The sequence below is a fragment of the Photobacterium sp. AWH4_225 genome (assembly GCF_056158405.1).
Genome location: NZ_JBSWTF010000005.1, coordinates 57,672 through 110,849 on the forward strand (window position 1 = coordinate 57,672; position 53,178 = coordinate 110,849).

Sequence of the window (53,178 nt, forward strand, 5' to 3'; positions counted from 1 at the left end):
ACCCAGGAACATCATCCCAAGCAGGACATTGAGCAGCGGGTTGATGTAATAGCCGAGGCTGGCATCCAGCATGTAGTTGTTGTTCACCGCCCAGATGAAAATTAGCCAGTTGCCCCCGACCAGTAGCGAGGTCGCTAGCAATAGCATTAACACTTTCGGCCGGCCCAGTACGGCACGGACCTGTCCCCAGCCCTTGCTGACGACTAGTAACAAGGCAAGAAAGACAAACGACCAGATCACCCGGTGGCTGAGAATTTCCATCGCGCTGACATGCTGGAGGGATTTGAAATAGATCGGTGCTATCCCCCACATGGTGTAGGCCGATAGGGCGAGGATGACGCCGCGTTGGGTCTGGGTATTTTGCGCTTCCATGGTTACCTGAAAAGTTGGTGCCGAGCTGGCGGGGAGAAATAAATATTCAATTGCGTATGCAAGGGCAGTATAAATCGTGATCGATCTCAATACTATTGCCTTTTTCCTCTACAACTATAGCTGCTGGCAGAGCAAATGATTTGAACCGGGTGTGACTCCCATCAGTGATCTGAATGGTATAGAATAGCCAGCCTTGTCCATCTTCAGGTGCCCCGCTTCGGGTCGCCAGTGCCTATGAGAACGTTATGCCAGCAAGCCAGCCGAGCCAGACCGAGACCCCAATGACCTGTCAGCAGGTCCTGCAGGAGGTGTTCGGCTACCAGGAATTCCGCGAAGGCCAGCAGTCTGTTATTGAGGCGGCGGTCTCCGGTCAGGATTGCCTGGTGATCATGCCGACCGGCGGCGGCAAGTCGCTGTGCTATCAAATTCCTGCCTTGCTGCGTGATGGCCTGACCTTGGTGGTCTCCCCGTTGATTTCCCTGATGAAAGATCAGGTCGACCAACTCAAGGCCAACGGTGTGGCTGCTGCCTGTATAAATTCCACCATGTCGTGGGAAGAGATGCAGGATACCTTTCAGGCGATGGCACAGGAACAGTTGAAACTGGTCTATGTCTCTCCCGAGCGTTTGCTCAGCCGTGACTTCTCCGAACGCCTAGCCAGTTTGCCGCTCAGTATGATTGCGGTCGATGAAGCGCACTGTATCTCGCAGTGGGGCCATGACTTCCGCCCGGAGTATGCGGCTATTGGTAGTTTGCGCCAGGATTTCCCGGAGGTGCCGGTGATTGCCTTGACGGCCACGGCAGATGAGACCACGCGCCAAGATATTGTGGCCCGCTTAGCACTTAAGGATCAGCATACTTATCTCGGCAGCTTCGATAGGCCGAATATCCGCTATACCCTGCAGGAAAAATACAAGCCGATGGCCCAGTTGACCCGCTACCTGTCCGGTGTCCGGGGTCAGTGTGGCATTGTCTACTGCAATAGCCGTAAGCGGGTAGAGCAAATCAGCGAAAAGCTCAATGATAGCGGAGTCCGAGCGGCAGCATATCATGCCGGGATGGAGCACGATGAGCGGGCCTGGGTACAGGAAGCGTTCCAGCGTGATGATGTCCAAATCGTGGTGGCGACCGTGGCTTTTGGTATGGGGATCAACAAGCCCAACGTGCGCTTTGTGGTCCACTATGACATTCCACGCAATATCGAATCCTATTATCAGGAAACTGGACGGGCTGGCCGTGATGGCCTGCCGGCAGAGGCTATCCTGTTCTATGACCCATCGGATCTTGCTTGGCTGCGTCGTTGTTTGGATGAAAAGGAAGAGGGCCCGCAGAAGCTGGTGGAAAGCCACAAGCTTAACGCCATGGGGGCGTTTGCCGAGGCCCAGACTTGCCGTCGTCAGGTGTTGCTCAATTACTTTGGCGAGGCGCGGGAAGAACCGTGTGGCAACTGCGATGTCTGCCTTGACCCACCCAAGCACTTTGACGCCCTTGAGGTGTCGCAGAAGGCATTGTCCTGCGTCTACCGGGTGAACCAGAGCTTTGGTATTACCCATGTTGTGGAAGTGTTGCGCGGTATGCAGAACCAGCGCATTCGAGAGCATGGCCACGATAAGCTCAGTACTTATGGTATCGGCCGCGAGCACAGCCATGAGTTTTGGGTCAGCATTTTGCGTCAGTTGATCCACCGCGGCTTCCTGACCCAGAATATCGTGCGCAGTTCTATTTTGCAGCTAACCGCCAAGGCGCGTGAAGTACTGCGGGGCGAAGTGCCGCTCGAGCTGGCGGTACCGAGGTTGGATATCGCGGCTCGCAGTGCCAAGAGCGATAAAATGGCCAACCGCCAATACGACAAGAAGCTGTTTGCCAAGCTGCGCAAACTACGCAAGGCGATTGCCGATGAGGAAGATTTGCCGCCGTATGTGGTATTCAATGATGCCAGCCTGATGGAAATGGCAGAGCGTTTGCCGACTTCGGCAGGAGAGCTACTGGCCGTCAATGGGGTCGGGCACCGTAAACTGGAAAAGTACGGCAATGCCTTCCTGGGGCTGATTGAAGATCATCTCACTGCGGGTGAAGAAGTCGGTTTTGGGATCGGCTAGATAAAACGGCCAGATAAAAAAATACCGGACAATCCGCGTCCGGTACAAAATGCGTTTTAGATACAAACTGGGGCGTTGCCCCGGCATGCTCTGTTCGCTACAAAACAGCTTGCGTATTTGGTGAGAATGTTAAATTCACCGATTGCTAACCGGGTCTCCCCGATTGGCAACAACTTCATAAAACCATGAACTTTGCCCCTTGGCTAGAGGCTGGTTATTGCTTGATACGCAGAGAAACAATTGGTTACAGGAAACCTTCCGCAACCTCCCATTGCTAAAAGGAATATAGCGCCATGACTACTCGCCCACACTACTGGTGCCGCCATCTGGACAGTGCCGTAAGGCTGCTGGAGATCGGTAGCCCTGATTTCGACTATGATAATTTTGCCGCGGTTGCAGAGGTTTTGTTGCAACAGCTTGGCATTAAGGTGGTAGAAAAAGAGACCAATGCCGATTTGCATGTCTGGCTGGTGGATTTCGAGGGATGCCGGCTACTGCTCAAAGGCGAACACTACAGCAGTCAGATGTGGCTGGAAGGGCTCGACAGTGATGCCGAGGAAACACTGTTATTCCTCGCTGGGCTACTAGCAAAAAGGTGAAACATTACGCAAAGCGTGTATAATCCCCGCCTTCGGTTGCTACTGGCAGTGTGATAGCTGGCAGTAGTTTTTTTGGGTTCCCTCTCCCCCAATGACAAAAAGGTCTGACAATGACGACTTCTCAATTTTCGCCCGCGCAGCAGCGCAAGGCGCTTTCTTTTCTGGTGGTGTTCCACCTACTTATCATCGCATCGAGCAACTATCTGGTGCAGCTTCCCTTTACCGTGATGGGGTTCCATACTACCTGGGGTGCCTTTACCTTTCCGTTTATCTTCCTGGCCACTGACTTGACGGTCCGTATTTTCGGGGCAGCCATGGCAAGGCAGATCATCTTGCGGGTGATGATGCCGGCGTTGGTGATTTCCTATGTACTATCGGTCCTGTTCTATCAGGGTGAGTATCAGGGGCTCGGTCATCTTGGTGAATTTAACCTGTTTGTGGCGCGAATAGCGATTGCCAGTTTCATGGCTTACCTGCTGGGTCAGATCATGGATGTATCGGTGTTCAACCGCCTGCGCCAGACCAAACAGTGGTGGGTAGCGCCGAGCTGCTCGACCTTGTTCGGTAATGCGCTTGATACCCTAGCCTTCTTCTCGATAGCGTTCTACAACAGCCCGGATGCCTTTATGGCGGAGAACTGGGTCGAGATCGCCTTGGTGGATTACGGCTTCAAATTGCTGATCAGCCTTGGCCTGTTTGTGCCTATGTACGGTGTACTGCTTAATTACCTGATTGGTAAGCTGACCACCTTGTCCCCGGCCAAGCCTGATGGTGACAGCCAGCCGCGCAATACCTTGGGCGTTTAGCTTTCCCTTCATCGGGTTTCGCACCATAATAAGCACAGTTTAAGGCCAGCATTGCTGGCCTTTTTAATAGGAGGAAGTATGCATATCCGAGAGGCCAGTATTGAAGAAGCGGTAACTGTATTGGCCGCCATTTCTGAGTTTGTCCGCCCGGCCACCGAGGATGACATCAAGCAAAGGCTTCGCGGTCACCGGGCACTGATTTTGGTGGCCGAGCTGAACGGTGAATTGGTCGGGGTAAAAATCGGTTATCAGCTATCGGAAGAGTGTTTTTATAGCTGGTTGGGTGGCGTTGCGCCGGCCGGCCGTCGGGGTGGGGTGGCCCAAGCATTGCTGGAAGCGCAGGAAGAATGGGTGGTGGCAGAAGGCTATCAGGAACTGAGGGTCAAGTCCCGTAACCGCTTCCCTGCCATGCTGCGTTTATTGCTGAGAAATGGTTACCAAGTCGAGCATCTAGAGAAGAAAGATGGGATTGAAGATTACCGGTTGCATTTCATCAAACAACTAAATGACAACAATTCTCAATAAAATGCTTGCATCTCAAATGAGAATGGTTATTATTAACTTGCACTCAGCGAGAACAGCAACAAAGAGTTCTCGATTGAAGGCACGACATTGCTCACATTGCTTCCAGTGTACTTTAGCTAGGGTGGGTTTTTAGTGTAGGGCTGAAAACACAATCCCTTCTGCTGAGCGGCAACTACTTCCAGGTCTTGATAATGGAAAGTAGTGCCGCTTTTTCTTTATCTGCGGTTTATTCTGTACCAGCGTTTTACTTCGAAGGTGCTAGGCTATCTTGACGAGTTCCTTGACCAGTTTGTTGATCCCTTCTGCGGCCTCTGAAATGCTGCCGGCCAGCATATAAGCCGGCGTCGTCAGTAGGCGACGTTTTTGATCTAGCACGTAGTCACTGACCGGGCACTTGATATGTTCGCCACCCATTTGGGTGAAGACCTTGGCCGTATCCGGATCGGTGCCGATCGTGCCTTTGGCACCCGGGCCATAAATTAACGGGATCATCGCCGGGGCAATACATAAGTAACCGGCGGGTTTTTCTTCTTCGGCAAACTTCTGACACACCCGCTTGACCTCGGGATGAACAGTGCATTCACTGCCCTTGAAGGCGAAGTCAGACAGGTTCTTGGCGGCACCGAAGCCGCCGGGTAGCAGCAGGGCGTCATACTGGGTGGGATCCAAGGTGGCCAGATCATCGATTTGACCGCGGGCGATCCGGGCTGCTTCGATCAAGACATTCCGCCTTTCTGCCATTTCTTCACCGGTCAGGTGGTTGATCACATGGTGCTGATCCATATTCGGGGCAAAGCAATGCCAGCTGGCACCTTCTTGCTCGATAGCAAGCAGGGAGAGGACGGATTCATGGATTTCGGCACCGTCAAAGACTCCCGAGCCGCTCAAAATAACTGCAATTTTCTTCATAATGGCTCCCTTTATCGTCAGATTTGTCTATTTTTACTCTCAGTTCATCTTATTTCAGTATGTCCTGTTAACTTTTTCCACAATTAACGATCATTTCAGGATCGTGGATCTATTGAACGATATTGATTTAAGTTGTTGTATTTTATTATTTTTATGGCTGTGTTTTTTATGGTTTGAAAAATTGATCAACTGTTTAAAATGAACTACCAACAAACTTATCCACAGAAACGGCCCCCAAACTGGAAAACAGCAGTTAACAGTTGATGGTAGTCATGGCATCCTAGTGACCTAACTCTTTCATCCCCCGGATATAAGAATATCTTTATGGCAACTATCCCAGAAAATCCACTTATTCTGATTGATGGATCATCTTATCTTTATCGTGCCTACCATGCTGCGCCTAACTTCACTAATTCAGACGGTGAACCAACCGGTGCGGTGTATGGTGTAGTGAACATGCTGCGCAGCATGTTGCGCCAGTTTTCCACCGAGCACATTGCCGTCATCTTTGATGCGAAAGGAAAAACATTTCGAGACGATATGTACCCGGAATACAAGGCCAACCGTCCGCCAATGCCGGATGATCTTCGCTCTCAGATCGAGCCGCTTCATGCCGTGATCAAGGCCATGGGCCTGCCGCTGATTTCGATTCCCGGGGTAGAAGCCGATGACGTGATTGGTACCTTGGCCAGCCAGGCGTCGAAAGCCGGTATGCCGGTATTGATCAGTACCGGTGATAAAGATATGGCCCAGCTGGTTGATCAGAATATTACCCTGATCAACACCATGACCGATGTGGTGATGGATCCGGCTGGGGTTGTTGATAAGTTTGGTATCGGCCCGGAGCTGATCATCGACTACCTTGCCCTGATGGGAGACAAGGTTGATAACATCCCGGGCGTACCGGGAGTCGGTGAAAAGACGGCAAAGGCATTGCTAACTGGTATTGGTGGGTTGGATGCACTGTACGCCAACCTTGATGATATTGCGCCGTTGGGTTTCCGTGGTTCGAAAACCATGTCTAAAAAGCTGCTTGATAACAAGGAAGCGGCATACCTGTCCTACGAGCTGGCGACGATCAAGCTGGATGTCGAGCTGGATGTCACCCCGGATCAGTTGGTGAAAACCACCCCGGACACGGATGAACTGACCAAGCTGTTTGGCCAATTGCAGTTCCGCCGTTGGTTGTCTGAAATGCTAGATGGCAGTGACGGCCGTATTGTTGCCGATGAAAAATCGGCGGCACCGGCTGCTGAAGCCAAGCCGGTTGCCCCAGTGATTGATCGTAGTGGTTACGAAACTGTGCTGGATGAAGCGGCATTCAACCAGTGGCTGGAAAAACTCAATACGGCTGAAGTCGTAGCGTTTGACACCGAGACCGATGGTTTGGATTACATGACGGCAAACTTAGTTGGTGTGTCATTTGCGGTGGAAGAAGGTAAAGCGGCCTACGTGCCGGTAGCTCATGATTACCTTGATGCTCCGGCCCAGCTTGATCGCGATTGGGTTCTGGCCCAGCTTAAGCCGCTGCTGGAAGACCCAAGCAAGGACAAGGTCGGCCAGAACCTCAAGTTCGATGCCAGCATCCTTGCCCGCTACGGTATCGAGATGCAGGGGATCCGCTTTGACACTATGTTGGAATCCTACGTCTTCAACAGTGTGGTAGGCCGCCATGATATGGATAGCCTGTCGCTGCGCTACCTTGAGCACAAGACCATCAGCTTCGAAGACATTGCAGGCAAAGGCAAGAAGCAGCTGACTTTCAACCAGATCGATCTGGAGCAGGCCGGCCCTTATGCAGCAGAAGATGCCGATATTACCCTGCGTCTGCACAATGTATTGCTCGAGAAAGTGAATGCCGATGCCAAGCTAAAATCGGTGTTTGACGATATCGAGATGCCATTGGTACCGGTTCTGTCGCGCATGGAGCGTACCGGGGTATTGATTGACAGCATGCAGCTTGGCGCGCAGTCGACTGAGATCGCCGTTCGCCTTGATGAGCTGGAAAAGCAAGCCTTTGAGATCGCGGGTGACGAGTTCAACCTGAGCTCGCCAAAACAGCTCCAGGCTATCCTGTTCGAGAAAATGGGCCTGCCGGTACTCAAGAAAACCCCATCGGGTACCCCTTCGACCAATGAAGAGGTACTGCAGGAGCTGGCACTGGACTACCCGTTGCCGAAGCTGATCCTGGAATACCGTAGTTTGGCGAAGCTGAAATCGACCTACACCGACAAGCTGCCGAAGATGATGAATCCGGCAACAGGCCGCGTCCATACGTCTTACCACCAGGCAGTAACTGCAACCGGCCGTTTGTCGTCAAGCGATCCGAACTTGCAGAACATTCCTGTCCGTAACGAAGAAGGACGCCGCATTCGCCAAGCCTTCATTGCACCGACCGGCTACAAGGTACTGGCGGTCGACTACTCGCAAATCGAGCTGCGTATCATGGCGCACCTGTCGGGCGATCAGGCCCTGCTGGATGCCTTCAACCACGGCAAAGATATCCATGCCGCGACCGCTGCCGAGATTTTGGGGATCCCGCTTGAATCGGTGACCAGCGAGCAGCGTCGCCGTGCCAAGGCGATCAACTTCGGTCTGATCTATGGTATGAGTGCCTTTGGCTTGGCCAAGCAGTTGGATATGGGGCGTAACGAAGCGCAGGATTACATGAATGTGTACTTCGAGCGCTACCCGGGCGTACTGGAGTATATGGAAAGCACACGTAACAAGGCCAGTGAACAAGGGTATGTCGAAACTCTGTTTGGCCGCCGTTTGCACTTGCCTGACATCAAGTCGCGCAACGGCATGCGCCGCAAGGCCGCTGAGCGTGCAGCGATCAATGCCCCGATGCAGGGAACCGCTGCCGATATCATCAAGCGTGCCATGGTGTTGGTCGATGAGTGGGTTGGCCAACAGCCTGAAGGACGTGTTCGCCTTCTGATGCAAGTTCATGACGAACTTGTATTTGAGGTACAGGAGTCGGAGGTCGACAACGTTTCTGCCGAGGTTCGCCGTTTGATGGAATCGGCGGCTGAGCTGGCTGTTCCGCTGATTGCTGATGCAGGGATTGGCGATAATTGGGATCAAGCGCACTAATCAGGCCCAAAAGCGATAAAGTGAAGAAAATAGCCAGCAATGCTGGCTATTTTTTTACTGAAATTATTCGTTCAGTGACTTACGAAGCTTAGAAATTAGTTACGAGATCTTGAAAAAAAACTACAAAAAGTCTTTTCAAGACTGAACAATTGATATACAGTTAGAGGCGTAGGGTACAGAGGTAAGATGTTCTATCTTTCAGACCTTTTGTTTCACGTTATTGGATTTGGCTGATTCAGCCGCCCTGGTCATTTGACCAGGGCGTTTTTTATTGTGCCGAAGAAAAATCCATCTCCCCCTAAACTCCCCGTGTATATTTTGATCATTCTGGCGCTGATTGGTTGCCAACTCATCTATTTAGTTACCGAATATCGATGCTGGAAGCTTTTGTTGCCAGGCTTTACTCTCATTGCCGATTTTTTCTTCTCTAATTTTTAGAGTAATTACTTTAATTTTGCTGAGCAGGTGGCTATAATCTTGTTTGCTTCTTGTTCATATTTGTTTTCGGTAGTGGGTTCAAAACCGGCTAGCCAACAAATACATGAAATCGCCATCCTGGATTTGGGGTGGCTTTTTTTTATCCAGCCTGTCATCAAACTGTAATTTTATTCCATTTTGGGATGTCAAAATCCGCTTGTCACCATCTTTATTTTTGATAAAAAACAACTTTCCCCTAGATTGTGCGCCAACAGTCTAAAACTGGATATTTGCGGCGGGAAACCAAGGCCGGATATGAGTCGCGATGTTGCCCAAAACACACTTATGGGATAAAAAACTTGCGTTGGTGGGGGAAATCACTGATGCTTTCGAAACAAATATAAAAACCTCCTATTTCTCTCCCATTGCCCCGCCTTGCTGGTGGGGTATTTTTATGCCTGTTATTAATTGGCTGTCCGTTGCTGTTGTCAAAGGTAAAAAAAAGCCCCCATGCGGGAGCTTTGCTATTGGTTTAAGTGCTGGGCGAAGCTTTACTCTTCGTCTTGCGCTTCGTCTTCTTCAAGCAGTGCCAGTTGGCGCTCAAGCTCAGGGGCAAACCATTCGTCCAGTTTGCGACGGACCTGATCGACACCGATCCCCTTGAGTGATGAGAAAGCTTCGACCTGGACGTCGCCACCGAAGGTCTTGACGTTGTCGCGTACTTTCATCAGTTGTTGTTTGCGGGCACCGCTCTTGAGTTTGTCGGCCTTGGTCAGCAGAACCAGCACGGGTAGGCGGCTCTCGATCGCCCACATGATCATCTGCTGATCCAGATCCTTGAGTGGATGGCGGATATCCATCAGTACCACTAGGCCCTGCAGGCACTCGCGTTTTTGCAGGTATTCACCCAGCGATTCCTGCCATTTCAGTTTCATTTCCAGCGGAACCTGGGCATAGCCATAGCCTGGTAGGTCAATCAGGTTACAACCCGGTACCACTTCGAACATGTTGATCAATTGGGTACGGCCAGGCGTTTTAGAGGTACGAGCCAGGCTCTTTTGGTCGGTGATGCGGTTTAGGGCACTCGACTTACCTGCATTGGAGCGGCCAGCAAATGCGATCTCAACGCCTGTGTCGTTTGGCAAGTGTCGGATTGTAGGCGCACTTGTGATAAATCCTGTGTTTCTATAGTTGAGAGGTTGATTCACTGTTAACTCCGTCAAGTCTTGATGTAGTCGACTGATTACTTTTATGTGAAATTGTGTAAAATGTACGAAAACCGAGCTCGGTTAGTGGTCGCATTGTATACCATGTTACTGAGCATTACTTGTGGTACTGGAAGCTCTATAATTATAAACGGAATGTCATGAAGAAATTAGCACTGATATTGACTCTGCTGGCCAGTTGCTCAGCCTGGGCCCAGGGAGATGCAGAAGCCGGAAAGGCGAAAGCCGCAACATGTGCCGCCTGCCATGGTGCAGATGGTAACGGGATTATGGCGCAATACCCTAAGATCGCCGGCCAGCATGCAGGTTACCTTGAAAAACAGCTCAAAGATTTCAAGCTTGCGATGAGCACCGGTGGTGAGCAAGGACGTAATGATCCTGTTATGGGTGGCATGGCTATGCCGCTGACCGAGCAGGATATGGCTGACCTAGCAGCCTATTATGCCTCACTGCCTATCTCTGATAACACCACACCTGAATCGTCGATTGAAATCGGCCAAACCCTATACCGTTTTGGTGATGCCGAACGGGGTGTGACTGCCTGTACCGCTTGCCACGGCCCACGTGGTAATGGCACCAGTTTGTCAGGTTTCCCTAAAATCTCTGGCCAGAATGCCGAATACGTTAAGCTTCAGCTGGAGAAATTCCGCGATGGCCAACGTGTCAATGACATGAATGCCATGATGCGTGCGGTAGCTGCCAAGCTTACCGATGACGAAATTACCGCCTTGTCACAGTACGTGGGCGGCTTGCACTAAATTTTACTTCAGCCTGGCTTCCAGTCGGTGGTGAGAAAAGGGCAGCTTCGGCTGCCTTTTTTATTGGCTTGCTCCCCTTAAAACTGCAAGAAAATGACAGCGTTTGTGGCCAGAAACGCAAATAACTGCGCGGCGTGTGAGAGATCAGCTATTCGTACCGGTTAATGTTGATGAAGTTATTAATAGTGATTGACTAAAAATCACAATAAAACATGGCCTTGCAAGTACTGAAAAAAAGTTACAGCTAAGTGCTCTGTGCCGGGGACATTGTTTCATTCTCTTATCGGCGTAAAGTATGCCTTGTCGACAGGGAGTTGGCACAGGAAGGAAAGCGCCATTGACGGCATGGGCAGGTGGCCCGAAGGATCACAGGATGTCCGGCAAGGAGCCGGGTAGACCGCAAGATGTGGTAAGGATTGTCAGGTAAGACCCTTACGGAAAAGAAAACACAACATAGGAAACAGCATTCTAGGGACGGGGTGCACACACGGATGGTGAACTGGTTGTCAGATGACAACACGCTAATGGAAAAGCCGGTTAGGGATAGCCGTAAAGGTAAGGAAAACCATTCAAGGACGGATAAAATTCATCAGGACGATGAAGAACAACAAGTTGGCATGGAAGCAACAATAACAATGGATATTGTCAGACCGGGATGTTTCTAACTGGTTAAGGACAGACTAGACAGGATATAGCCAGCAATGGCGACCCCACAGAGCGACAGGTTTTCTAACCTGTCGCTTTTTTCTTTTATGGCACTTGCCTCGCCAACCTTTGTAGTGCACATTTCTCCATCAAATCTGCTATGATACCCGGCTTCATTTGGGCGCCGTGGCATTGCCCTGTGCGTTAGACTTAACAGGAGAGCGAAGATGGCCCCTTGTCCGCTGTGCCATAGCCAAAGCACTGCGCTGTTTTTTGAAGACCGGCGCCGACAGTATTTCCGTTGCGGTGAATGTGCCTTGATTTTCGCTGATCCTGCGTCGAGGCTGTCGCCACAGGAAGAGAAAGCGCACTATGATTTGCATGAGAATAACCCGGAAGATTTGGGTTATCGGCGCTTTCTAGCTCGGCTGGCGGATCCGCTACTTGAGCGAATCGGCCGCGAGCCGCTTGATGGCTTGGATTTTGGTTGCGGCCCAGGCCCGACCTTGTCGCTGATGCTGGCTGAAGCCGGCCACAAAATGGCGGTTTATGACCCTTATTTTGCCGATAAGCCGGCGGTGCTGGATACGCAATATGATTTCGTTACCTGTACCGAAGCGATAGAACACTTTTATACGCCTGCGAAGGAGTGGGGGCAGCTGGTTGGTATGGTAAAACCCGGTGGTTGGCTGGGCTTGATGACCAAACTGGCACGAGATGCAGATGCCTTTGCGCAATGGCATTACAAGAACGACCCGACTCACGTGAGCTTTTTCAGCCGCGAAACCTTCCAGTATCTGGCCCAACGAGATGGCCTCGATGTGGAGTTTGTCGGGAATGATGTAATTTTGCTGAGGAAAACCCAGTAATGACCCGTAAGAAAAGAAGCCGTACTACCGGGATGTCCGATCAGGTAGTCACTGTAAAGACCCGCACCCAGCATGACCTAGATGGTCTGCAGCGCAAAAAAGATCGTAAGCGCAAAGGCCTTAAATCTGGTAGCCGCCACTCAATGGTAACGCCAGAAGATGCCCGCAAGGCAGCACAGCGCAAAGATCCGCGCCACGGTAGCAAGAAGGCTATCCCGCTGATTGTCGAGCCGAAGAAGCCGATGACCAAGCAGCAGCGCCGCATGACTGCTGAGCAAGAGCTGCAGATGCTGGAAAATGATGCTCAGCTAATGATATTGCTTGACCGTATCGAAGCGGGCGAGAAGCTAGGAGCTGGCCTGCAGAAGCAAGTTGACCAGAAGCTGGATCGTATCGAGCAGCTGATGAACCAGCTTGGCCTGCTTGACGAAGACGAGCCGGAGATGGATGAGGTAGCGGTAAGCGGCCCTCGTTCCGATGATGACTTGCTCGATCAGTTCGAAAATATGGAATTTGACGGTTTAGACAAGGAGTAAGCCTTGCAGGATATGACATTGTGGCTAGGACTGGCCGGCCTGATTGTGGCAGTACTGGCAAGCTATGCCGGTTACTTGTTGTTTAAGCTGTATAAGCAGACCCAACGCCATAAGGCTTTTCTTGCCCGGGCCCAGCGCCAGCAGGAAGAAGGGATCAAGCAACGCAATGCCAATATCATGGAAAGCGTGCTGATCATCGCCGAGGCCGGCAAGCAGGACGAGTGTGATATGTCTGAGATCGCGATTCGTTTGTACAAGCTGATGGAAGTCCTCCAGGGTGATCACCGGGTGGACTTTGCCAGCCAATATCCGGCCATGCATGAGCTTTACCTGGTGGTGAAAGATATGCCACGTGGCGATCAGCGCAAGACCCTGGCCAAGAAAGAGCGTATGCAGCTGGATCTGATCCGGATGAAAGCCGAAGCCCGTCTCCAGGAGACCATCAAGTCTGAGCTGGATGTGATCTTGGCCGCCAAGCCAACAGCCTGATACCGATAGCTGTCTTCTCCTGTCTATACTCACAGACAGGGGAAGGCTGATCGGGTTAGCAGTTTAGTTATCTCCTATCTACATCTTTACCAAGTTGTGTCAAACTTGGTGGTCAGTTTTCTCTCCCCTCTAATTTAGTGGAAGTAAGTCATGTCAAATGAGCAAATTGTTTGGGATCAGGCCTTAATCGAAAAATATAACTATTCGGGGCCGCGCTATACCTCATACCCGACGGCGCTGGAGTTCCACGAAGCGTTCACGCCTGCGGAATTTGACATGGCGTGCGCCCAGTATCCTGAGCGTAACCTGTCACTGTATGTCCATATCCCGTTCTGCCACAAGCTGTGTTACTACTGTGGCTGTAACAAGATCATCACCCGTCACCAGCACAAGGCTGATCAGTACCTTGATGCGCTGGAGCAGGAAATTCGTCAGCGTGCGGCACTGTTGGGTGAGCGCACAGTTAGCCAGTTGCACTGGGGCGGTGGTACGCCAACCTTCCTGACTAAGCCGCAGGTAAGTCGTTTGATGGGGCTGCTGCGCGAGCAGTTTACCTTTGCGCCTGATGCCGAGATCAGCATCGAGGTTGACCCGCGTGAAATCGAACTCGATATGCTTGACCACCTGCGTAATGAAGGCTTCAACCGCCTGAGCATCGGGGTGCAGGACTTCAACAAGGAAGTCCAGAAGCTGGTTAACCGTGAGCAGGATGAAGACTTTATCTTTGCCATGGTAGAGCGTGCCCGTGAGCTGGGTTTCCGCTCGACCAACCTGGATCTTATCTATGGCCTGCCGAAGCAGACACCTGAGCTGTTTGCCCAAACCCTGGAGCAGGTGCTGACCATGCGACCTGGCCGTTTGTCGATTTTCAACTACGCCCATATGCCGAAGTTGTTCGCGGCTCAGCGCAAGATCAAAGAGGCGGATTTGCCTCAGGCCAATGCGAAGCTGACGATTTTGCAGCAGACCATTGCGACCCTAACCGGTGCCGGCTACCAGTTTATTGGTATGGATCACTTTGCCCTGCCGGAAGATGAATTGGCTGTAGCCCAGCGTGAGGGGATCCTGCACCGCAACTTCCAGGGTTATACCACCCAGGGCGATACCGATCTGCTGGGTCTTGGTGTATCGGCCATTTCGATGATTGGCGATTGCTATGCTCAGAACCAGAAAGAGCTCAAGCAGTACTACGCCAGTGTCGACGAGAAGCGTGAAGCGCTATGGAAAGGGGTATCGCTTGATAGTGATGACTTGTTGCGCCGCGAGGTCATCAAGTCGCTGATCTGTAATTTCCACCTCGACAAACAAGCCATTGAGCAACAGTTTGATATCGAGTTCGACAGTTACTTTGCTGAAGATATCGAGTTGCTGCAGACCTTTATCGATGATGGCCTGGTTGAGGTGAGCGATAACGCGATAGATGTTGCACTTAAAGGCCGCTTGCTGATCCGTAATATTTGTATGTGCTTTGACAAATATCTGCGCCACCGTGCCCGCCAGCAGCAGTTCTCCCGGGTTATCTAACGCTTATCCGCGTTGCCGAGATAAACAAAAAGCCCTCGCACCATTGGTTCGAGGGCTTTTTTGTACCGGCCGATCTCAGGTATTAGCCGTTAAACATGTTCACCGCGGCAATCAGTGCCAGGATCCCGGCAGCAAAATGGCCCGGGCCATTGGCTGCGATCTCACTGACAGCAGGTATTGCCACGCTGAATGAAAATAGACTTTCCAGCATGGTGGGATTCCACTGTGTTCTTGGTGTTATGTTGCGTCGTGTGGTGTGGCTTCAGCGTTGGCCGAAGTCGGGGGGTATTGTACGCAAAATGAGCGAAGATGGAATGGGGGTAGGTCAAAAAATGGCCAGTAATTGGGATTTAATTTCTGCCGCTACCGCCTGCATATTCGGATGGGTTTTAATGAAACCATTGTACGAAAGGAAGTGCGAAAGCAAGCCCAGTTTGTGGTTGAGCCTCCTTCCGCACATTAAAGCGAACTAGTCGGTCACGACATTGAGCTCTTTGAGTTTGCGGGTCAGGGTATTGCGACCCCAGCCGAGCAGTCGTGCGGCTTCCTGCTTGTGGCCATGGGTATGTTCCAGTGCCGCCTCCAGCAAGATCTTCTCGAACTCCGGCAAGGCTTCACCGAGCAGGTTCTGGTGGCCTTGGCGCAGGTTGTCGAAGGCCCACTTTTCCAGCGCATGGTGCCAGTGCTGGTGGCCGCCTTCGCTGGACTCCGGTTCACTCGGTGCCAACAGTTCCGGTGGTAAGTCAGCAGGCAGGATTTCCTTGCCGCTTGCCATGACCGTAAGCCAGCGACAGGTATTTTCCAGCTGGCGGACATTACCCGGCCAATCCAGGGTCGTCAGGGCTTCTTCGGTATCCGGATGCAGGGTTTTGACTTCGACCCCGAGCTCATCGGAGGCGCGTTTGAGGAAATGGCGGGTCAACTGCGGGATGTCCTGACGGCGGTCTTTCAGTGCCGGCAGATGAACCCGGATAACATTGAGGCGGTGGAACAAATCTTCGCGGAAGTCTCCCTCGGCCACCAGACGTTCGAGGTTCTGGTGGGTTGCCGCGATGATCCGGACGTCGACATTGACCGGTGAATGGCCGCCGACCCGGTAGAACTGGCCATCGGCAAGTACCCGCAATAGCCGGGTCTGGATATCCAATGGCATATCACCGATTTCATCGAGGAACAGGGTGCCGCCGTTGGCCTGCTCGAAGCGGCCCTGGCGGACGCTGTTGGCCCCGGTAAAGGCGCCTTTTTCGTGGCCGAACAGCTCCGATTCAATCAAGTCCTTGGGGATCGCAGCCATGTTGAGGGCAATGAATTCCTTGTGGCTGCGCGGGCTGTGGCGGTGCAGGGCATGGGCCACGAGCTCTTTACCGGTACCGGACTCACCGTTAATTAGCACCGAGATGGATGAGCGTGACAGGCGGCCGATGGCGCGGAAAACTTCCTGCATCGCTGGCGCTTCACCGATGATTTCCGGCGCATTCTTCTCAATGGTTTCAGGCTGCTGCTGGCGCTTCTGCTCCTGGCTGTGGGTGACGGCTCGCTCGACAAGGCTCACTGCCTCGTCGATATCAAATGGTTTGGGCAGGTATTCGAAAGCCCCTTCCTGATAGGCATTGACCGCAGCATCGAGATCCGAGTGGGCGGTCATGATGATGACTGGCAGGGTCGGGTAATCGGCCTGTAGCACCTTGAGCAACGAGAAACCATCCATGCCCGGCATGCGGATATCGGAGACCAGTACGTCAGGAACGCTGCGCTCCAGTGCCTCGACCACACTGTCGGCATTGGCGAAGGTTTCACATTTCAGTCCGGCTGCGTTGAGGGTCCGCTCCAGTACCCAGCGGATCGAGCTGTCGTCATCGACGACCCAAATTAGTCCTTTGCTCATGCTAGTCCTCTACATAATCGGTAAATACAAGGTGAATTTGGTATGGCCTGGCCAGCTGACAACTTCTATCTTGCCTTGGTGCTGGTCGACCAGGTTCTGTGCAATGGAAAGCCCCAGCCCGGTGCCGCCCTCGCGTCCGGTCACCATCGGGTAGAACAGGGTGTCCTGGATATCGCTCGGGATCCCGGGGCCATCGTCGATAATGTCGATTTTGGCGGCCACGCGATAACGCTTGCCGTGAATTAACGCTTGGTGGGCGGTACGGGTCTTGAGGGTAATATTGCCACCGCCGTGCTGCTTGAGGGCTAGCGAGGCATTGCTGACAATATTGAGAATGGCCTGCTCGAGCTGCTCGGCATCCATGGTGAAGTCGGGCAGGCTGGGATCATAGTCGCGGTGTAGGTGGATATTCTCGCCGCAATCGATACTGATCAGCTGACGGACTTTTTCCAGCACCACGTGGATATTATCTTGCTGGCGGCTGCCGGGACGCTGCGGACCGAGTAGGCGATCGACCAAGTTACGCAGCCGGTCTGCCTGCTCGATGATCATCTGGGTATATTCGGTATAGCTCGGGTCGGGCAGGGTTTTTTCCAGTAGTTGGGCGGCACCGCGCAGGCCGCCCAGCGGGTTCTTGATCTCATGGGCCAGCCCGCGAACCAGCTCCTTGGCGGCTTGTTGCTGGGCATGCTGGCTCAGCTCTTGGCTGATCCGGCGTTGCTGGTCAATCGGCTTGAGCTCGAGCAGGATCAGCAGCTCGCGTTGCCATGACAGTGGGCTAGCATTGAGTTCGAGGGTGTGGTGGCGGCCGTCAATCACAAACGTCACGTCACTGTCAGCCAACCCTTGTCCGCTTTGCAGCGTTTCGGGGAGCAGGCTCAAGTCCAAAGAGGTATGCTGGAGCAGATCAGAGAAACGGGTATTGTTGAGCCGGCGCTTGCTGAACGACAGCAATTGCTCTGCTGCCGGATTGACATAGCGTATGGTCAGCGACTCATCGAGCAATACGATTGCCGTGACTTGGTTGTCCAGGATCAGGGAAGAAAAGTCAGCCGTCACAATTACCATCCTTGTTGGTGCAGTTCATCATGGTGCATTGAACTGCCAATGCACCATATTGGTGCAATCAAGTGTAGCCTGTCTGTCTGGTATCGTGAACGAAAAAGTGGCGAACGCCTGTTATTTGGGCACCGGGAGCGGTGCAGGGCGTTGGTTGATACGGGCACGGTGCAAGAAGACAGTCATTTCTTCAGATGATGCAATAACCTTGCCGTGTTTTAGCAATTCTACCTGTAGGGTATGACTGCCGCGATCTATATTGGTGAGTGGCCAGGTAAGCTGGGCTTGGGGGCGGCCGTATACTTCACCATCAAGTCGCAATTGTACACTGTGGCCTTGGTTGAGCTTGCGGTTGGCAGAGGCCCTGACGGTCAGGTTACCCTGATTATCGCGAAGGGTTTGTTGATCTGATGGGGTGTCGATTTGGATGCTTGGCTGTGGTAGTGCAGGCTCGTTGGATAGCGGTTCTTCCGGGGAGGGCAGATCATCTAAGACTAGAGAGTCTGCTGATGTCGTCGCATTTCCCATGGGGAGAGGAGCTGGTGGTTCGGGTAGTTGGATATCGAGTACCGCTGCACCTGGATGGGGCTTATCGGAAAAATGGGTCGTGCCGTCTTCGTTTTGCCAGGTATAGATCTGGGAGGCAGAGATCGTGGAAGGGAACAAGGCCAAAGCCACTAAAAAAGCCGCGAGCAAATGGGAGAGCCGGTACATGGTTTCTCTTGGGTTATGGGTGTTCCGGATATTGTCAGCAGTATTGTGTCATGTGGACAAGATCAAAAAGGCCAGCTTGTGAAGCTGGCCTAAATCTATTATGTAGACTTATTTATCAGTTACTTAAACTGAGTAGTACAGTTCGAACTCTAGTGGGTGCGTGGTGCTGTTGATTTTCTCAACGTCCTGAGATTTCAGGTCGATGTAAGAATCGATGAAGTCGTCAGAGAATACGCCACCCGCTGTTAGGAACTCACGGTCTTCGTTTAGGGCTGCCAGTGCGCCTTGTAGAGATTCAGCAACAGTTGGGATTTCTGCCGCTTCTTCTGCTGGTAGGTCGTACAGGTCTTTGTCCATCGCTTCGCCTGGGTGGATCTTGTTCTGGATACCGTCAAGGCCAGCCATTAGCATTGCTGCAAAGCATAGGTATGGGTTAGCTGATGGATCACCGAAACGAACTTCGATACGGCGTGCTTTCGGGCTTGGTACCACTGGGATACGGATAGAAGCAGAGCGGTTACGCGCTGAGTAAGCTAGCATAACTGGCGCTTCGAAGCCCGGTACTAGACGCTTGTATGAGTTAGTTGATGCGTTCGCGAATGCGTTGATTGCGCGAGCGTGCTTGATGATACCGCCGATGTAGTAAAGCGCCATCTCAGATAGGCCGCCGTACTTGTCGCCAGCGAACAGGTTAACACCGTCTTTAGCTAGAGACTGGTGAACGTGCATACCAGAACCGTTATCACCTACTAGTGGCTTAGGCATGAAGGTTGCAGTTTTACCAAATGCGTGAGCAACGTTGTGAACAACGTACTTGTAGATTTGGATTTCATCAGCTTTGTCCGTTAGGGTGTTGAAACGGGTAGCGATTTCGTTCTGGCCTGCAGTTGCCACTTCGTGGTGGTGTGCTTCAACAACTAGACCCATTTCTTCCATGATTAGACACATAGCAGAACGGATGTCTTGTGATGAATCAACTGGAGCTACTGGGAAGTAACCGCCTTTAACGCCTGGACGGTGACCTTTGTTACCGCCTTCGAAGTCAGAACCTGTGTTCCAAGCAGCTTCTACGTCGTCGATCTTGAAGAAAGAACCAGACATATCGGTTGCGAACTTCACGTCGTCGAATAGGAAGAACTCTGGCTCAGGACCGATAAGAACGGTATCTGCAACGCCTGTTGCACGCATGAAGTCTTCCGCACGCTTAGCAATAGAGCGTGGGTCACGGTCGTAGCCCTGCATTGTCGAAGGCTCTAGGATGTCACAGCGGATGTTTAGGGTTGCATCTTCTGTGAACGGGTCTAGTACCGCGCTCGCTGCATCTGGCATCATAACCATGTCTGATTCGTTGATACCTTTCCAACCAGCAACAGAAGAGCCATCGAACATTTTGCCTTCTTCGAAGAAGTCAGCATCGATCTGGTGGGCTGGGATAGAGATGTGCTGCTCTTTACCTTTAGTATCGGTAAAGCGTAGGTCAACAAACTTAACTTCGTTTTCCTGGATCAGCGCAAGTACGTTTTCTACTGACATCTTGAGTAACCTCCGGTGTTAGGTTGGGCATTGGCCACAACAAATTAGTAATGAGCGTGTTCTGCTCTATTGCCCTAATACAATGCTATAACCGTGCCAACTTTTCAAAGCCCCAAAATAGCGCACTTAGCGGGTATTTCGGGCTGATTTAGTCCATCTGTTGCACCTTTTTGGGGATTTATTGCACCATAATGGTGCAATTGGTGTGAGTATCCCTTTTATGGTGCGCGTAACTACATTAGCCTACCGCGGCATATTGTCAATTGGTCAGAATAGAAAAAGGCAAGCAATAAACCGGTCTGCCAGAGCGGTTTGTGGGCCGACAGAGCATGAAAAAGCCTTAATAGAACGGCCAGAAAGAAAAAGGCGGTGATATAAATCACATATTACGTGGGTTTTGGCGTAAAATCTGTTAGATTATGAGCCGTTTTTTTAACCAAGTAGCGCCATCCGGTCGCTGCATGTTCTGAGTGAATGTGAATCCATGTCTAATCCACAGATCGATAAATTAAGAAATATCGCAATTATTGCGCACGTTGACCACGGTAAAACCACCCTGGTTGACAAACTGCTTCAGCAGTCTGGCACGTTAGAGTCTCGCGGTGAAGTTGAAGAACGCGTAATGGATTCCAACGACATCGAAAAAGAGCGTGGTATTACCATTCTTGCTAAGAACACAGCGATTAACTGGAATGATTACCGCATTAACATCGTAGATACCCCAGGACACGCCGATTTCGGTGGTGAAGTTGAGCGTATCATGTCGATGGTTGACTCTGTACTGCTTATCGTTGACGCCGTTGACGGCCCAATGCCTCAGACTCGTTTCGTAACCCAGAAAGCGTTTGCCCACGGCCTGAAGCCTATCGTGGTAATCAACAAGATCGACCGCCCTGGCGCTCGTCCTGATTGGGTAATGGATCAGGTATTCGACCTATTCGACAACCTAGGTGCAACGGATGAGCAGCTAGACTTCCAGGTAGTTTACGCATCAGCGCTTAACGGCTGGGCAACACTGGAAGAAGGCGAGACTGGCGACGACATGGAACCATTGTTCCAGGCTATCGTGGACAACGTAGCGGCACCTGATGTTGACGTTGACGGCTCTCTGCAGATGCAGATCTCTCAGCTTGACTACAGCTCTTACGTAGGTGTTATCGGTGTAGGCCGTGTTACCCGTGGTAGCGTGAAGCCGAACCAGCAAGTGACTGTTGTCGGTGCAGACGGCAAAACCCGTAACGGTAAAGTGGGTACTATCCTTGGTTACCTTGGCCTTGAGCGTCACGAAGTTGAGCAGGCGACTGCTGGCGACATTATCGCAATCACTGGTCTTGGCGAGCTGAAGATCTCTGACACTATCTGTGACGTGAATGCGGTTGAAGCACTACCTGCTTTGTCTGTTGACGAGCCAACCGTAACCATGACGTTCCAGGTAAACACTTCTCCATTTGCGGGTAAAGAAGGTAAGTACGTGACTTCACGTAACATCCTTGAGCGCCTGCAGAAGGAATTGGTACACAACGTTGCCCTACGCGTTGAAGAAACGGAAGATCCGGACAAGTTCCGCGTATCTGGCCGTGGTGAACTTCACCTGTCTATCCTGATCGAAAACATGCGCCGTGAAGGATTCGAGCTAGCGGTATCTCGTCCTGAAGTTATCATCAAAGAAGAAGATGGTCAGCTGATGGAACCGTTCGAAACCGTAACTATCGACGTGGTGGAAGAGCACCAGGGCGGTATCATGGAGAACATCGGTCTGCGTAAAGGTGAGCTGACTGACATGGCACCAGACGGTAAAGGCCGTGTGCGTATGGACTTCATGATGCCATCTCGTGGCCTGATCGGTTTCCAGACTGAGTTCATGACCCTGACTTCTGGTTCTGGCCTGATGTACCACACGTTTGACCACTACGGTCCGCACAAAGGCGGTACCATCGGTCAGCGTAACAATGGTGTACTGATTGCGAATGCAGCGGGTAAAGCCCTGACTAACGCCCTATTCAACCTGCAGGAGCGTGGCCGCATGTTCATCGGCCACGGTGTAGAAGTATACGAAGGTATGGTCATCGGTATTCACAGCCGTGACAACGACCTGACGGTTAACGCCCTGAAAGGTAAGCAGCTAACTAACGTTCGTGCATCGGGTACCGATGACGCGCAGGTTCTGACTCCGCCAATCAAGTACACGCTTGAGCAAGCACTGGAGTTCATCGATGATGACGAGCTAGTGGAAGTAACACCTGAAAGCATCCGTATTCGTAAAAAACTACTTACGGAAACTGATCGTAAACGTGCAAGCCGCGCAGCAAAATAATTGCTAGCTGCTAGCCGTTAAACCATCCCCCCATCGGTGCTACCATGGGGGGATTGTTGTATCTGAACCCTACAAAAAAAGAAGAACGACTATGCAACCTATCATTATTACCGGGGGGCCGGGAGCGGGGAAAACCTCGCTGCTCGATGCCTTGGCCCGGCGCGGCTATATGACTTTCCCCGAAGTATCCCGCACCTTGATCCGCGAGCAGGCTGCCTTGCCTGACGGCGTACTACCTTGGACAGACCTGCCCCGCTTTGCTGCGCTATGCCTTGATAGGATGAGTAACCAGCGTGAGCAGGCCAAGCGAGGGACCATGCCGGCCTTTGTCGACCGGGCAATTGGCGATATCTGTGCTTATTTGACCATCGGCGGCATCAACGTGGATGAACATTACCAAACCATGGCCAAGGGCTACTTCCCGACAGTTTTTGTTTGCGCGCCGCATGCCGATATTTATGTTCAGGATGAAGAGCGTCCGCACAGTTTTGCCGAGGCTGAGCAGATCCATCAACAACTGATCGAGACATACCGCGGGCTGGGCTACGAGGTGGTCGATATACCGTGGAATGGTATTGAAGAGCGGGCCAGTTGGTTACTGGCCCGGCTTAAGCAGGAATAAAGGCAGCAATCTGCAGGCTAACTGCGTTGCAGTTGGGAAATAAAGCGCTCGGATTCGTTAATTGCCGCTTCCATATCGGTGATTGCCCGTTGGATATCGCGCTGCAGGGACTGGAATTCTCCCTGTAGAGAACCGATCGCGGCGGCATTGAGGTTATGCTTTAAGTACAGAGTGTTATCGCGTAGGGTATCGAGTACCGGATCCATTTTTTGCTCGGCACGGTGCATGGCACTGAGCATACGCTGGTAAGAGGTTTTGGTACTGTTGAGCTTAGACTCACTGTCACGGCGTAGTTTGCTGCTGCTGTAGAGATCTAGTTCATCTTGCCATTCGTCGAACAGGGCGTCGGCGACATCTTCAATCGCAGCAATGCGCTCGCGGACTTTTTCGGCTGCATCATTGCTGGCCTCGTATTGGTCGTTGACCTGGTTATAGGCGCTTTCTAGATCGCCGCCGTCGAATTGGGTGAGTGCCTTGAGGGCATCGAGCGCGCTGGTAAATTGTTGCTGGGCGTCTTGCTGGGCCTCATTGGCATCCTCGACCCGGTCGACCATGATATCGCGTTTGTGGATGCCGACCTGTTCCATGGCCGAGTAATAGGCACTTTGGCAACCTGTCAGGGTGGTGAGGCTGATAAGGATCGCAAGCAGGTAGGGCATAGTTGACTCCATGTGTCCTAATATGTGAAAAGTGACTGTGAATACAAGTAAATAATGACATGACTATGGCTGACAAACCAACAACTAGCAAGCAGACATGGCGCCAGCGGGCGCGAAGTGTCATGGCATTTACCGGGTATTTGCACCATCGTATCGGCCATGACCGGCTGACCGTGACGGCGGGCTCGATGGCCTATGTGACTTTGCTGTCCCTGGTACCATTGATCACCGTGGTATTGTCGGCTTTGTCATCCTTTCCGGTATTTGCTGGCCTTGGGGAGTTGCTGCAGAATTTCGTGATAGAGAACTTTGTCCCTGCGGCTGGTGAAGTAGTTAAGCAATACCTCAACGAGTTTGTGGCCAATGCCGGCAAGATGACGGCAGTGGGGGTCGCAGCCCTTTTTGTAGTGGCGATGATGCTGATCTCGTCTATAGACAAGTCACTCAACTATATCTGGCGGGTGCATGAAAAGCGCCGACCGGTGATTTCGTTTTCTATCTATTGGATGGTATTGACCCTCGGGCCGATTTTGGTTGGTTCGAGTATTGCGGTTAGCTCTTATCTGGGATCGCTCAACTTGCTGGGTAGCGAGGCAGTGAACGGCCTGCTGCAGCGCTCCTTGCGCTGGCTGCCGGTGTTGATGTCGAGCACGGCCTTTCTCGTTCTCTACCTGTTGGTGCCCAATACCAAGGTGCGCTTCCGCCATGCCTTGGTCGGTGCCGTTATTGCCAGTATCCTGTTCGAACTGAGCAAGAAGGGGTTTGCTCTCTATATTACCAATTTCCCTTCTTACCAGGTGATCTATGGTGCCTTGGCGGTGGTGCCGATTTTATTTGTATGGGTTTACCTGTGCTGGTGTATTGTATTGTTTGGGGCCGAGATTACGGCAAGCCTTGGCGAGAAGAGCCACTGGCACCCAGAGGCCAAGGGGTGGCAAATGACTGTCCCCACCCAGGCTGAATTGTCTGATATTCAACAGGCTGTGGATCTTCAGGCAGACAATGAACAAACAGCCTCACAACAGATTGTAGGAAAAGGTAAAAACGAATGATTGCACTGATCCAACGGGTGAGCGAAGCGAGTGTAACGGTTGATGGCCAAGTGACTGGGGCTATCGGCAAAGGCTTGCTGGTTCTGCTTGGCGTCGAAAAAGGTGATGATGAAGCCAAGGCCAAGCGCCTGCGCGAAAAAGTGCTAGGCTATCGGGTGTTCGAGGACGAAGAGGGCAAGATGAACCTCAACGTCCAACAAGCCGGTGGCAGTGTATTGGTGGTATCGCAATTTACCCTAGCTGCCGAGACCAAGAAAGGCATGCGCCCGGGCTTTTCCAATGGTGCGGCACCGCAAGATGCCGAGCGCATGTATGAATATTTTGTTGATTGCTGCAAGGAAACAGGGGTCAAGACGGAAACGGGCATCTTTGCCGCTGATATGAAAGTGGCACTGCTCAACGATGGCCCGGTAACCTTCTGGTTGCAGGTATAATTATTAAATAGGCAGCTTTGCCTCAGGAACGCTGGAGAAGGATTTCATGTTTCGACTTGTCACCCCCCAAACCGAAGAAGAGCTGGCTAGCTATTATGATTTTCGCTGGCGGATGCTGCGTGAGCCTTGGCATATGCCGGTGGGCTCTGAGCGTGATGCCTATGACGATTTGAGTAGCCACCGGATGATTGTCAGTGATAACGGCCAGACTATCGCGATTGGCCGTTTGTACATGACCCCGGATAACGACGGCCAGATCCGCTACATGGCGGTCCACCCGGATCACCGCCATCAGGGGATGGGGGCGATAGTGCTGATGGCGTTGGAATCATTGGCCCGTGAGGAAGGGGCGAAGCGGTTGGTGTGTAATGCCCGCGAGGATGCGATCCCGTTTTACTTGCGTAGCGGCTTTACCAACCAAGGTGAGCTGAGTGAAGAAAAGGGGCCGGTTAGGCACCAGCAAATGCTCAAGCACCTCGACCCGCTTACCGAAGTGGTGCGGCATCCGGATTGGTGCCAGGAGCTACAGGAATTGTGGCAATCTCAGATCCCAATCAGTGAGCGCATGGGCGTGAAGATCAGCCAGTACACCGGCTACCGGTTTGAAGTCAGCGCCCTGATCAATGCCAATCTCAATACCAAAGCCAATATGTTTGCCGGCAGTATCTTCACCATGGCGACACTGGCGGGCTGGGGCTTTGTCTGGATGCTGCTCAAAGAGCGCAAGTACAAAGCCGATATCGTTCTGGTTGATAGCCACATCCGTTATCGTTCACCGGTTAAGGAGCGCCCGCGCGCGGTGGTCACCGTGGAAGATCTCGAGGGTGATGTTGAGCGGCTGGCGACCCATCGCAAAGGCAGGGCTATCGTCAAGGTCAACGTCTACAGCGGTGATGAACTGGCTTCGACGTTCTCCGGTACTTATATGCTGCTGCCGTCACACAGCGAGCCGGATACCGTTTGCTGACCTTCCTGCCAGCGCCTGATCAGGTGCTGGCAACTTATCTTCGCTTCCAGCTCCAGTTGTTGTCCGGCAGGAGTCGCTAAATCCCACTGGCCTTTTAATACCGCGTCTATTTCCTTGCCCGTAATGCTGAGCGGTGCAATGGTCATTCGTCCCCGGTCACTGGTGATCTTAAGTGGTGTGATTACCAATGGTGTCGGCTTATCCGTCTCTGTTGTCTTGGCGACAGGAGAGGCCTCAGCCTCAGATGCAGAAGCCTGTCGCCAGGCATTGAATAGTGAACGGCCTCCTTGCTCAACAGCGCTGTCGCGAAATGTCGCACGCAGCTCGCCGTTCAGGCTATGGGCCAGGCTGGTATAGTTCTGGCCGAGGCCCTGTATGGCTGCCGTCATATCGATGCGGCCGCTGGCCGGCCAAGGCACTGATAGCCATTTCGGCAAAACATGTGCCGGCAGGCTATCACCCTGAAGTGCAGCCTGCCACGGCAACCCTTCTTTGCTCAGATCTATTTGTCCCGTCGCTTCTAGCAGCCCATCCTTGAACGGCAGGAAGGCTTGGTTCAATTGCCATTGGCCTTGCTCGCTGGTCATTTCTATAAGCGGTTCGAATAAATCAACAGTATTGAGGCTCACCTGTCTGGCGGTCGCTGCAATATTGCCTTGCCATAGAGCGAAATAGGGCTGTGGCTGGAGCAACAAGTCTTTGCCACTGACGTTTAGCCCATTGATATACCATGGGGTATCACTTTCGGCTGCCGTCAGTTGGGCATAGCCGATATCCATTGACCGGATCTTGATCTGCTTGAAAGAAGAGAGTGAGTGCGAGAGATGGCTAGCCCAATCGGCGGGTAAGAACCATTTGATCCCTTTGCTGGTCAGGTTGCCCAGTTGCAGAGTATCCGGGGTGATTTTGCCTTCTGCACGCCAGTATCCTTCCAGTGCGCTGACGGAAGCACCATTTAGGGTAATGGCGTTGGGCATGAAGTTCAGATCCAACAGGGGATCGGTAAATGGCTGTTGTCGCCAGCTGCCACTGTCTGCATTGAATGATAGCCAGGCGTTATGCTGCGAGTACGCTGAGCTGGGCCAGTGCCAGTCGGTTAGGGAAAGATTGGCGTGGTTGAGGCTAACAACAGGCAGTTCGATACTGCTGTCGAGCATATCAACCCGCTTGAGTGTGGCCTGCCATTGCTCAGAGGCCCAGCTATCGAGCTGGTGCTGGAGGGTTTGGGTTAACTCACTGTCTTGTAGTTGCAGCCCGGACACTGTGAGCTGGTGGATATCCAGCGCTTTTTTGTCAGTTGCCAAGTCGAGCTGGCCATTGATGCTGGCATGCTGCCAATCAAAAGAAAAACCATTGAGCTTCCATAGATTGCCGTGGTGGTTACCGTCCAGTAGCAATTGCTTGGTTTCCCATTGCTGCCACTGGGCACTGTCGGCCGCTAATTGGAAATTCCCACTGAACTGCTGCCACCAAGGGGCCGGATTATTGGGTTGGTAATGCCAATTATCGAGCTGGAGTTCTCCCTTCTCAAGGTATATCGAGTTGGTCGCAACATTCAATTGGCTGATCGCAAGGCGTCGGCTGCGTAGTTCGGGCAGCTTGGCGTTGGCTAGTGCCTCGGGAGGAAGCATTTGCTGAGGAACGGCAGGGCCATCAACCAGCAAGCTGTCAAACTGCCATTGCAGCTGGGTCAGTGAATCAGTGCTGAGCCAAAGCGAGACTCGATTAGCGGTTATCGGTGGCTGTTCGTCAGTCAGGGTCAATGACGGTTGGAGCAGCGTAAGGTGCCATGGATCTCGGATATGATAACGTGCTTCACTGAGGGTCAAGGTGTAGGGAGTAAGCCAATTAACCGCCTGGCTAAGCATGGGCGCAGCATATTGGGTATGCAGCAGGGTCAGGATGACGGTGACTCCCAATGCCGCGAGTACAACAATCGTGGCGATAATTTTCCCAATAAAACGCATAGAGGCTCCCAGCATCCGACAACTCCCAGTCAATCGCCCTCAGTACATTTGTATCTGAGGCAATGATCATTAGGCGGCAATTTCATCCCGGCTGCAAGCGCTGGGCAGGATTTTTGGCGTTGAATTAACGAAAAAGCCCCTCATAAGAGGGGCTTAGAGTTTACGGTTAGCCGCTAGCGGTTAGTCTAGCTGTGGGCCTGCAGCAACCAGAGAGGCACCTTCGGCATTATCGGTGTACTTCTCGAAGTTGTTGATGAAGCGCTCGGCCAAATCTTTCGCTTTGCTTTCCCACTGTAGTGGATCGGTGTAGGTATCGCGTGGGTCAAGGATCTCTGGGTCAACATGCGGTAGCGATGTTGGGACTTCCAGGTTGAAGATTGGGATATTCTTCGTTTCTGTGTTCTCGATAGAGCCATCTAGGATAGCGTCGATGATTGCACGGGTATCCTGGATAGAGATACGCTTGCCAGAGCCGTTCCAGCCGGTGTTCACTAGGTAAGCTTCAGCACCTGCCGCTTCCATGCGCTTAACCAGTACTTCAGCGTACTTGGTTGGGTGCAGCGTAAGGAATGCATTACCGAAACAGGCCGAGAAAGTCGGCGTTGGCTCAGTGATACCACGCTCAGTACCGGCCAGTTTGGCAGTGAAGCCAGATAGGAAGTGGTATTTGGTTTGCTCAGGAGTTAGCTTCGATACCGGAGGCAATACGCCGAACGCATCAGCCGATAGGAAGATAACCTTGTTGGCATGGCCGCCCTTGGAGATTGGCTTAACAATGTTTTCGATGTGGTAAATCGGGTAGGAAACACGGGTGTTTTCTGTTTTCGAGCCATCATCGAAGTCGATAGCGCCATCGCTGCGTACCGTAACGTTTTCTAGCAGAGCGTCACGGCGGATCGCATTGTAGATGTCTGGCTCGGCTTCTTTAGAGAGGTTGATGGTTTTCGCGTAGCAACCGCCTTCGAAGTTGAATACGCCGTTATCATCCCAGCCATGCTCGTCATCACCGATCAGGGCGCGCTTAGGATCGGTAGACAGAGTCGTTTTACCTGTGCCTGATAGGCCGAAGAACACCGCGACATCACCGTTCTCACCCATGTTGGCAGAACAGTGCATCGATGCGATATCACGAAGCGGCAGGAAGTAGTTCATCATAGCGAACATACCCTTCTTCATTTCGCCGCCGTACCAAGTACCGCCGATAAGCTGCATCTTCTCAGTCAGGTTGAACACCGTGAAGTTTTCGGAGTTCATTTCATGCTCTTTCCACTTCTCGTTGGTGCACTTGGCACCATTCATGACCACAAAATCAGGCTCGAAGGTTTCCAGCTCTTCTTCCGTTGGACGGATGAACATGTTCTTCACGAAGTGAGCCTGCCAAGCCACTTCAGTAATGATACGGATACATAGGCGGGTATCTGGGTTGGTACCACAGAATCCGTCAATGACAAACAGGCGCTTGCCAGATAGCTGGCCTGTCACTAGCTCTTTCAGATCGTTCCACGCTTCGACACCAATGCTCTTATTATCGTTTTTGCCTTGGTCTGCCCACCACATAGTGTCGCGGGTAGTGTCATCTTTTACGATGAACTTATCTTTAGGGGAACGGCCAGTGAAGATACCGGTATCAACGGCGACGGCACCAAGCTCAGTAACGATACCTTTTTCGTATCCCTCTAGGCCCGGCTTGGTCTCTTCTTCGAACAGAACTTCGTAACTTGGGTTACGAACAATCTCTGTAACATTGTTGATACCGTATTGAGATAGATCTAATTTTTTTGCAACCTTTTTATCGACGTTCATGACAGTCATAGGTGCTCCTTGGGTAAGATGTTGTTTAACTGTTGACCATGCTAGCAACCCTAAAGGGGTAATTCAGGGAGGTTTATCAAAAATTAACCATTAAAAAGTTAAGGTTAAGTAAAAATCTTAAATATATTGTAGGTGGTAAGTTTATCGTGATGTGAAGTGTTTGCGCTAGTTCTAAAAATTAATATTTTCCCTGAAAAAAGCGAGGGTTAGCATGTTATTTGCTTACATCTTGAGCAAGGAAAGTGTGCTTCAGGTAGAAAAAAAGCCGGACAATGTCCGGCTTTTGTAAGTCAGTTTCAGGCTTAATTATGAGGAATAATTAATGCACCTGGTTGCTGTTGTCGGTTGCTGCTTTTTCGAACAGTGCGGCAACGTCAATGCTATCAAAGTCATAGCTGGTGCCACAGTAGTCACAATGCAGCGAAACCTTGCCTTCTTCAGCAACGATACGATCCACTTCAGCACGCTCGATAGAGCAGATTGCTGACGCGCTGCGCTCACGTGAACAGCCACACTGAAAGACAACTTCCTGTGGGTCGAACAGCTTAACGGTTTCCTGGTGGTATAGACGATAAAGGACATCTTGTGCTTCCAGACCGAATAGCTCTTCGTTCTTCACCGTTTCTGTTAGCTGCTCAAGATGATCAAAATCACCTTCGTGGCCCTGGCCGTCCGGTAGGATCTGCAGCAACATGCCGGCTGCTTTTGCCTGACCTTCGTGCTCGCCGGTGCGCAGCCAAATGCGGGTCTTCAGCTGCTCTGAGTTTTCGAAGTAACCTTCAAGGCATGCTGCAAGGCTGTCGCCTTCCAGACCTACTACACCCTGGTAGCGTTCGCCTTTGGTCGGGGTAATGGTGATCACCATATGGCCCTTGCCCATCAGGTCGTGGATATTGCCTTCGGCAGGGATATCGCCATCCCAGCGAGCAACACCGCGAAGTTTTTGGTCGTGGTCGCCGTTAATGACAGCGAGCTTAACCGGGCCGTCACCTTGTAGCTGAACCGTGATTGAACCTTCGAATTTCAATGTGGCAGTCAGCAGGCTTGTTGCAACCAGCAGTTCACCCAACAGGGTCTGCACCGGGGCTGGGTAGTCCTTGCTGGAAATGATCTGTTGGTAGGTTTCACCCAACTGAACCAGTTCACCACGTACGGATACACCGTCAAACAGGTAACGGTATAGACTATCTTTTGTCATTAGCTTGATTTCTCCAGCAGGTATCTAATTGACCTATTTTTGGTATCTTGCGTCAACATAACGAAACTTTTCTGCGCTACACTGAACTAATACCCTTAGTCGGAATGACTTTTAAACTTAATTATATCGCGACGCTGCTTTTTATCAGGGCGCTTTTCGGGACTAGGGCTGCCATAGGCATGAAGACGGCGCATTTGGGCGTGCTGTTCACGGCGTTTTGCGCTCTCCTCAGTCTCACGATATAGAGTTTGTGCTTCAGGTGCACCACGGCGGGTGTCTGAGAGTTTCTCTATAATAATGGTCTTTTCGTCATTACCTTGGCGTAAACGGATCTCAGCACCCACTTCAACCAGTTTACTGGGCTTGGAGCGTTGGCCGTTGTATTGCACCTTGCCGCCATCGATCATGGTGCGGGCAATAGAACGGGTTTTGTAAAAGCGTGCCGCCCATAACCACTTATCGAGACGGACCTGAATGTTGTCTGGATGCGATGTTTGTTGGCCCACAGTATGCTCCTTAACCCATAAGGGCGCTAAAAGTACCACATTGCCGACAGAGCGTCAGCAGGCGTTGAGAGATAATAAATGGTGATATGGGATCGGGATTTCAACAGTAAATCGGGAATAAATCACATAAAATAGCTAGTCTATTGATAGTAGTAGAAACTTTTCTTCATGCATTTTGGTAGACTACTCACGATAATTAAACGATTCGACAAATAAGTAATACGCTTTGATATTACCTTTTGATATAACGCGCTAGTTTTATTTCCGCAGGATGATGGATATTTCATGGTTACAGCAAATTGGTTAGGGAGCTTGCAGTCCAAGAGCAAGATCTCAATCTCTTCATTGACCCGCGTCCTTACGTGGGGGCTGGTAGTGATCCTAGCTTGGGTCGTAGGCCGAATGGTGTGGCTTGCGTTGCAGCCGACTCAGGCCCCTGCTAACTGGCAGGCCTCAACGGTATCTGTGTCATCCAACGCGGGTGGCGATCGCTCTGAAGTGGCCAAGGTACTTAACATGAACCTGTTTGGCCGCTACCAGCAGAATGCGCCGGTGGTAGAGCGCAAACAGCCGGTGAAGCAGGATGCCCCGCAAACTCGCCTTAATTTGACGCTGGTTGGCTTGGTCGCCAGCTCTAACCCGCAAACTGCTCTTGCGGTTATCACCCATCGTGGCAAGCAAAATACCTATGGCCTTAACGAGGCGATTGAAGGTACCCGTGCAACCCTGCAGGCGGTATACCCTGACCGGGTGATCATCCGTAACAGCGGACGAGATGAAACCCTGATGCTCGATGGCGTCGATTTCAACAAGGCATCGCAAAGCACCGCAAGACCCCGCCAGCCTGAACCTCGACAAGCCGAGCCGGCAGAGCCAACTTCTGATCTGAGCCGGATCAAGCAGGAAATTCTCGAAAAACCGCAAACCTTATTTAGCTATATTCGCCTGTCCCAAGTGAAGCGGGATGGCGAGTTGGTGGGATACCGGGTTAACCCTGGTAAAGAGCGGGCGTTGTTCGACGCCGTGGGCCTTAAGGCCAATGACTTGGCCGTTAGTCTCAACGGCAATGATCTGACTGACGCTGCTGTGATGGCAAAACTGTGGACTGAGCTATCGAGCGCCACAGATTTCACATTGACCGTCGAGCGAGAAGGTCAGCTACACGATATTTATATTGAGCTGCAATAGCAGTCCAACGCGAACATGCGAAAACGCAGGAGTTTTTTGTGAAAAAATGGATGGGTAAAAGTGCCCTCTGGTTATTAGGCAGCTTGATGTGCAGCTCTGCATTGGCCAGTGAGTTTAGTGCCAGCTTCAAAGGAACAGACATTCAGGAATTTATTAACATTGTTGGGCGAAATCTGCAGAAAACCATCATCGTGGATCCTGCAGTACGTGGCCAGGTCAATGTTCGTAGTTATGATCTGCTCAATGACGAGCAGTACTACCAGTTTTTCCTCAATGTGCTCGAAGTCTATGGTTTCGCCGTGGTTGAGATGGATAACGGCGTGCTCAAGGTGGTCCGTGATAAGGATGCCAAGATTTCGGCAATCCCTGTCGTCGGCGACAACAGCAACATCACCGGTGATCAGGTTGTAACCCGCGTAATCGCAGTGCGCAATGTATCAGTCCGTGAGCTGTCCCCACTGTTGCGCCAGCTTAACGATAACGCTGGTGCTGGTAACGTAGTGCACTACGACCCTGCCAACATCATTATGATCACCGGCCGTGCCGCTACCGTGAACCGTCTTGCTGAGATCATTGAGCGGGTTGACCGTGCTGGCGACAAAGAAATCGATGTGGTTGAGCTGCGTAATGCCTCGGCAGCAGAGATGGTCCGTATTGTAGAAGCGTTGAACAAAACAGCGGACGCCAAATCAACTCCAGAATTTTTGCAACCTAAGTTGGTCGCTGATGACCGTACCAACTCGGTATTGCTATCAGGAGACCCACAGGTGCGTGATCGTCTGCGCCGCCTGATCCGCCAGCTGGATGTGGAGATGGCCTCATCGGGTAATAACCGCGTGGTGTACCTCAAGTATGCCAATGCCGAAGAGATGGTGGATGTCCTTAAAGGAGTCTCCGATAACCTGCAAGCAGAGAAGCAGGGTAATGCCAAGGCGACTGCGAACACTAACTCCCAGGTGATGATTTCGGCCCACGTTGATACCAACTCGCTGATCCTGACTGCGCCGCCAGATATCATGCGCGCACTGGAAAACATCATTGCCCAGTTGGATATCCGTCGTGCCCAGGTGCTGATTGAAGCGATGATTGTCGAGCTTGCTGAGGGTGATGGCGTGAACTTCGGTGTCCAGTGGGGAACCACTGACGGCGGGGTGATCCAGTTTGGTAACTCCGGCGTCCCGATCTCCCAGTACGCAATCGGCTTGGAAGAAGCGCAAAGCTCAACCCGAACCGAAACATACCTCGATGCCAATGGTATCGAGCAGACCCGTACTATCGAGGAAGATGGTGATTTCAGCACTCTGGCTTCTGTGTTGGGTGGCGTGAATGGTGCCGCGCTGGGTATCGTTATGGGCGACTGGACCATGCTGGTCAATGCGGTTGCCTCGGATCGAAACTCCAATATCCTGTCATCGCCAAGTATTACAGTGATGGATAACGGCGAAGCCTCGTTTATCGTCGGTGAAGAGGTCCCTGTCGTAACCGGCTCGACCTCGAGTTCGAACAACGATAACCCATTCCAGACCGTTGAGCGTAAGGAAGTAGGTATCAAGCTCAACGTAACCCCGCAAATCAACGAAGGTGACTCGGTCCAGCTCAAAATCGAGCAGGAAGTCTCCAACGTACTGGGTGCCGATGGTGCGGTCGATGTTCGCTTCTCCAAGCGTCAGTTGACCACCAATGTTCTGATCCAGGACGGCCAAATGCTGGCACTAGGTGGCTTGATCCAGGAGCAGACCAACGAAAGTGAGCAGAAAATCCCGATTCTGGGTGATATCCCGGTACTGGGCCACTTGTTCAAGTCAACCAACACCACCACGGGTAAGACCAACCTGATGGTCTTCATAAAGCCGACCATTATCCGTGATGGGGTGACGGCAGATGGCATCACCCAGCGTAAGTACAATTACATTCGTGCCGAGCAGTTGTTTAAAGCTGATAAAGGGTTACGCCTGATGCCGGAAACAGAAATCCCGGTATTGCCGAAATACGGTGAAGATATTTCGCTGCCACCAGAGGTGCGCGCCTTTGTTGCCCAGCTGGAGAACGATCAGTAATGCATGATGTAAGCCAGGAACAGGATAAGCAGCCGCTGTTCCGGCTGCCTTTCTCTTTTGCCAAGCGCCACCGGGTGGTGCTTGAGGCATTGGAACAAGATGTCGCCTTGTATTACAGCGGCCAGCTGTCAGGTGCAGTACTGGCGGAAATTCGCCGGGTAGCGGGGAGCAGTTTTGTCCCGCATGCACTGGAAGACAAGGCATTCGAGCTTAAGTTAACCGAAGCCTACCAGCGTGACTCGTCCGAAGCCCGTCAGTTGATGGAAGACTTGGGCTCGGATAGCGATGACTTCTTCTCGTTAGCCGAAGAGCTGCCGGAAACTGAAGACTTGCTTGAATCGGAAGATGATGCGCCGATCATCAAATTGATCAACGCCATGTTGGCCGAAGCAATCAAAGAGGCGGCATCGGATATTCATATCGAAACCTTCGAGAAAGTGCTGTCGATCCGTTTCCGGGTCGACGGTGTGTTGCGTGAGGTACTGCAGCCGAGCCGTAAACTGGCGCCGCTGCTGGTCTCGCGTATTAAGGTAATGGCAAGGTTGGATATTGCCGAGAAACGGGTTCCGCAGGATGGTCGTATCTCGCTGCGTATCGGTGGCCGTGCGGTGGATGTGCGTGTATCGACCATGCCGTCTTCCCATGGTGAGCGGGTGGTATTGCGTCTTCTGGATAAGAACGCGACCCGCCTGGATCTCTACAGCCTCGGGATGACCGAAGCCAACCATGCCAACTTCCGCCATATAATCGAACGCCCGCACGGGATTATTCTGGTGACCGGCCCGACAGGTTCGGGTAAGTCGACCACCTTGTATGCCGGTTTGCAGGAGCTCAACGGCAAGGAGCGTAATATCCTGACCGTTGAAGATCCGATTGAATTTGATATCGACGGTATTGGCCAGACCCAGGTCAATCCGAAGGTGGACATGACTTTCGCCCGTGGACTGCGTGCTATCTTGCGTCAGGACCCGGATGTGGTGATGGTCGGTGAGATCCGAGATCTCGAGACCGCATCGATTGCGGTACAGGCGTCGCTGACCGGTCACATGGTGATGTCGACCCTGCATACCAATACTGCGGTGGGTGCCATTACGCGTTTGCGTGATATGGGCATCGAGCCATTTTTGGTGTCATCTTCACTGCTTGGCGTACTTGCCCAGCGCTTGGTTCGCACCCTGTGTCCGACCTGTCGTGAACCGTATGAAGCCGACAATGAACAAAAGAAATTGTTCGGTGTACCGGCTGATGAAGGCTTGACGCTGTACCATGCCAAGGGCTGTGAAGCGTGTAACAACAAGGGCTATCGCGGTCGTACTGGTATTCATGAGCTATTGCTGATTGATGATCAGGTGCAGGAGCTGATCCACGGTGAAGCCGGTGAGATGGCGATAGAAAAAGCTGTTCGTGCCCATACCCCAAGCATCCGTGATGATGGCTTGGCCAAGGTCAAGGCCGGTATCACTACCCTTGAGGAAGTGATGCGGGTGACCAAGGAGGGTTAACCGATGGCGGCGTTTGAATACAAAGCCCTGGATGCCAAAGGGCGCCAGAAAAAAGGTGTCCTCGAAGGGGACACCGCGCGGCAGATCCGCCAGCAGCTTCGTGAACAGGGGATGATCCCAGTCGAAGTGGTGCAAACCCATGAGCGTGAGAAGAAAAAAGCCAAAGGCGGTTTTCAGCTGCGCCGTGGGATCAGTACCACAGAGCTCTCTCTTATCACCCGACAGCTGGCGACGCTGGTTCAGGCATCGATGCCGCTTGAGGAATGCCTGAAAGCGGTAGCTGAACAAAGCGAAAAGCCAAGGTTGAAGAACATGCTGTTGGCAGTACGTTCGCGGGTGGTGGAAGGCTATACCCTGTCGGATTCGATGGCGGAATATCCGCATATTTTCGATCAGTTGTTCCGGGCCATGGTTGCCGCTGGTGAGAAATCCGGTCATCTGGATACGGTACTAAACCGTTTGGCGGACTATACCGAGAATCGCCAGAAAATGCGCAGCAAGCTGATGCAGGCGATGATCTACCCAACCATGCTGACCATTATTGCGATAGCGGTAGTGGCCTTCTTGTTGGCAACGGTGGTACCGAAGATTGTCGATCAGTTCGTCCAGATGGGCCAGCAGTTACCGACTATCACAGAGGTCTTGCTCGCGGCCAGTGATTTTGTCCAGAACTGGGGCCTGGTGGTCCTGCTGGTGATTGCTGCCTTGTTCATGATCATCAAGATGGCGCTCAAGCGTCCTGATTTCCGGCTGAAGTGGGACCGTTGGGTCATGCGCCTACCGGTGATCGGTAAAGTCGCTCGGGGCCTGAGTACCTCTCGTTTTGCCCGTACCCTGTCTATCTGTACCTCAAGTGCTATTCCCTTACTGGAAGGGATGAAGGTAGCCTCGGATGTCATGACCAACACTTGGGTCAATCAGCAGATCCGGGAAGCGGCAGACAAAGTGCGTGAGGGCTCGAGCCTGCGGGTATCACTCGAGCAAACCAAACTCTTTCCCCCTATGATGCTGCACATGATTGCCAGTGGTGAGCGCAGTGGCGAACTGGAGCAGATGCTTACCCGTGCTGCCGATAACCAGGACCGTGACTTTGAGTCCTTGGTCAACATGGCGCTGGGGATTTTTGAACCCTTATTGATCGTCGCGATGGCTGGCATCGTGATGTTTATTGTTATTGCTACCCTTATGCCGATCATTGCTTTGAACAATATGGTCGGAATGTAATTTTTGGAGGTTTTTTCAATGCAACGCAAACAACGCGGCTTTACGCTGCTTGAAGTTATGGTCGTGATCGTAATCCTTGGGGTGTTGGCCAGCTTGGTCGTACCGAACCTACTAGGTAACAAGGAAAAAGCCGACCAGCAGAAAGTCGTGACCGATATCAGTGCGTTGGAGCAGGCACTGGATATGTATAGGCTGGACAACAGCGTGTATCCAACCACAGATCAGGGCCTTGAAGCACTGGTCAGCAAGCCTTCTTCAAGCCCTGAGCCACGTAACTACCGTGATGGTGGCTACATCCGCCGTCTGCCTAATGACCCATGGGGTAACCCATACCAGTACGTGATGCCGGGTGAGCATGGTGCGGTTGATATCTTCAGCCTGGGTGCTGATGGCCAGGAAGGTGGTGAAGGTGTGAATACCGATATCGGTAACTGGAACATGCTGGACTTCTAAGCTGTGATGATGAGTAAGCGTGTAGCGGGTTTTACCCTGATTGAAATACTGTTGGTGCTGGTGCTGTTGGCAACCAGCGCCGTGGCAGTCATTGTTGCCTTGCCCGAGAGCAAGGAAGATAAAGTCAGGGAAGAAGCTGCGCGCTTCCACCACCTCGTCCAGTTGCTGGGCGAGGATGCCTTGCTCAATGGGTACGACTATGGTGTTCGGGTTGAGCGTAATCGGTACCAGTTTCTTCAGCTAACCAGTCAGGATTGGCAACCGCTGGAGTCTTCCAAGTTTTTCACCGAGGTGGAAATGCCGGAAGATGTCCGTTTGGTGGTCGAGATCGGCAGTTACTCCTGGCAGGACAAGGATCGCTTGTTCAAGCCGGGGTCACTGTTTAATGAAGACTTGTTTGCTGAGCAAACTGACAAAGACAAGATAAAACCACCTCAGGTGGTCGTGATGGCCAGTGGTGAGTACACCCCTTTTACCTTGGAGTTTGAAGTGACGGGTGAAAACCAGTTTTGGCGGGTACAAGCCGATGAGCTGGGGCAATTGTTCCTGTTACCACCGGGCGAGACCATTGCCAGTGTGCAGGAGAAGGCCCAACCATGAGGCATCTATCTTCTTCACCTAGGCGTATTCGGGGTCTGACCTTACTGGAAGTGTTGGTGGCATTGGCCGTGTTTGCGACAGCCGCATTGAGTGTGATGAAGGCGGTCAGCCAGCACCTAAATACCTTGGGTTACCTTGAGGAAAAGACCTTTGCAGCCATGGTTGCCGACAACGAAATGGCGAAGTTAAGGCTGTCGGGAGAGATCCCGACATCGGCCAAACGTGGCAAATCTGAGCTGGCTGGACGCGAGTGGTACTGGTCGATAACCAGCACCCAGACGGCAGATGGCTTTTTGCGTGCATTGGACGTCACGGTAACCACAGATGAAGCACGCAAGCAGTCGGTAGTAACGCTGAGAACTTATGTTGAGAATTAAAACGACTTCCGGCCAGCGAGTCCCTCGCCTGAATAGGACCAAGCAAGCGGGCTTTACCTTGCTGGAAGTGTTGGTCGCGATTGCGGTGTTTGCCATGCTGAGCCTGTCGGCTTATCAGGTGATGAACGGCGTGCAGCGCAGTGACGAACAGTCTCGCGAGCACAGTGAGCGGCTCAAGGATATCCAGCGGGCGATGGTCATGATGGATAATGATTTCCGTCAGGTGGTGGCTCGTAAGGTCCGCAATCAGGGTGAGACGGTCAGCGACCGCATTTTCCAGAGCAGTGAGTATCTGCTGGACTCATCGAGCTATGGCATTTTGTTCACCCGTACCGGTTGGCAGAATCCGCAGCAGATGTTTCCGCGAGGCGAAAACGTCAAGGTGGGCTACCGGATTGTCGAGGAGCAGCTAGAGCGGGTTTGGTTCCGCTACCCTGACAGTGTGGTCGGTACCGAAGCCTTGATCAGGCCGATTTTGCCTGGGGTCAAGGAAATGTCGTTCCGCTTCTACAGTGAGAAAAAATGGCTGGAGACCTGGGATAAGCCAGCGGCCTTGCCGGAAGGTGTCATGATCAAACTGACGCTTGAAGACTACGGTGAAATTGAACGGGTCTACATGCTGCCAACTTCGGCATTGGAGGCGAGCAATGACACGTAAATGTGCTCCGCCTAAACAACAGCGAGGAGTAGCCTTGATTGTGGTGCTGTTGCTGCTGTCACTGATGACCTTGCTGGCAGTGCAGATGACCGAAAGGTTGCACCTCAATTTCTATCGGGTCGAAAACCAAATTCAGAACCAGCAGGCCTACTGGTATGCCCAGGGGATGGAAGAGTTGGCCAAGGTGGCGATCAAGCAGGGGATCGATGACAGTGATACGGTCAACTTGAGCCAGGCCTGGGCCACTCAAGGCCAACGCTATCCGCTCGATGGCGGTGAGGCTATCGGCGACATTATTGATCGCCAGGCGTGCTTTAACCTGAATGCTTTGTCGGGCGTGCAACCAACAACCGGAAGTAGCACCAAGCCTTACATCGTGACCGTATTGCAAACCCTGATAGAAGAAACCGGTGTCGACAGCTATGACGCTGAAGTGGTGGCCGATTCGGTATGGGAATATGTCGATACCGACGAAAGAGTCAATGCCGCTTTTGGTGCGGGTGACAGTACCTATGAGGGTTTCCGTCCGCCTTATTTGCCGCCAAGAGATTGGATGGCTGATGCCAGTGAACTGCGGGCAGTCAACGGGGTTACGGCTACGATTTTTGACAAGGTCCGTCATCAGGTGTGTGCGATTCCGACCACCACATTGGCCATTAACGTCAATACGCTCTATGAGCACCAAGCGCCAATATTGGTGGCATTGTTTTCATCGCGACTGTCGTTGTCAGATGCCCAGAATCTGATTGCCGACCGGCCTTATGACGGTTGGGATAGTGTGGATGACTTCCTTGGGGTGTCTCAGCTAGGCAGTATTGATGCCACGATAAAAGATCAGGCCAAGGAGTTTCTGGCGATCAGTAGTGATTATTTTCAGATGGATACCGAGGTATTGGTCGATCGATCCAGGGTGAGGCTGGTGGCCTTGCTCAAACGAGATAGTGAAGACACGGTGACGGTTGTACGTCGCCGTTATGGAGGAATTAGTGAGCGAATTTCTGACAATCAGGCTAAGTAGCCGTGCTGACCAGCCGCTGCAATGGCTTGTCTGGTCGCCACAACAAAAAGAAGTCATCGCATCGGGTCAGCTGGATGCCATCAGCCAGCTCAACGAAATCGCGGACTATGCTAGCCAACGCATTGTGTATGCTCTGGTACCGGCTTCTGATGTATTGATGACAGAGGTTGCTATCCCTGCCGGAAGCAGTCGGCAGTTATCTACCGTATTGCCATTTTTAATGGAAGAAGAGCTGGCTCAGGATGTCGATAACCTGCATGTTCACCTGCTACAGAAAAGCGGAGATATGGCGCAGGTGGCGGTGGTGGAACATCAAAAAGTCGCCTTGTGGTTGGCGGCATTAGATGATGCCGGTATCGAAATCAAGGCACTGCTCCCTGATTGCCTGTGTCTACCGCTATTCGACAATGGCTTCACCGCCGCAGAGCTCGATGGTATGTGGCTGATCCGTCAATCGGAATCCCTAGGGGTCGGGGCGGATAGATCTTGGTTAGCACCTTGGCTGCAATCACAGATGGTCGCGACAGCCCAGGATGAAGACGTTAGTGAAGCCACTGACGATCAAGAAGCTTCGGAAGATGATGAGTCGGCAAGTGATGAACTCGTGGTGCATTACTACACCCAGGCTCCTGAGGGTATGCCGGGTGTCTGGCAGGCGGAAACGCCAGAGCTGGTGATGCAGCTTCTTGCACAAGGAGCTGCAGACAGTAAGGTGAATTTGCTGTCGGGTCAGTACAAGCAACAGCCGGCATGGCGCAAATACCTTAAGCCTTGGCGCAAGGTGGCTATCGCTGCTGGGGTGTTGTTGTCGGTGCTGGTTGCAGAGCATGTCATTTCCGTACAGGCGATGGAAGCGCAGGCACAAGCGTACAAGGCAGAAAGCGAGCGTATTTTCCGCCAGGTACTGCCTCAGTTCCAGCGAGTCCCGTCGCAGAGCTACCTCAGAAGACAAATGGACAGTGAGTTGTCCCGTTTGGGTGGTGGCGGCAGCACGGAAGGCATTTTGTATTGGCTAGCTGAGTTGCAGCCATCACTGGCTAAGGTCTCACAGTTGTCGGTGCAGAACTTCCGTTATGATCAGAATCGCAATGAAATGCGCTTTCAGGCGGTAGCCTCTGAGTTCCAGCATTTTGAGCAGCTCAGAACCTTGTTAGATGAAGATTTTGACGTTGAGCTGGGTCAGCTGAACCGCGAAGGAAATCAGGTAACCGGTGCCATCGTGTTAAGGAGAAAATCATGAATGCGTGGTGGAAAGGCTTAAGCCAGCGCGAGCAGAGATTGGTGCTGGGTGGAGGCATTGCCCTGGTTATCGCCGTATTGTATTGGGGGATATGGCAGCCACTGGCAACCAACGCCGAGAATGCCGAGCGCCGTTTGCAGACTGAGCGACAGTTGCTGAGCTGGGTATCGACTAAAGCCGATGAAATCTTGTCATTGCGAGCGTCAACCGGCTCTACGGGCTCGGTCAGTGATAAAGGGCTGAATCAGGTTGTCAATGAAACTACTCGCCAGTTCAATATAGAACTGATCCGTATGCAACCGCGTAGCGAAGCCGTTCAGGTGTGGGTGCAGCCATTACCGTTTAACACCTTGATAAACTGGCTGGCCTTTTTGCGTGATGAGCACGGTATTGATGCCCAGTTTTTGGATGTGTCGAAAGCCGATCGAACTGGTGTTGTTGAAGTTAACCGCTTGCAGTTAGGGCGGGGGTAAGCGTGAAATATAAGTTATTACTGGGTGCCTCGTTTGGCGTGGTGTTGGTAGGAAGCTTGGTGGCTCATATTCCCGCAAGCTGGGTATGGCAACAGGCTCCGACAATTCAAGGGTTGGATATCTCTGGCATCCGCGGTACCCCGTGGCAGGGAACAGCCAGCCAGATCCGCTGGCAGGGAAAGAGCTTTGGCCGGGTGCAGTGGGATATGCAAATCCTCTCTTTGCTGACCGGAAAAGTGAAAATGGACATCCGCTTTGGCCAAGGCAGTGAAATGAATTTGCAAGGCCGAGGTCTGGTGGGTTATAGCAGCAATGGGCCATTTGCCGAGAACCTATTGGTCTCGATGCCGGCCAGTGAAGTCATCAAGTACTCTCCAACGGCGTTGCCGGTTGTTGTTAACGGAAATCTGGAGCTGACACTTCGCAACTACCAATTTGCAGCACCATATTGTGCACAACTAGATGGCGCATTGGCGTGGACTGCAGCTCAAGTCTCTTCACCGCTTGGGTCATTAGAGCCTGGGCCGGTTATCGCTGACTTGACCTGTGACCAAGGTAAGTTGCTCGCCGATATCGCCCAGTCTTCGGATGATGTGGCCAGTGAATGGCAGGCTTCCCTTGCGCCAGGTAATACCTATTCGTTGTCGGGTTGGTTCAAACCCGGGGCACAATTCCCGCCTCAGCTCGGCCAGCAACTCAAGTGGTTAGGCAACCCCGATCCTAAAGGTCAGTACAAAATTTCGTATAACGGGCGCCTATAATCGTAATACCCGACTTTGTTAGTCGGGTTAACGTTTTCCTCACAAACTACTTTATTTCCTTTGCGGCTTGCCATTAAATAGCAGTTATTGTCTTGGTTACCGCTTCAATGGCGGTAGCCCGCTTTCCCAGGAATAGGACATTACATGGCTGCGGAACACAACAAACCTGAAATTTTGGCAACAGAAGTCGTTGCCCAATCCCGACTGTTCAAGATTGAGTCGCTCGATTTACGCTTTTCCAATGGCGTCGAGCGCACCTATGAGCGGATGAAACCATCGGGGCGCCATGCAGTGTTGGTTGTGCCGGTGACCGAGCAAGGCGATCTGTTACTGATCCGAGAGTACTCCGCAGGAACCGAACGCTATGAACTTGGCTTCCCCAAAGGGCTGATTGACCAAGGTGAATCGGCAGCCGAAGCGGCAAACCGTGAATTGAAGGAAGAGATCGGCTTTGGCGCCAAGGCACTGCAACCATTAAAGGAAGTCGTGCTGGCACCGTCGTACTTTTCGAGCAAAATGACCTTGTTCCTCGCGCAGGATCTCTATCCGGAACAACTCGATGGTGATGAACCAGAGCCATTGCAAATCGTACGCTGGCCATTAAGCCAAGCGGAAGAGCTGCTGCATCATATGGATTTTGCCGAAGCAAGAAGCATCACCGCCTTGTTCCTGGCCCTGAAGCAACTTGGAAAATAGGAACGAATATGGACTTATCTCACCTGTTACCTCAAGTTATCGATATTGCCCGCTCTTCAGGGCAAGTGATTTTGGATATCTACCAACGCGGCCAGTTTGAAAAACAAGTAAAGAATGATAACACTCCAGTTACCAGTGCTGATTTGGCTGCGCACAAGTTGGTTGTCCAGCGTCTATCGGAATTAACACCAGATATACCGGTATTGTCGGAAGAAGATGCCGATGTGCCATTGACCGAGCGTGCCAAGTGGCAGCGATACTGGCTGGTGGATCCGCTCGATGGTACCCAGGAGTTCATCGCGGGAAGCGGTGACTTCGCGACTATCATTGCCTTGGTCGATAACAATACGCCGACAATGGGTGTGGTTTATGCGCCGGTATCCGGTGTGGTGTATTACGCTTATAATGGTAAAGGCGCATGGAAAACGACGCCGGAAGGCGAGACGGTGCGTATTTCTACCCATAAGCATGAGCTACCGACCCAGTCGATAGCTGTGGCGATCAGTCGTCGTCAGGATATTAGCGCTATTACCAATCGGTTGGATCCTGCCCTTAACTATGACTTGGTACCACTAGGCTCTGCTGCGCTTAAGTCTTGTTTGGTGGCTGAAGGGGCGGTGGATTGCTATCTACGCCTTGGACCGACAGGCGAGTGGGATACGGCTGCTACCCAGTGCATTGTTGAAGAAGCGGGAGGGCGTATCCTCAATACCCACCTAACGCCTTTGTCCTACAATGAGCGCGATACACTAGAGAATCCTAATTTTATCACCTTGGGTGATGAGAGCTTGCCGTGGTCATCGATATTGACGCCGGATAATCGGTTAATGGAAATCAGCGAACAGTAAACAGAAAACAATAGACAAAAAAGCGGAGCCAAAGTGGCTCCGTTTTTATTTGAGGCTGCTCTGCCAAGTTAAAGGTAACTAGAACAGCCGGTTTAGGCCATTTAACGCAGCGACCCGGAAGGCTTCGGCCATCGTCGGGTAGTTAAAGGTAGTATTGACGAAGTAGTTGATATTATTTCCTTCCCCTTTTTGCTCCATGATCGCCTGTCCGATATGGATGATCTCTGCAGCACGCTCACCGAAGCAATGGATCCCGAGGATCTCTCGGGTTTCACGATGGAAAAGGATCTTCAAACTGCCCACTTCTGTCCCCGCTATTTGGGCTCGGGCAAGGTGTTTGAATTGCGAACGACCCACCTCGTAGGGGACTTTTTCCGCTGTGAGTTCTTGTTCGGTTTTACCCACTGAGCTGATTTCCGGAATGGTGTAGATCCCGGTCGGGATATGGTCTATGAGCTGGCCTTCGGCGGCACCACTGGCAATGGCCTGTGCCACAAATCGGCCCTGGTCATAGGCGGCACTAGCAAGACTTGGGTAGCCAATCACATCACCGACGGCATAGATGTGCTCAACATCGGTGCAGTAGTTCTGGTTGACCTTGAGCTGGCCGCGGGAGTCTGGCTTCAGGCCAACCTTATCCAAATTAAGCTTGTCGGTATTACCGGTACGTCCGTTGGCATAAAGCAGGCAGTCGGCACGCATCTTCTTGCCGGACTTCAGGTGCAGGATCACCCCGTCTTCGGTCCCTTCTATTTGGTCGTAGACTTCCCCGTTACGGATCATCACCCCGCTGTTCCAGAAGTGGTAGGACAGAGAATCGGAGATTTCGTTGTCGAGGAACTCCAGCAGGCGGTCCCGGGTATTGATCAAATCCACTTTGACCCCAAGACCGCGGAATATCGAGGCATACTCGCTGCCGATCACGCCTGCGCCATAGATGATGATATGGCGGGGATCATGTTTGAGCTGCAAAATGGAATCGCTGTCATAGACCCGGCTATGGCTAAAGTCGACATCACTTGGCTGGTAAGGGCGAGAGCCGGTGGCGATGACAAACTTGTCGGCAGTGTAGTGCTCTTTGCTGCCATCGGGCTTTTTCACGACCACACTGTGGGTGCCGGTAAAACATGCTTCACCGAAAATGATGCTGCACTGGTTGCGATCGTAAAAGCCCTGGCGCATTCGGGTCTGTTTGTTGACCACGTCTTGGGCATGGCCGAGGATTTGGCTGAAGGTGCTGTGCAGGGTGGAGTTATTCTTGCAGTAGAGCGGGTTCTGGTTGTATTCGATGATTCGGCTGACAGCATGGCGCAGCGCTTTGGAAGGGATGGTTCCCCAGTGGGTACAGCCGCCACCAACACTGTCTTCACGCTCAATTATTGCCACATTGAATCCGGCTTTGGTTAGCCCCATGGCCGCCCCTTCACCACCAGGACCACTGCCAATGATAATGGCATCAAAGTGTTGGGTTGAAGAGTGTTTGCTTTTTGTCATGCTTGGCCTTATTTATCATCCTTGCAACATTGCTACCGCGTTATTTTAACTTTTTCTAAAGCAAGGTAGAATGAGTGCGCTGCGATAGGGAGCGGACGATCACGTTGCTGCTTTATTTTTGCAGCAAAAGTTGGAGGTAGGTGGAGGTTTTGTTTACCGCCCGGCTGGTGGTGGAGTTTGTGAGCTACTAGAAAAACTGGTAAGAACGGCTTTGATTAAGCGCCAGTCAGGATTTACTATGTTTTGATGGCAGTGAAAAAGCGCGTATAGTGACTATCAATTTGACGCAAGATAATTCAAAGAGAAACAAAAACCCCATGGGAATCAGGGCTCAGCAGAAAGAAAAAACCCGCCGTTCACTGATTGATGCTGCCTTCAATCAGTTAAGTGCTGAACGCAGCTTTTCTAATTTAAGCTTGCGGGAAGTGGCTAGAGAAGCAGGCATTGCGCCGACTTCGTTCTACCGCCACTTTAAAGATATGGATGAGCTTGGTCTGACGATGGTTGATGAAGGTGGCTTGATCTTACGTCAGCTTATGCGCCAAGCCCGTCAGCGGATTGCCAAAGAAGGCAGTGTGATCCGGACATCGGTCGAAACTTTTATGGAGTTCATCGATAGCAGCCCGAACGTATTTCGTTTGCTGTTGCGTGAGCGTTCCGGTACCTCACCGGCATTTCGTGCCGCTGTAGCCCGAGAGATCCAGCACTTTGTCGCGGAACTAACGGAATACCTCGTGGCCAAAACAGGTGTGACCCATGAAGAAGCGTTTACCCAGGCAGAAGCCTCGGTGACTCTAGTTTTCAGTTCAGGCGCAGAGGCACTGGATTTGGACAACCAAGCCCGCGGTGAGCATGCAGAAAGATTGATTATGCAATTAAGAATGATTGCAAAAGGTGCTTATTGGTACCGTAAAGAGCGTGAGCGCAGAGAGCTCAGGCAAAAACTCTAACTTTATAATGTTGGTGAAAGGATATGAACAAGGAACAAACTAAAGCTGAACGCAAAACGCTGGTACTGTCATTGCTAGCGGGCCTGTGTGGCAGTGCGACACTGTCAGTGTTTACTTCAAGCGCAGTGGCGTTTTCTATCTTCCCAGTGATTGCATTCGCATTGGCTCTGTACTGCCTGTACCAGGAGTACTTGAGCAAGCCAATGGCTGAAGGTACCCCGGCAATTGCATTTGCCTGTTTCCTCGTTGGTGCATTTGGCTACTCTGGTTTTGTCCGCGCCCAGGTACCGGACATGGGTTCGAACTACTTCCAGTTGATCGTATCGCTTAGCTTGATTATCTGGGTGGCGTATAAACTTGGTATCATGTCTCCAAAATCACAGTCTGAAGCTTAATTGCCCCTAGACATAGACATAAAAAAAGGCGCCGGTTGGCGCCTTTTTTGTTTGTATTGCGTTACTTACGCTCGAGTAGTACCCCTGCTTCCATATGATGGGTATATGGGAACTGATCAAACAGGGCAAAGCGCGTAATACGGTGCGTTTCAGACAAAATCTCTAGGTTGTCTTTCAGCGTATCCGGGTTGCATGAAATATACATGATACGGTCATAGCCCTGAACCATACGGCAGGTACCTTCATCCATACCGGCGCGTGGTGGATCAACGAAAATCGTGTTGCAGTTGTAGCTTTGCAGATCGATGTTCTGATCTTTCAGGCGGCGGAACTCACGACGGCCTTCCATTGCATCGGTAAAGTCTTCGGCAGACATACGGATGATTTGTACATTGTCGATGTTGTTCACGGCAATGTTGTACTGTGCAGAGTCAACCGATGGCTTGGCCAGCTCTGTTGCCAGTACTCGCTCGAAGTTCTGGGCAAGGGCCAGTGAGAAGTTACCGTTACCACAGTACAGCTCCAGCAGATCACCTTGGCTCTCCTGGGTGCAGTCAACCGCCCATTCCAGCATCTTCTGGGCAACTTCGCCGTTTGGCTGGGTGAAACTATTTTCCACCTGCTTGTAAGTCAGTACACGGTCGTTAACCTGTAGCTTTTCAATCACGAACTCTTGGTCTAGGACAATTTTCTGCTTACGGGCACGACCAATGAAGTTCAGGTTGAAGCCTTCGTCATTCAGGCGTTGCTTCAGTGCCTTGGCTTCCTTTTCCCACTCGGCATCTAGCTGGCGGTGGTACAGCAGGGAAACCAGGATCTCACCGCTTAGGGTCGACAGGAAGTCTACCTGGAACAGTTTGTGGCGAAGGGCTTTTACCGGCTTCAGTGCATCAACCAACAGCGGCATCAGGTCATTGATCAGACGGCTGGCTGCCGGGAACTGATCCACGCGGTACTTTTCGCGTGTCTCTTGGTTGAACATGATGTAGTAAAGATCTTCACCTTCATGCCATACGCGGAACTCAGCACGCATACGGTAATGTTCGGCAGGAGAGGCAAACACCTCAAGCTCAGGTGTATCAAAATCGGCAAAGATATTTTGAATACGCGCTGCCTTTTCATCTAGCTGTGGTTGGTACTCAGCTGGATTGATAGTGGTGGATGCCATAGAGGTTGCCTCAAACTGCTCAAAATAAGAGCGCCAGATTTTATTGCATTGTTGACCGATGTCCAGTGTTGCGCCAGATAAAATAGTGAATACCTCTATATTTTGTCCCTGTGGCAATAACCACTAGACAATCGAATGTAGGATAATTAGCATGCAATTGCGCTGGTTAGCCTGCTTGCAGGCTGGGGAACACGGTGAAATTCCGTGACTGACGCGCAGCGGTGAAAGAGAACGAAAGCACATGGACGTTCAGTTCCGAACACTGCTTCTACAATCTGCGCAATGCAGGTGCCTGAAGTGGGAAGTTGTTGCCTAGGCGGCCGTCCGGCCACGCTCTTAAGTCCGAAGACCGACCAGTGTATTGAGCCTCCCAAGAGCTCAGTAATCAACGCGACTTAGGATATCTAAAAAATGAAAAAAACGCTTTTAGCAGTGGCGTTGGCACCCTTGTGCCTGCCGTCTTTGGTTTCCGCTGAGACTTCTTCTGATGAAGTCATGGTGGTGACTGCCAATCGATTTGAGCAATCTGTCAAAAATGTCATTGCCCCCGTTTCTATCGTCACCAAAGAAGAGATTGATGCGATTCAGGCCAAGTCCCTAGCAGAGGTATTGCGCCGTCTGCCGGGTGTGCAGGTTGTCTCCGGCGGGTATGGCCAGAACACTGAAGTGTATGTTCGCGGTACCACATCTCGTCATCTATTGGTGATGATCAATGGTGTGCGTATTGGCAGTGCCACGCTTGGCAGTGCTGATTTTAGCCAAATCCCTTTAACTGGTATCGAGCGAATCGAATTCATTCGTGGCTCGCGTGCTGCTTTGTATGGCTCTGATGCCGTGGGTGGTGTGCTAAACATCATCACTGAGTACCAGTCTGGCGAGCAATTGGCACAAGTTACAGCTGGCGCTGGCAGTGATGGCTATTATCAACTTGGTGGTTCTGTAGCGGGTAAGCTGGGAGAAAGTAGCTGGGGCAAGTTGGCTGTTAAAGGTGAAGAGGCTGATGGCTTCTCGGCACGCAAGCCACCCTTTGAACAAGATGATGATGGCTTTAAGCAGAAAAATGTTGTTGTGGAGCTAGGAACTCAGTTGAATGATAACTGGAAGTTGAGCCTGCAAGGCTATTATCACGACGGTGAGGCAGAATACGATGACGCGTATGGTGCCCCAAACGCCCAAAGCGAAGCCTCCCTATATAACGTGGCAGCTAAAGCCGGTTACACCACTGATGACTTTATTAGTGTAGTGACAGTTGCCCAGAACCAGGATGAAGCACGCAACTTCAGTGATATCAGCGCCGGAAGCAAAATTAAAACCAAGCGAGATGTGGTGAATTGGCAAAACCATTACCAACTCACTTCAGAACTTGAGTTTGGTGGCGGTTTTGAGTGGTACCGTGACTCGGTATCCAACAGCACGACAGTCCTTGCCGAGGATGAACGTGACAATACGGCGCTTTACCTGACTTCTATTTACCGTAACGACATGGGCTTGCAGCTTGAAGGCAGTGTGAGGACGGACGATAACGATAGTTATGGGCGTAATAACACCTGGCAGTTAGCTGCTGCCTACTCTTTCCTTTCTAACTATCAGATCTCTGCCAATGTGGGGACAGCGTTCAAAGCACCGACATTTAATGACCTTTACTGGCCTGACTCCGGTAACCCGGACCTAGAGCCAGAGGAGTCAACCAACTACGAAGTGTCATTATCGGGTTCACACCAGTTGGTAGACTGGCGGGTAACAGCCTATCAGTCTGAGATTGATCAGCTAATCGCTTGGGCGCCTATCGAGCCAGGTAGTTTGATATGGAAGCCGATGAATGTCGACGAAGCCGAGATAAAAGGGGTAGAGCTGACGGCAGGGTTTAATACCGGCCCGCTTTACCACGATGTTAGCTACGACTACTTGGATGCCGAGGATAGTAAAACTAACAAGCAACTGATCCGCCGTTCTAAGCACAATGCCAAGTGGAATGTCTCTTATTTGCTTGATCAATGGCAATTCGATGTCAGTGCTTTGTACAAAGGCAAGAGTTATGAAGATGCTGCCAATACAAATAGCTTGGATGCGTATACCTTAGTGGATTTGGCCGCTAGCTATTACTGGAGTGAGAACCTGATCTTGCGCGGGCGGGTGGCAAACTTGTTTGACGAAGACTACGTGGCTAAGGATACCTATAACGTCCAAGAGCGTAGCTACTACGCCACCGTAACCTACCAGTTCTAACCTCATAAAAAGCCACCTGCTGGTGGCTTTTTTCTTGGAGCCATTTCTTAGGAGCCGTAGTGATGCGTCCACTTAAAACCCATCCCCTTAAAACTATTGTCAGCTGGTCTTCCGGTAAAGACTCGACCCTTACCCTTATCCGACTCTTGGAAGATCCTCGCTATGACGTGGTGGGTCTCTATACCACCTATGTTGAAAATGAAGTCCCGTTCCAGGCAACACCTTTGAACGTTGTCCGTGCCCAGGCTGCTTTGACAGGCCTGCCATTAGTCGAAATCCCCTTACCTGAAGTGTTCCCATCGAATGACGTCTACCAATCATTGGTCATTGACGGGCTAAGAGCTAGCGGGCTGGGAGTTGAGGCTGTCGCTTTCGGGGATATGTTCTGTAATGGCATTGCCGATTATCGCCGTAGTTATATCGAACCTGCTGGCTGGCAGTGTGTCTTCCCTTTAATGGGGCAAGACAGCAGAATCTTGGCTGACGAAATACTTGAGCGCGGGATCAAAACTTTGCTAACAACGGTTGATACTAGCCAACTAGATGGCGACTTTTGCGGCCGGTGGTATAACCGTGAACTCATTGAGTCATTGCCAAACGGTGTCGACCCATGTGGTGAAGACGGTGAATTCCATACACTCGTTGTTGAAGCTCCATGCTTTGACGGCTTATTGAAACTGGAATTAACAGAAATAGAAAAGCAAAGTCGCTTTCATTATCAGCGCTATTGTCTAACTTAAAAATTACCTTGGGTATTTTGGTGAAGCATACAATTCGCAGTATGATGTTGCACCTTGTAAGCAATACGACAGAGTATAAGAGTGAAACGGGTACTGATTTTTGATTCCGGTGTGGGTGGATTGTCCGTATATCAGGAAATATATGCGCAGTTGCCTAACGTTCAATATATCTATGCATTCGATGATGCAGCTTTTCCTTATGGTGAATTGCCTGAAGGCGAATTAATCGCTCGTACTCGTCATATCGTTTCGCTTCTGGCTGAACGCCACTCTGTCGATTTAGTTGTTGTTGCTTGCAATACTGCCAGTACCATTGTGTTACCAACATTACGTGACGTTTTATCTATTCCGGTTGTTGGTGTCGTACCTGCTATTAAACCAGCCGCAATGCTTAGCGAGCGAAAAGTGATTGGCTTATTAGCAACACCGGCAACAGTACAGCGTGAATATACCGAGTTACTTATTAGCCAGTTTGCCAGCCATTGTGAAGTACTGAGAATTGGCTCTACACGGTTAGTTGAGATGGCCGAGCAAAAACTTCGCGGTCAGGCTATTTCGATTGCCGAGCTTGAAAAGATATTAAAGCCATGGCGCAACGTGGTTGACTGTATTGTCTTGGGATGCACTCATTTCCCATTAATTAGGGATGAGATCACCCAAGCACTTGATGGGGACGTCACTATTGTTGACTCAGGGCGAGCTATCGCCAATAGGGTTAAAGATTTGTTGGGGGAAGTGACAGTAACCAGCAGAGAACCAAACCTTACATACAACAGTGCCGCTGGTAATAACACAGCGGCACTCAATTGTAGCTTGGCAGCAATGCAGCTAGAGCCTGTTAAGACTCTTCACTATCCCCGCCTTTAGGTTCATTGGCTTCACGGACTTTCAATGTGCGCTGGCCGTATTCCTTGTCATTTAATTGAGCAATAGCGTTATCAGCATCGTTGCTGCTCATTACAACAAAACCAAATCCTCGTCTCTTACCTGTTCGCTTATCTTTCATTAAGCGGACAGCAAAGACTTCACCATGTTCGGAAAACAGTTTCTTTACTTCACTTTCATTAGCCCGATATGGCAGGTTGCCAACATAGAGGGTTTTACTGGCTTGCGCGGTATTTGATTCTGCAGAAGAAGATTGGGTAGGAATAAGCGGCAGGATATAAGCAGTACAAATCGCACCAAGCGCGAAGGCTATTCCGGGATAGATGGGGAGAAAACTAAATACTAAGCCCCCAACAACGGCGATTGCGAGAACCGGCATAAGAGATTGTTTGGATAATTTCATAAGTTAACTACATCGTCATAAGAAAAAAGAAAGAAGGCGTTATTGGTTATTTTAACAACAAAGTCACATTGATATTACTTTCATTGACTTGGAATTGCTAGATTGTGAGTGTGACGGCCCTCTAATGTTGAAATTAGAGCCGTTTATCTCACATTAGTTGAAATAATCGGCAGGTGGAAATTTTTTTAAAGAAAACCCTTGTCAGGATGAATCAAGTCTCTATAATGCCG

At 51.5% G+C, this 53,178-nt stretch carries 52 protein-coding genes and 1 riboswitch (1 of these 53 cut by a window edge); of the genes, 36 read left to right on the forward strand and 16 right to left on the reverse strand.

Translation table 11 applies throughout. From position 1 onward, the window contains the following. A protein-coding gene (gene rarD, locus ACXAD4_RS29045; RefSeq protein WP_475245748.1) for an EamA family transporter RarD crosses the window boundary here: on the reverse strand, positions 1-372 show its 5' portion. It extends 540 nt beyond the left edge of the window; the window shows 372 of its 912 coding nt (coding positions 1-372); its start codon is at positions 370-372; its stop codon lies beyond the left edge, outside the window. Between the two features lie 245 nt (positions 373-617). Here rarD and recQ point away from each other — a divergent pair, with 245 nt between their 5' ends. The 4 genes from recQ (at position 618) to ACXAD4_RS29065 (ending at position 4,401) form a co-directional block, all read left to right on the forward strand. Beyond that, positions 618-2,471, forward strand: coding sequence for an ATP-dependent DNA helicase RecQ (recQ, locus tag ACXAD4_RS29050; protein ID WP_475245750.1), 1,854 nt, complete (start codon positions 618-620; stop codon positions 2,469-2,471). A gap of 293 nt (positions 2,472-2,764) precedes the next feature. Continuing rightward, complete coding sequence (locus ACXAD4_RS29055) at positions 2,765-3,070, forward strand: DUF3630 family protein (protein WP_475245751.1); 306 nt, start codon at positions 2,765-2,767, stop codon at positions 3,068-3,070. Positions 3,071-3,180: 110 nt separating this feature from the next. Beyond that, positions 3,181-3,876 carry a 7-cyano-7-deazaguanine/7-aminomethyl-7-deazaguanine transporter gene (locus ACXAD4_RS29060; protein WP_475245752.1) on the forward strand — a complete coding sequence of 232 codons (696 nt, stop codon included), beginning with the start codon at positions 3,181-3,183 and terminating at the stop codon, positions 3,874-3,876. Between the two features lie 78 nt (positions 3,877-3,954). Next, positions 3,955-4,401: an N-acetyltransferase family protein gene (locus ACXAD4_RS29065; protein ID WP_475245753.1), complete on the forward strand. Its 447-nt coding sequence runs from the start codon at positions 3,955-3,957 to the stop codon at positions 4,399-4,401. 258 nt (positions 4,402-4,659) lie between these two features. On the opposite strand, the gene elbB is transcribed toward ACXAD4_RS29065, so the two are convergent. Then, positions 4,660-5,310: an isoprenoid biosynthesis glyoxalase ElbB gene (elbB, locus tag ACXAD4_RS29070; RefSeq protein ID WP_475245754.1), complete on the reverse strand. Its 651-nt coding sequence runs from the start codon at positions 5,308-5,310 to the stop codon at positions 4,660-4,662. A 324-nt stretch (positions 5,311-5,634) separates the two neighbouring features. On the opposite strand from elbB, the gene polA reads away from it, so the two are divergent. Together polA and spfP are read left to right on the forward strand one after the other, a co-directional pair. Beyond that, positions 5,635-8,406, forward strand: a complete 2,772-nt coding sequence (gene polA, locus ACXAD4_RS29075; RefSeq protein WP_475245755.1) for a DNA polymerase I — start codon at positions 5,635-5,637, stop codon at positions 8,404-8,406. Between the two features lie 186 nt (positions 8,407-8,592). Continuing rightward, complete coding sequence (gene spfP / locus ACXAD4_RS29080) at positions 8,593-8,640, forward strand: small protein SpfP (protein WP_438616993.1); 48 nt, start codon at positions 8,593-8,595, stop codon at positions 8,638-8,640. A 734-nt stretch (positions 8,641-9,374) separates the two neighbouring features. On the opposite strand, the gene yihA is transcribed toward spfP, so the two are convergent. Continuing rightward, positions 9,375-10,031, reverse strand: coding sequence for a ribosome biogenesis GTP-binding protein YihA/YsxC (gene yihA, locus ACXAD4_RS29085; RefSeq protein WP_475245757.1), 657 nt, complete (start codon positions 10,029-10,031; stop codon positions 9,375-9,377). A 158-nt stretch (positions 10,032-10,189) separates the two neighbouring features. Here yihA and ACXAD4_RS29090 point away from each other — a divergent pair, with 158 nt between their 5' ends. The 6 genes from ACXAD4_RS29090 to hemN all read left to right on the forward strand — a co-directional run bounded on the left by ACXAD4_RS29090 (position 10,190) and on the right by hemN (position 14,870). Further along, positions 10,190-10,807 carry a c-type cytochrome gene (locus tag ACXAD4_RS29090; protein ID WP_475245759.1) on the forward strand — a complete coding sequence of 206 codons (618 nt, stop codon included), beginning with the start codon at positions 10,190-10,192 and terminating at the stop codon, positions 10,805-10,807. A gap of 491 nt (positions 10,808-11,298) precedes the next feature. Next, positions 11,299-11,472 carry a hypothetical protein gene (locus ACXAD4_RS29095; protein WP_475245761.1) on the forward strand — a complete coding sequence of 58 codons (174 nt, stop codon included), beginning with the start codon at positions 11,299-11,301 and terminating at the stop codon, positions 11,470-11,472. A 207-nt stretch (positions 11,473-11,679) separates the two neighbouring features. Continuing rightward, positions 11,680-12,321 carry a class I SAM-dependent methyltransferase gene (locus tag ACXAD4_RS29100; RefSeq protein ID WP_475245763.1) on the forward strand — a complete coding sequence of 214 codons (642 nt, stop codon included), beginning with the start codon at positions 11,680-11,682 and terminating at the stop codon, positions 12,319-12,321. Further along, positions 12,321-12,857 carry a Der GTPase-activating protein YihI gene (gene yihI, locus ACXAD4_RS29105; protein ID WP_475245764.1) on the forward strand — a complete coding sequence of 179 codons (537 nt, stop codon included), beginning with the start codon at positions 12,321-12,323 and terminating at the stop codon, positions 12,855-12,857. The genes ACXAD4_RS29100 and yihI overlap by 1 nt, the downstream gene beginning before the upstream one ends. Before the next feature lie 3 nt (positions 12,858-12,860). Continuing rightward, positions 12,861-13,346, forward strand: a complete 486-nt coding sequence (locus ACXAD4_RS29110) for a DUF2489 domain-containing protein (protein WP_475245765.1) — start codon at positions 12,861-12,863, stop codon at positions 13,344-13,346. Positions 13,347-13,496: 150 nt separating this feature from the next. Further along, positions 13,497-14,870 carry an oxygen-independent coproporphyrinogen III oxidase gene (gene hemN / locus ACXAD4_RS29115; protein WP_475245767.1) on the forward strand — a complete coding sequence of 458 codons (1,374 nt, stop codon included), beginning with the start codon at positions 13,497-13,499 and terminating at the stop codon, positions 14,868-14,870. 82 nt (positions 14,871-14,952) lie between these two features. Here the strand turns inward: hemN and ACXAD4_RS29120 are convergent, their stop codons facing one another. The 5 genes from ACXAD4_RS29120 to glnA all read right to left on the reverse strand — a co-directional run bounded on the left by ACXAD4_RS29120 (position 14,953) and on the right by glnA (position 20,061). Beyond that, complete coding sequence (locus ACXAD4_RS29120; RefSeq protein ID WP_255526741.1) at positions 14,953-15,081, reverse strand: hypothetical protein; 129 nt, start codon at positions 15,079-15,081, stop codon at positions 14,953-14,955. A gap of 258 nt (positions 15,082-15,339) precedes the next feature. Next, positions 15,340-16,755, reverse strand: coding sequence for a nitrogen regulation protein NR(I) (gene glnG / locus ACXAD4_RS29125; RefSeq protein WP_475245768.1), 1,416 nt, complete (start codon positions 16,753-16,755; stop codon positions 15,340-15,342). Between the two features lie 9 nt (positions 16,756-16,764). Next, complete coding sequence (glnL, locus tag ACXAD4_RS29130) at positions 16,765-17,814, reverse strand: nitrogen regulation protein NR(II) (protein WP_475245770.1); 1,050 nt, start codon at positions 17,812-17,814, stop codon at positions 16,765-16,767. Positions 17,815-17,934: 120 nt separating this feature from the next. Further along, positions 17,935-18,528, reverse strand: coding sequence for a DUF4124 domain-containing protein (locus ACXAD4_RS29135; protein ID WP_475245771.1), 594 nt, complete (start codon positions 18,526-18,528; stop codon positions 17,935-17,937). A gap of 123 nt (positions 18,529-18,651) precedes the next feature. Next, entirely contained in the window at positions 18,652-20,061 is a 1,410-nt protein-coding gene (glnA, locus tag ACXAD4_RS29140) for a glutamate--ammonia ligase (RefSeq protein WP_107300282.1), read from the reverse strand. Between the two features lie 484 nt (positions 20,062-20,545). On the opposite strand from glnA, the gene typA reads away from it, so the two are divergent. Together typA and ACXAD4_RS29150 are read left to right on the forward strand one after the other, a co-directional pair. Beyond that, positions 20,546-22,375 (forward strand): translational GTPase TypA, encoded by a 1,830-nt coding sequence (typA, locus tag ACXAD4_RS29145; RefSeq protein WP_475245772.1) that lies wholly within the window; start codon positions 20,546-20,548, stop codon positions 22,373-22,375. A 91-nt stretch (positions 22,376-22,466) separates the two neighbouring features. Next, on the forward strand, positions 22,467-22,997 hold the full coding sequence (locus ACXAD4_RS29150; RefSeq protein WP_475245773.1) for an AAA family ATPase: 531 nt from the start codon (positions 22,467-22,469) through the stop codon (positions 22,995-22,997). Between the two features lie 17 nt (positions 22,998-23,014). On the opposite strand, the gene ACXAD4_RS29155 is transcribed toward ACXAD4_RS29150, so the two are convergent. Further along, positions 23,015-23,656, reverse strand: a complete 642-nt coding sequence (locus ACXAD4_RS29155) for a DUF2959 domain-containing protein (protein ID WP_475245774.1) — start codon at positions 23,654-23,656, stop codon at positions 23,015-23,017. Positions 23,657-23,778: 122 nt separating this feature from the next. Between ACXAD4_RS29155 and ACXAD4_RS29160 the strand changes: the two genes are divergently transcribed. Genes ACXAD4_RS29160 through ACXAD4_RS29170 form a run of 3 tightly spaced genes read left to right on the forward strand, consistent with a single transcriptional unit; the run spans position 23,779 to position 26,109 of the window. Beyond that, positions 23,779-24,708 carry a virulence factor BrkB family protein gene (locus ACXAD4_RS29160; RefSeq protein ID WP_475245808.1) on the forward strand — a complete coding sequence of 310 codons (930 nt, stop codon included), beginning with the start codon at positions 23,779-23,781 and terminating at the stop codon, positions 24,706-24,708. Next, complete coding sequence (gene dtd, locus ACXAD4_RS29165) at positions 24,705-25,142, forward strand: D-aminoacyl-tRNA deacylase (RefSeq protein WP_475245775.1); 438 nt, start codon at positions 24,705-24,707, stop codon at positions 25,140-25,142. Before ACXAD4_RS29160 ends, dtd begins: the two co-directional genes overlap by 4 nt. Positions 25,143-25,188: 46 nt before the next feature. Next, positions 25,189-26,109, forward strand: coding sequence for a bifunctional GNAT family N-acetyltransferase/hotdog fold thioesterase (locus ACXAD4_RS29170; protein WP_317525068.1), 921 nt, complete (start codon positions 25,189-25,191; stop codon positions 26,107-26,109). Here ACXAD4_RS29170 and ACXAD4_RS29175 read toward each other — a convergent pair. From ACXAD4_RS29175 to hslR, 4 genes are all read right to left on the reverse strand, one after another. Beyond that, positions 26,064-28,076 (reverse strand): AsmA family protein, encoded by a 2,013-nt coding sequence (locus ACXAD4_RS29175; protein ID WP_475245777.1) that lies wholly within the window; start codon positions 28,074-28,076, stop codon positions 26,064-26,066. The genes ACXAD4_RS29170 and ACXAD4_RS29175 overlap by 46 nt on opposite strands. Positions 28,077-28,256: 180 nt before the next feature. Next, on the reverse strand, positions 28,257-29,888 hold the full coding sequence (pckA, locus tag ACXAD4_RS29180; protein WP_475245778.1) for a phosphoenolpyruvate carboxykinase (ATP): 1,632 nt from the start codon (positions 29,886-29,888) through the stop codon (positions 28,257-28,259). A 319-nt stretch (positions 29,889-30,207) separates the two neighbouring features. Continuing rightward, a complete protein-coding gene (gene hslO / locus ACXAD4_RS29185) occupies positions 30,208-31,086 on the reverse strand; it encodes an Hsp33 family molecular chaperone HslO (protein ID WP_475245780.1) in 879 nt (292 codons plus the stop codon). A 95-nt stretch (positions 31,087-31,181) separates the two neighbouring features. Further along, positions 31,182-31,592 (reverse strand): ribosome-associated heat shock protein Hsp15, encoded by a 411-nt coding sequence (gene hslR / locus ACXAD4_RS29190; RefSeq protein ID WP_475245781.1) that lies wholly within the window; start codon positions 31,590-31,592, stop codon positions 31,182-31,184. Between the two features lie 285 nt (positions 31,593-31,877). Between hslR and gspC the strand changes: the two genes are divergently transcribed. From gspC to cysQ, 14 genes are all read left to right on the forward strand, one after another. Beyond that, positions 31,878-32,780, forward strand: a complete 903-nt coding sequence (gene gspC / locus ACXAD4_RS29195) for a type II secretion system protein GspC (RefSeq protein ID WP_475245782.1) — start codon at positions 31,878-31,880, stop codon at positions 32,778-32,780. Between the two features lie 38 nt (positions 32,781-32,818). Next, the gene (gene gspD / locus ACXAD4_RS29200; RefSeq protein WP_475245783.1) at positions 32,819-34,837 is read left to right on the forward strand and encodes a type II secretion system secretin GspD; all 2,019 of its coding nucleotides are present in this window, start codon (positions 32,819-32,821) and stop codon (positions 34,835-34,837) included. After that, complete coding sequence (gene gspE / locus ACXAD4_RS29205) at positions 34,837-36,339, forward strand: type II secretion system ATPase GspE (protein ID WP_475245785.1); 1,503 nt, start codon at positions 34,837-34,839, stop codon at positions 36,337-36,339. Before gspD ends, gspE begins: the two co-directional genes overlap by 1 nt. A 3-nt stretch (positions 36,340-36,342) precedes the next feature. Further along, positions 36,343-37,563: a type II secretion system inner membrane protein GspF gene (gene gspF / locus ACXAD4_RS29210; RefSeq protein ID WP_475245786.1), complete on the forward strand. Its 1,221-nt coding sequence runs from the start codon at positions 36,343-36,345 to the stop codon at positions 37,561-37,563. 18 nt (positions 37,564-37,581) lie between these two features. Then, entirely contained in the window at positions 37,582-38,016 is a 435-nt protein-coding gene (gspG, locus tag ACXAD4_RS29215; RefSeq protein WP_317525077.1) for a type II secretion system major pseudopilin GspG, read from the forward strand. Positions 38,017-38,025: 9 nt separating this feature from the next. Further along, positions 38,026-38,616, forward strand: a complete 591-nt coding sequence (gene gspH, locus ACXAD4_RS29220; protein WP_475245788.1) for a type II secretion system minor pseudopilin GspH — start codon at positions 38,026-38,028, stop codon at positions 38,614-38,616. Next, complete coding sequence (gene gspI, locus ACXAD4_RS29225; protein ID WP_317525080.1) at positions 38,613-38,993, forward strand: type II secretion system minor pseudopilin GspI; 381 nt, start codon at positions 38,613-38,615, stop codon at positions 38,991-38,993. The genes gspH and gspI overlap by 4 nt, the downstream gene beginning before the upstream one ends. After that, positions 38,980-39,651 (forward strand): type II secretion system minor pseudopilin GspJ, encoded by a 672-nt coding sequence (gene gspJ / locus ACXAD4_RS29230; protein ID WP_475245790.1) that lies wholly within the window; start codon positions 38,980-38,982, stop codon positions 39,649-39,651. The genes gspI and gspJ overlap by 14 nt, the downstream gene beginning before the upstream one ends. Further along, a complete protein-coding gene (gene gspK, locus ACXAD4_RS29235; protein ID WP_475245791.1) occupies positions 39,641-40,669 on the forward strand; it encodes a type II secretion system minor pseudopilin GspK in 1,029 nt (342 codons plus the stop codon). Before gspJ ends, gspK begins: the two co-directional genes overlap by 11 nt. Beyond that, positions 40,638-41,909, forward strand: coding sequence for a type II secretion system protein GspL (gspL, locus tag ACXAD4_RS29240; RefSeq protein WP_475245792.1), 1,272 nt, complete (start codon positions 40,638-40,640; stop codon positions 41,907-41,909). Before gspK ends, gspL begins: the two co-directional genes overlap by 32 nt. After that, positions 41,906-42,382: a type II secretion system protein M gene (locus ACXAD4_RS29245; protein ID WP_475245794.1), complete on the forward strand. Its 477-nt coding sequence runs from the start codon at positions 41,906-41,908 to the stop codon at positions 42,380-42,382. Before gspL ends, ACXAD4_RS29245 begins: the two co-directional genes overlap by 4 nt. 2 nt (positions 42,383-42,384) lie before the next feature. Next, positions 42,385-43,143, forward strand: a complete 759-nt coding sequence (locus ACXAD4_RS29250; RefSeq protein ID WP_475245795.1) for a type II secretion system protein N — start codon at positions 42,385-42,387, stop codon at positions 43,141-43,143. 144 nt (positions 43,144-43,287) lie between these two features. Continuing rightward, the gene (nudE, locus tag ACXAD4_RS29255) at positions 43,288-43,839 is read left to right on the forward strand and encodes an ADP compounds hydrolase NudE (RefSeq protein ID WP_475245796.1); all 552 of its coding nucleotides are present in this window, start codon (positions 43,288-43,290) and stop codon (positions 43,837-43,839) included. Positions 43,840-43,847: 8 nt separating this feature from the next. Next, positions 43,848-44,687 (forward strand): 3'(2'),5'-bisphosphate nucleotidase CysQ, encoded by an 840-nt coding sequence (gene cysQ, locus ACXAD4_RS29260; RefSeq protein ID WP_475245797.1) that lies wholly within the window; start codon positions 43,848-43,850, stop codon positions 44,685-44,687. Between the two features lie 78 nt (positions 44,688-44,765). On the opposite strand, the gene sthA is transcribed toward cysQ, so the two are convergent. Beyond that, the gene (gene sthA, locus ACXAD4_RS29265) at positions 44,766-46,181 is read right to left on the reverse strand and encodes a Si-specific NAD(P)(+) transhydrogenase (protein ID WP_475245798.1); all 1,416 of its coding nucleotides are present in this window, start codon (positions 46,179-46,181) and stop codon (positions 44,766-44,768) included. A gap of 317 nt (positions 46,182-46,498) precedes the next feature. On the opposite strand from sthA, the gene fabR reads away from it, so the two are divergent. Together fabR and ACXAD4_RS29275 are read left to right on the forward strand one after the other, a co-directional pair. Further along, positions 46,499-47,131, forward strand: a complete 633-nt coding sequence (gene fabR / locus ACXAD4_RS29270; RefSeq protein ID WP_317525091.1) for an HTH-type transcriptional repressor FabR — start codon at positions 46,499-46,501, stop codon at positions 47,129-47,131. A 23-nt stretch (positions 47,132-47,154) separates the two neighbouring features. Then, the gene (locus ACXAD4_RS29275; RefSeq protein WP_475245800.1) at positions 47,155-47,526 is read left to right on the forward strand and encodes a YijD family membrane protein; all 372 of its coding nucleotides are present in this window, start codon (positions 47,155-47,157) and stop codon (positions 47,524-47,526) included. Between the two features lie 61 nt (positions 47,527-47,587). On the opposite strand, the gene trmA is transcribed toward ACXAD4_RS29275, so the two are convergent. Then, positions 47,588-48,694: a tRNA (uridine(54)-C5)-methyltransferase TrmA gene (gene trmA / locus ACXAD4_RS29280; RefSeq protein ID WP_475245801.1), complete on the reverse strand. Its 1,107-nt coding sequence runs from the start codon at positions 48,692-48,694 to the stop codon at positions 47,588-47,590. 146 nt (positions 48,695-48,840) lie between these two features. After that, a riboswitch (cobalamin riboswitch) is annotated at positions 48,841-49,066 on the forward strand. Between the two features lie 39 nt (positions 49,067-49,105). On the opposite strand from trmA, the gene ACXAD4_RS29285 reads away from it, so the two are divergent. The 3 genes from ACXAD4_RS29285 to murI all read left to right on the forward strand — a co-directional run bounded on the left by ACXAD4_RS29285 (position 49,106) and on the right by murI (position 52,527). Next, positions 49,106-50,920 carry a TonB-dependent receptor domain-containing protein gene (locus tag ACXAD4_RS29285; protein ID WP_475245802.1) on the forward strand — a complete coding sequence of 605 codons (1,815 nt, stop codon included), beginning with the start codon at positions 49,106-49,108 and terminating at the stop codon, positions 50,918-50,920. 62 nt (positions 50,921-50,982) lie between these two features. Then, entirely contained in the window at positions 50,983-51,660 is a 678-nt protein-coding gene (locus tag ACXAD4_RS29290) for a Dph6-related ATP pyrophosphatase (protein WP_475245803.1), read from the forward strand. 81 nt (positions 51,661-51,741) lie between these two features. Then, on the forward strand, positions 51,742-52,527 hold the full coding sequence (gene murI, locus ACXAD4_RS29295; protein ID WP_475245804.1) for a glutamate racemase: 786 nt from the start codon (positions 51,742-51,744) through the stop codon (positions 52,525-52,527). Here murI and ACXAD4_RS29300 read toward each other — a convergent pair. Then, complete coding sequence (locus ACXAD4_RS29300) at positions 52,499-52,948, reverse strand: RNA recognition motif domain-containing protein (protein ID WP_317525096.1); 450 nt, start codon at positions 52,946-52,948, stop codon at positions 52,499-52,501. The genes murI and ACXAD4_RS29300 overlap by 29 nt on opposite strands. Between the last annotated feature and the right edge of the window lie 230 nt (positions 52,949-53,178).

What these genes read in the sequence shown, in the direction of transcription:
- ACXAD4_RS29290 (WP_475245803.1), top strand. Translation starts at nt 50,983, where the DNA reads ATGCGTCCACTTAAAACCCATCCCCTTAAAACTATTGTCAGCTGGTCT.
- dtd (WP_475245775.1), top strand. Translation starts at nt 24,705, where the DNA reads ATGATTGCACTGATCCAACGGGTGAGCGAAGCGAGTGTAACGGTTGAT.
- nudE (WP_475245796.1), top strand. Translation starts at nt 43,288, where the DNA reads ATGGCTGCGGAACACAACAAACCTGAAATTTTGGCAACAGAAGTCGTT.
- ACXAD4_RS29150 (WP_475245773.1), top strand. Translation starts at nt 22,467, where the DNA reads ATGCAACCTATCATTATTACCGGGGGGCCGGGAGCGGGGAAAACCTCG.
- recQ (WP_475245750.1), top strand. Translation starts at nt 618, where the DNA reads ATGCCAGCAAGCCAGCCGAGCCAGACCGAGACCCCAATGACCTGTCAG.
- ACXAD4_RS29100 (WP_475245763.1), top strand. Translation starts at nt 11,680, where the DNA reads ATGGCCCCTTGTCCGCTGTGCCATAGCCAAAGCACTGCGCTGTTTTTT.
- gspK (WP_475245791.1), top strand. Translation starts at nt 39,641, where the DNA reads ATGACACGTAAATGTGCTCCGCCTAAACAACAGCGAGGAGTAGCCTTG.
- glnG (WP_475245768.1), bottom strand. Translation starts at nt 16,755, where the DNA reads ATGAGCAAAGGACTAATTTGGGTCGTCGATGACGACAGCTCGATCCGC.
- yihI (WP_475245764.1), top strand. Translation starts at nt 12,321, where the DNA reads ATGACCCGTAAGAAAAGAAGCCGTACTACCGGGATGTCCGATCAGGTA.
- gspH (WP_475245788.1), top strand. Translation starts at nt 38,026, where the DNA reads ATGAGTAAGCGTGTAGCGGGTTTTACCCTGATTGAAATACTGTTGGTG.
- gspG (WP_317525077.1), top strand. Translation starts at nt 37,582, where the DNA reads ATGCAACGCAAACAACGCGGCTTTACGCTGCTTGAAGTTATGGTCGTG.
- elbB (WP_475245754.1), bottom strand. Translation starts at nt 5,310, where the DNA reads ATGAAGAAAATTGCAGTTATTTTGAGCGGCTCGGGAGTCTTTGACGGT.
- gspE (WP_475245785.1), top strand. Translation starts at nt 34,837, where the DNA reads ATGCATGATGTAAGCCAGGAACAGGATAAGCAGCCGCTGTTCCGGCTG.
- hemN (WP_475245767.1), top strand. Translation starts at nt 13,497, where the DNA reads ATGTCAAATGAGCAAATTGTTTGGGATCAGGCCTTAATCGAAAAATAT.
- ACXAD4_RS29060 (WP_475245752.1), top strand. Translation starts at nt 3,181, where the DNA reads ATGACGACTTCTCAATTTTCGCCCGCGCAGCAGCGCAAGGCGCTTTCT.
- ACXAD4_RS29155 (WP_475245774.1), bottom strand. Translation starts at nt 23,656, where the DNA reads ATGCCCTACCTGCTTGCGATCCTTATCAGCCTCACCACCCTGACAGGT.
- typA (WP_475245772.1), top strand. Translation starts at nt 20,546, where the DNA reads ATGTCTAATCCACAGATCGATAAATTAAGAAATATCGCAATTATTGCG.
- ACXAD4_RS29160 (WP_475245808.1), top strand. Translation starts at nt 23,779, where the DNA reads ATGGCATTTACCGGGTATTTGCACCATCGTATCGGCCATGACCGGCTG.
- ACXAD4_RS29245 (WP_475245794.1), top strand. Translation starts at nt 41,906, where the DNA reads ATGAATGCGTGGTGGAAAGGCTTAAGCCAGCGCGAGCAGAGATTGGTG.
- ACXAD4_RS29170 (WP_317525068.1), top strand. Translation starts at nt 25,189, where the DNA reads ATGTTTCGACTTGTCACCCCCCAAACCGAAGAAGAGCTGGCTAGCTAT.
- ACXAD4_RS29285 (WP_475245802.1), top strand. Translation starts at nt 49,106, where the DNA reads ATGAAAAAAACGCTTTTAGCAGTGGCGTTGGCACCCTTGTGCCTGCCG.
- gspI (WP_317525080.1), top strand. Translation starts at nt 38,613, where the DNA reads ATGAGGCATCTATCTTCTTCACCTAGGCGTATTCGGGGTCTGACCTTA.
- pckA (WP_475245778.1), bottom strand. Translation starts at nt 29,888, where the DNA reads ATGACTGTCATGAACGTCGATAAAAAGGTTGCAAAAAAATTAGATCTA.
- ACXAD4_RS29055 (WP_475245751.1), top strand. Translation starts at nt 2,765, where the DNA reads ATGACTACTCGCCCACACTACTGGTGCCGCCATCTGGACAGTGCCGTA.
- ACXAD4_RS29300 (WP_317525096.1), bottom strand. Translation starts at nt 52,948, where the DNA reads ATGAAATTATCCAAACAATCTCTTATGCCGGTTCTCGCAATCGCCGTT.
- gspJ (WP_475245790.1), top strand. Translation starts at nt 38,980, where the DNA reads ATGTTGAGAATTAAAACGACTTCCGGCCAGCGAGTCCCTCGCCTGAAT.
- ACXAD4_RS29135 (WP_475245771.1), bottom strand. Translation starts at nt 18,528, where the DNA reads ATGTACCGGCTCTCCCATTTGCTCGCGGCTTTTTTAGTGGCTTTGGCC.
- cysQ (WP_475245797.1), top strand. Translation starts at nt 43,848, where the DNA reads ATGGACTTATCTCACCTGTTACCTCAAGTTATCGATATTGCCCGCTCT.
- trmA (WP_475245801.1), bottom strand. Translation starts at nt 48,694, where the DNA reads ATGGCATCCACCACTATCAATCCAGCTGAGTACCAACCACAGCTAGAT.
- ACXAD4_RS29090 (WP_475245759.1), top strand. Translation starts at nt 10,190, where the DNA reads ATGAAGAAATTAGCACTGATATTGACTCTGCTGGCCAGTTGCTCAGCC.
- gspF (WP_475245786.1), top strand. Translation starts at nt 36,343, where the DNA reads ATGGCGGCGTTTGAATACAAAGCCCTGGATGCCAAAGGGCGCCAGAAA.
- sthA (WP_475245798.1), bottom strand. Translation starts at nt 46,181, where the DNA reads ATGACAAAAAGCAAACACTCTTCAACCCAACACTTTGATGCCATTATC.
- hslO (WP_475245780.1), bottom strand. Translation starts at nt 31,086, where the DNA reads ATGACAAAAGATAGTCTATACCGTTACCTGTTTGACGGTGTATCCGTA.
- ACXAD4_RS29275 (WP_475245800.1), top strand. Translation starts at nt 47,155, where the DNA reads ATGAACAAGGAACAAACTAAAGCTGAACGCAAAACGCTGGTACTGTCA.
- fabR (WP_317525091.1), top strand. Translation starts at nt 46,499, where the DNA reads ATGGGAATCAGGGCTCAGCAGAAAGAAAAAACCCGCCGTTCACTGATT.
- ACXAD4_RS29175 (WP_475245777.1), bottom strand. Translation starts at nt 28,076, where the DNA reads ATGCGTTTTATTGGGAAAATTATCGCCACGATTGTTGTACTCGCGGCA.
- ACXAD4_RS29065 (WP_475245753.1), top strand. Translation starts at nt 3,955, where the DNA reads ATGCATATCCGAGAGGCCAGTATTGAAGAAGCGGTAACTGTATTGGCC.
- gspC (WP_475245782.1), top strand. Translation starts at nt 31,878, where the DNA reads ATGGTTACAGCAAATTGGTTAGGGAGCTTGCAGTCCAAGAGCAAGATC.
- ACXAD4_RS29120 (WP_255526741.1), bottom strand. Translation starts at nt 15,081, where the DNA reads ATGCTGGAAAGTCTATTTTCATTCAGCGTGGCAATACCTGCTGTCAGT.
- glnA (WP_107300282.1), bottom strand. Translation starts at nt 20,061, where the DNA reads ATGTCAGTAGAAAACGTACTTGCGCTGATCCAGGAAAACGAAGTTAAG.
- polA (WP_475245755.1), top strand. Translation starts at nt 5,635, where the DNA reads ATGGCAACTATCCCAGAAAATCCACTTATTCTGATTGATGGATCATCT.
- ACXAD4_RS29095 (WP_475245761.1), top strand. Translation starts at nt 11,299, where the DNA reads ATGGTGAACTGGTTGTCAGATGACAACACGCTAATGGAAAAGCCGGTT.